This is a genomic window from Cohnella cellulosilytica (assembly GCF_042431195.1).
GTDB lineage: Bacteria > Bacillota > Bacilli > Paenibacillales > Paenibacillaceae > Cohnella > Cohnella cellulosilytica.
In genome coordinates this window covers 346,030-388,215 of record NZ_JBHMDN010000079.1, presented here as the reverse complement: position 1 = coordinate 388,215, position 42,186 = coordinate 346,030, and the positions used below count along the sequence as shown (strand labels likewise).

General features: G+C 59.2%; 37 protein-coding genes (1 of these 37 only partly in view). 26 read left to right on the top strand and 11 right to left on the bottom strand.

Features of this window, described 5'->3' with window-relative positions; translation table 11 throughout:
- The 6 genes from ACFFT4_RS34995 to ACFFT4_RS34970 all read left to right on the top strand — a co-directional run.
- Positions 1-249, top strand: a 249-nt coding sequence (locus ACFFT4_RS34995; protein WP_378054474.1) for a transposase, incomplete at its 5' end; no start/stop codon positions are given.
- Between the two features lie 685 nt (positions 250-934).
- On the top strand, positions 935-1,567 hold the full coding sequence (gene mobA / locus ACFFT4_RS34990; protein WP_378054472.1) for a molybdenum cofactor guanylyltransferase: 633 nt from the start codon (positions 935-937) through the stop codon (positions 1,565-1,567).
- 8 nt (positions 1,568-1,575) lie between these two features.
- A complete protein-coding gene (locus tag ACFFT4_RS34985; RefSeq protein WP_378054470.1) occupies positions 1,576-2,838 on the top strand; it encodes a molybdopterin molybdotransferase MoeA in 1,263 nt (420 codons plus the stop codon).
- Between the two features lie 21 nt (positions 2,839-2,859).
- Positions 2,860-3,369: a molybdopterin-guanine dinucleotide biosynthesis protein B gene (gene mobB / locus ACFFT4_RS34980; protein ID WP_378054468.1), complete on the top strand. Its 510-nt coding sequence runs from the start codon at positions 2,860-2,862 to the stop codon at positions 3,367-3,369.
- A gap of 322 nt (positions 3,370-3,691) precedes the next feature.
- Positions 3,692-5,428, top strand: a complete 1,737-nt coding sequence (locus ACFFT4_RS34975; RefSeq protein ID WP_378054466.1) for a proline--tRNA ligase — start codon at positions 3,692-3,694, stop codon at positions 5,426-5,428.
- The gene (locus ACFFT4_RS34970) at positions 5,415-7,601 is read left to right on the top strand and encodes an ATP-dependent helicase (RefSeq protein WP_378054464.1); all 2,187 of its coding nucleotides are present in this window, start codon (positions 5,415-5,417) and stop codon (positions 7,599-7,601) included. Before ACFFT4_RS34975 ends, ACFFT4_RS34970 begins: the two co-directional genes overlap by 14 nt.
- A gap of 90 nt (positions 7,602-7,691) precedes the next feature.
- Here the strand turns inward: ACFFT4_RS34970 and ACFFT4_RS34965 are convergent, their stop codons facing one another.
- The 3 genes from ACFFT4_RS34965 to ACFFT4_RS34955 are packed head-to-tail and all read right to left on the bottom strand — an operon-like array spanning position 7,692 to position 10,105.
- A complete protein-coding gene (locus ACFFT4_RS34965) occupies positions 7,692-8,474 on the bottom strand; it encodes an ABC transporter permease (RefSeq protein ID WP_378054462.1) in 783 nt (260 codons plus the stop codon).
- 6 nt (positions 8,475-8,480) lie between these two features.
- Positions 8,481-9,284: an ABC transporter permease gene (locus ACFFT4_RS34960; protein ID WP_378054460.1), complete on the bottom strand. Its 804-nt coding sequence runs from the start codon at positions 9,282-9,284 to the stop codon at positions 8,481-8,483.
- On the bottom strand, positions 9,281-10,105 hold the full coding sequence (locus tag ACFFT4_RS34955; protein WP_378054458.1) for an ABC transporter ATP-binding protein: 825 nt from the start codon (positions 10,103-10,105) through the stop codon (positions 9,281-9,283). The genes ACFFT4_RS34960 and ACFFT4_RS34955 overlap by 4 nt, the downstream gene beginning before the upstream one ends.
- A gap of 293 nt (positions 10,106-10,398) precedes the next feature.
- Here ACFFT4_RS34955 and ACFFT4_RS34950 point away from each other — a divergent pair, with 293 nt between their 5' ends.
- Entirely contained in the window at positions 10,399-12,282 is a 1,884-nt protein-coding gene (locus ACFFT4_RS34950; protein WP_378054456.1) for a cache domain-containing sensor histidine kinase, read from the top strand.
- Complete coding sequence (locus ACFFT4_RS34945) at positions 12,251-13,882, top strand: response regulator (protein ID WP_378054454.1); 1,632 nt, start codon at positions 12,251-12,253, stop codon at positions 13,880-13,882. Before ACFFT4_RS34950 ends, ACFFT4_RS34945 begins: the two co-directional genes overlap by 32 nt.
- A gap of 168 nt (positions 13,883-14,050) precedes the next feature.
- Here the strand turns inward: ACFFT4_RS34945 and ACFFT4_RS34940 are convergent, their stop codons facing one another.
- Complete coding sequence (locus ACFFT4_RS34940; protein ID WP_378054452.1) at positions 14,051-15,295, bottom strand: IS110 family RNA-guided transposase; 1,245 nt, start codon at positions 15,293-15,295, stop codon at positions 14,051-14,053.
- 409 nt (positions 15,296-15,704) lie between these two features.
- Here ACFFT4_RS34940 and nagZ point away from each other — a divergent pair, with 409 nt between their 5' ends.
- From nagZ to ACFFT4_RS34920, 4 genes are all read left to right on the top strand, one after another.
- Positions 15,705-17,300, top strand: a complete 1,596-nt coding sequence (gene nagZ, locus ACFFT4_RS34935) for a beta-N-acetylhexosaminidase (protein ID WP_378054450.1) — start codon at positions 15,705-15,707, stop codon at positions 17,298-17,300.
- A 99-nt stretch (positions 17,301-17,399) separates the two neighbouring features.
- Complete coding sequence (locus ACFFT4_RS34930; RefSeq protein ID WP_378054448.1) at positions 17,400-18,683, top strand: CapA family protein; 1,284 nt, start codon at positions 17,400-17,402, stop codon at positions 18,681-18,683.
- Positions 18,667-19,503 carry a glycerophosphodiester phosphodiesterase gene (locus ACFFT4_RS34925; protein WP_378054446.1) on the top strand — a complete coding sequence of 279 codons (837 nt, stop codon included), beginning with the start codon at positions 18,667-18,669 and terminating at the stop codon, positions 19,501-19,503. Before ACFFT4_RS34930 ends, ACFFT4_RS34925 begins: the two co-directional genes overlap by 17 nt.
- Before the next feature lies 1 nt (position 19,504).
- Entirely contained in the window at positions 19,505-20,170 is a 666-nt protein-coding gene (locus ACFFT4_RS34920) for a fumarylacetoacetate hydrolase family protein (RefSeq protein WP_378054444.1), read from the top strand.
- A 68-nt stretch (positions 20,171-20,238) separates the two neighbouring features.
- Here the strand turns inward: ACFFT4_RS34920 and ACFFT4_RS34915 are convergent, their stop codons facing one another.
- The 3 genes from ACFFT4_RS34915 to ACFFT4_RS34905 all read right to left on the bottom strand — a co-directional run bounded on the left by ACFFT4_RS34915 (position 20,239) and on the right by ACFFT4_RS34905 (position 23,285).
- Complete coding sequence (locus ACFFT4_RS34915; RefSeq protein WP_378054442.1) at positions 20,239-21,387, bottom strand: HD-GYP domain-containing protein; 1,149 nt, start codon at positions 21,385-21,387, stop codon at positions 20,239-20,241.
- Positions 21,388-22,005: 618 nt separating this feature from the next.
- Entirely contained in the window at positions 22,006-22,569 is a 564-nt protein-coding gene (locus ACFFT4_RS34910; RefSeq protein WP_378054440.1) for a TetR-like C-terminal domain-containing protein, read from the bottom strand.
- Positions 22,566-23,285 carry an MBL fold metallo-hydrolase gene (locus ACFFT4_RS34905; protein WP_378054438.1) on the bottom strand — a complete coding sequence of 240 codons (720 nt, stop codon included), beginning with the start codon at positions 23,283-23,285 and terminating at the stop codon, positions 22,566-22,568. Before ACFFT4_RS34905 ends, ACFFT4_RS34910 begins: the two co-directional genes overlap by 4 nt.
- Before the next feature lie 246 nt (positions 23,286-23,531).
- Between ACFFT4_RS34905 and ACFFT4_RS34900 the strand changes: the two genes are divergently transcribed.
- The 8 genes from ACFFT4_RS34900 to ACFFT4_RS34865 all read left to right on the top strand — a co-directional run bounded on the left by ACFFT4_RS34900 (position 23,532) and on the right by ACFFT4_RS34865 (position 33,176).
- Complete coding sequence (locus ACFFT4_RS34900; RefSeq protein ID WP_378054436.1) at positions 23,532-24,932, top strand: extracellular solute-binding protein; 1,401 nt, start codon at positions 23,532-23,534, stop codon at positions 24,930-24,932.
- Between the two features lie 77 nt (positions 24,933-25,009).
- The gene (locus ACFFT4_RS34895) at positions 25,010-25,891 is read left to right on the top strand and encodes a carbohydrate ABC transporter permease (protein ID WP_378054434.1); all 882 of its coding nucleotides are present in this window, start codon (positions 25,010-25,012) and stop codon (positions 25,889-25,891) included.
- A complete protein-coding gene (locus tag ACFFT4_RS34890) occupies positions 25,891-26,721 on the top strand; it encodes a carbohydrate ABC transporter permease (RefSeq protein ID WP_378054432.1) in 831 nt (276 codons plus the stop codon). The genes ACFFT4_RS34895 and ACFFT4_RS34890 overlap by 1 nt, the downstream gene beginning before the upstream one ends.
- 380 nt (positions 26,722-27,101) lie before the next feature.
- Complete coding sequence (locus tag ACFFT4_RS34885; protein ID WP_378054430.1) at positions 27,102-27,860, top strand: IclR family transcriptional regulator; 759 nt, start codon at positions 27,102-27,104, stop codon at positions 27,858-27,860.
- A gap of 182 nt (positions 27,861-28,042) precedes the next feature.
- Positions 28,043-28,930 (top strand): fumarylacetoacetate hydrolase family protein, encoded by an 888-nt coding sequence (locus ACFFT4_RS34880; protein WP_378054428.1) that lies wholly within the window; start codon positions 28,043-28,045, stop codon positions 28,928-28,930.
- Between the two features lie 39 nt (positions 28,931-28,969).
- Positions 28,970-30,433, top strand: coding sequence for an alpha-ketoglutaric semialdehyde dehydrogenase GucD (gene gucD / locus ACFFT4_RS34875; RefSeq protein WP_378054426.1), 1,464 nt, complete (start codon positions 28,970-28,972; stop codon positions 30,431-30,433).
- A 65-nt stretch (positions 30,434-30,498) separates the two neighbouring features.
- Positions 30,499-32,517, top strand: a complete 2,019-nt coding sequence (locus ACFFT4_RS34870) for a YjhG/YagF family D-xylonate dehydratase (protein WP_378054510.1) — start codon at positions 30,499-30,501, stop codon at positions 32,515-32,517.
- Between the two features lie 155 nt (positions 32,518-32,672).
- Entirely contained in the window at positions 32,673-33,176 is a 504-nt protein-coding gene (locus ACFFT4_RS34865) for a DNA-deoxyinosine glycosylase (RefSeq protein WP_378054424.1), read from the top strand.
- Between the two features lie 224 nt (positions 33,177-33,400).
- On the opposite strand, the gene pepF is transcribed toward ACFFT4_RS34865, so the two are convergent.
- From pepF to ACFFT4_RS34850, 3 genes are all read right to left on the bottom strand, one after another.
- Positions 33,401-35,191 (bottom strand): oligoendopeptidase F, encoded by a 1,791-nt coding sequence (pepF, locus tag ACFFT4_RS34860; protein WP_378054508.1) that lies wholly within the window; start codon positions 35,189-35,191, stop codon positions 33,401-33,403.
- A gap of 155 nt (positions 35,192-35,346) precedes the next feature.
- On the bottom strand, positions 35,347-35,526 hold the full coding sequence (locus ACFFT4_RS34855) for a hypothetical protein (protein WP_378054422.1): 180 nt from the start codon (positions 35,524-35,526) through the stop codon (positions 35,347-35,349).
- Between the two features lie 90 nt (positions 35,527-35,616).
- A complete protein-coding gene (locus ACFFT4_RS34850) occupies positions 35,617-35,850 on the bottom strand; it encodes a hypothetical protein (RefSeq protein WP_378054420.1) in 234 nt (77 codons plus the stop codon).
- Positions 35,851-36,072: 222 nt separating this feature from the next.
- On the opposite strand from ACFFT4_RS34850, the gene ACFFT4_RS34845 reads away from it, so the two are divergent.
- From ACFFT4_RS34845 to ACFFT4_RS34835, 3 genes are all read left to right on the top strand, one after another.
- Complete coding sequence (locus ACFFT4_RS34845; RefSeq protein WP_378054418.1) at positions 36,073-36,798, top strand: class I SAM-dependent methyltransferase; 726 nt, start codon at positions 36,073-36,075, stop codon at positions 36,796-36,798.
- A 91-nt stretch (positions 36,799-36,889) separates the two neighbouring features.
- Positions 36,890-37,087, top strand: coding sequence for a cold shock domain-containing protein (locus tag ACFFT4_RS34840; RefSeq protein WP_378054416.1), 198 nt, complete (start codon positions 36,890-36,892; stop codon positions 37,085-37,087).
- 917 nt (positions 37,088-38,004) lie between these two features.
- Complete coding sequence (locus tag ACFFT4_RS34835; RefSeq protein WP_378054414.1) at positions 38,005-38,748, top strand: YebC/PmpR family DNA-binding transcriptional regulator; 744 nt, start codon at positions 38,005-38,007, stop codon at positions 38,746-38,748.
- A 157-nt stretch (positions 38,749-38,905) separates the two neighbouring features.
- Here the strand turns inward: ACFFT4_RS34835 and mnmA are convergent, their stop codons facing one another.
- The gene (mnmA, locus tag ACFFT4_RS34830) at positions 38,906-40,054 is read right to left on the bottom strand and encodes a tRNA 2-thiouridine(34) synthase MnmA (protein WP_378054505.1); all 1,149 of its coding nucleotides are present in this window, start codon (positions 40,052-40,054) and stop codon (positions 38,906-38,908) included.
- Positions 40,055-40,314: 260 nt separating this feature from the next.
- Here mnmA and cymR point away from each other — a divergent pair, with 260 nt between their 5' ends.
- The 3 genes in view from cymR to ACFFT4_RS34815 are tightly spaced (at most 32 nt apart) and all read left to right on the top strand, a layout consistent with a single transcriptional unit that may run on beyond the window.
- The gene (cymR, locus tag ACFFT4_RS34825) at positions 40,315-40,734 is read left to right on the top strand and encodes a cysteine metabolism transcriptional regulator CymR (protein WP_378054503.1); all 420 of its coding nucleotides are present in this window, start codon (positions 40,315-40,317) and stop codon (positions 40,732-40,734) included.
- A gap of 30 nt (positions 40,735-40,764) precedes the next feature.
- Complete coding sequence (locus ACFFT4_RS34820) at positions 40,765-41,910, top strand: cysteine desulfurase family protein (RefSeq protein ID WP_378054412.1); 1,146 nt, start codon at positions 40,765-40,767, stop codon at positions 41,908-41,910.
- Between the two features lie 32 nt (positions 41,911-41,942).
- A protein-coding gene (locus ACFFT4_RS34815; protein WP_378054410.1) for a PRC-barrel domain-containing protein crosses the window boundary here: on the top strand, positions 41,943-42,186 show its 5' portion. It continues 308 nt past the right edge of the window; the window shows 244 of its 552 coding nt (coding positions 1-244); its start codon is at positions 41,943-41,945; its stop codon lies off the right edge, out of view.

The following is a 42,186-nucleotide window of genomic DNA, read 5'->3' as shown; positions in this document are numbered from 1 at the left end:
CCGAGTGGCCAGTCGACTGTAAAGAGGCATTACAGCAGAGCAAACGAAGGGTGGCAGTATCGCTTTCCGAAGGCGCTGTGCAATTCTTGTGTGCTCAAATCCGAATGCACGGCAAGCGGGAACGGGAGAAGCGTTTTTCGCAGCCAATACCAGTCCCACTACGAGCAAGCCAGAGTCTACAATGCAAGTACGTGGGGCGTAGCCGAGCATAAGCTTCGCGCTCGCATAGAGTCAAAGAATAAGGAATAAAGCAAGACTGTGGGCTTGGCGAAGTGAGGACCAGAAGTATGGAGACGCTGACCATAAAAACAAGGCTGGCGGCCATCGTCGTCAATCTGAAATATACGATACGGCGCTTACTAGCCCCTAGAGAGGGGTTTGTTCGACGTGCACGAATAAACTAATTTTTGCAAATCACAAGTTACAATAGCTGCAGCAAGCACGTCAAAAAACGCCTCCTGTCCCACATGAACTCGCAAAATTACCGAGTGGGAGAGAAGGCGTTGTGTTTAGCCACAGTTAATCGACGGCTTCTCCCAGACCGCTAAAAGCAGGCATCTGCTCGAATGGGCTTGCGTAACGGTCTGTCAGGCCGTTAAAAGCATGCATCTGCCCGAATGTGCCTGCCGGGCTGTAAAGAGGGTTGGATGAGTAAGGGGGGCGATTTCTGCGAGTTATGTATGCGAATGGGGCGGTCATCGTTTTTTTGCGGTTGGCGGCGAAAAGGAGAGAAAACGTCGAATGGCGGCTGATGCGTTCAGCGAGGGGGAGAAGGGAAGATGGGCCGAGGAAGGGCGGACGAGAGTTGGAAAGAGTCACGGAATCGTAGAATGCAGAGCGTCCAAGCGGCTTGCCTCGGCAATCGATAGAGGGCTACAATGAGAGAAACGGTTGTTTCGTTTCGAAGATCGGCAGGGCGGCGGTGGAACAGAAGATGAAGCAAACGGAAGTAACGACGGTTATACTGGCGGGAGGCGAAGGCAGGCGGATGGGCGGGCGCAATAAAGCGCTGCTGACGCTTGGACAGGAGACGCTCATCTCGCGGCAGCTGCGCGAAGCTTCCCGAATATCGGCGGACATCGTCGTTGTGGCCAACGACCCGCAATTCGCCGAACAGTTACGGGTGTTGATGCCTTCCGTCCGCGTCGTACCTGACGTCTATCCGGGAGAGGGGCCGCTTGCCGGCGTCCATGCTGGCTTTCAAGCCGCCGCGTCTCCGCATGTGTGGCTGCTTGGCTGCGACCAGCCTTATCCGAGCGCCGATGCGGCGACGTATTTGCTCGGCCGGCTGGATCGGGCGCAGGCGGCGATTCCGCTGATCGGCGGACGGCTGCAGCCTCTTCACGCGGTCTATCGCCAGGAGACGGGTGCGATTGCGGAGGAACTGCTGAGGGCGGGGAAGCGTCGGCTGCGCGATTGGCTGGACCGACTGGAGCTTGGCGCGATCGGACAGGACGAATTGCAGGCTGCCGGGTTTTCGCTCGCCTTGGCCGACGATATCGATACGCCCGAGCGGCTCGCCGAGGAAAACGCCCGTTGGGCGGAGCATACGCAGCAAAGGAGTTAGCGTCCATCATGCAGCAGACAGAAAGTTCCGAACGGTTCCGCCGCAAGGCGATCCAGCCGGAAGAAGCGCAGCAAGCGATCGTGAACAGTGTCCGGGCTCTCGGAGCGGAGACGGTTGGTCTGTACGAGGCGTGGGACAGGCATTTGGCGGAGGCGCTCATTGCGCCGCATCCGTTCCCGCCGTTTCGCCGATCCGGTATGGACGGTTACGCCGTGCGAACGGCGGACCTGCTTCAAGCCGCGCCCGGCAGCCCGGTGGAGCTGACCGTGCTGGAGTGCTTGCCCGGGGGCAAGGCGCCGAAGCATTCGCTGGGTCCCGGACAAGCGTCCCGGATTATGACCGGAGGGATGGTGCCGGAAGGAGCCGATGCCGTTGTGATGCTGGAGATGGTCGCGGCTGAAGAGCGGGACGATCTTCCTTGCGTGCGGATCGGAAAGGCTGTTGCGCCGGGCGTCAACATTTCCGAAATCGGCAGCGAAATTCGCGAAGGCGAGCGGCTGCTGCCTGCCGGCAGGCGGATCGGAGCGGGAGAGAGCGCGGTGCTCGCCGCTTGCGGCTGCGCCCGCGTCGCCGTAACGCGCCGCCCGCGCGTGGCGATTCTGTCCACCGGAAGCGAGCTGCTGGAGGTGGACGAGCCGCTTGCCCCCGCGAAAATCCGCAACAGCAATGCGCCGATGCTGGCGGCGCTCGTCAGGGAGCTCGGCGCCGAGCCGATCTTGCTCGGCAAGGTTCCCGACGACGCGGAAGCGGCCGGCCGGCTTGTGCGCGGAGCGCTGTCCGACTGCGATCTGCTGCTCACGTCCGGCGGCGTATCGGTCGGAGATTTCGACGTGATGGTCGATATTCTCGCCCAGCCGGACGCGAAGCTGCTGTTCAACAAAATCGCGATGAGGCCGGGCAGCCCGACGTCCGCCGCGCTCTTCGGGGAGAAGCTGGTGCTTGCGCTGTCCGGCAATCCGGGCGCGTGCTTCGTCGGCTTTCATCTGTTTGCCGTTCCGGCGCTGCACCGTATGCTCGGCATGGACGGGCCGACTCATCTTGAGTTTACGGCCTGTCTGGGCGAAGATTTTCCGAAAGTAAACGCCTATCGCCGTTATATCCGGGCCAGCACTGCGATCCGGGACGGACAAGTCTGGGTAACGCCGACCGGAGACGATAAATCCAGCCTGATGACGACGATCGTCGGAGCGGATTGCCTGATCGAAATTCCTCCGCTCAAGGAAGGGCTGAAGCGGGGCCATCCCGTGAAGGCGTGGAACATAAGGCGATAGCCGGGAAAGGAACGGACCGCGATGCGCATCATTCAAATCGTCGGCTATAAAGATTCGGGCAAAACGACGCTGGCGTGCGAGCTGATTCGGACCCTTGCCGCCGAAGGCCGCAAGGTCGGGACGCTTAAGCACGATGCCCATCGCTTCGAGCCGGAGCCGCCGGGCACGGATACGTGGAAGCATCGGCAGGCCGGTTCGTCGGCGACGGCGATTGTCTCGTCGGAGCGAACCGCCTGGGTGGAGGAGCGGACAACGCCCGTGGAGGAGCTTGTCGCGCAGATGGCGCTGCGCGAGCTCGACGACCTGATCGTCGAAGGCTTCAAGTCCGCGCCTTATCCGAAGGTTGCGCTGATCCGGGAGGAAGGGGACGCCGACCTGCTGCAGCTGTCCAACATCGTCGCGATCGCGCTCCGCAAGCCGCTTCCGGCGGTGGAGAAGCAGGCGGCCGCACGGGGAATTCCGGCGTTCCTTCATCCGGATCCCGGCTCGTTCGGCCCCCTTCTTGCTTTTCTCCGAGCCGCTTGGAATTGACAAGTCTCGAAGGAATAGTGTAAATTATCGAGAATATCAGGTTGATCTATAGGTCATCAACGGCTTAGACCAGGGACACGAGATTCGGCCCGCCGTCGCGCAGAGAGGGAGCTCCAGGCTGCAAGGCTTCCCGACGGTCCGCAATCTTCCCGCCCTGCGAGCTGCAGCGGTGAATTCGAAGTATCCGCTGCCGGGAAAATCCCGTTATCCGGTCAAGGAATGCCCGAACGCGCGAGCGGACGGCATTCGAATCAGGGTGGTACCGCGAACGCATTCGTCCCTTGACGAGTGCGTTTTTTATTTTGAAGGGGGGCGTAAAACGATGAGACAAAGCCGATTGTTTGCCCAAACGTACCGGGAAGCGCCGGCGGAAGCCGACGCGGTCAGCCATCGGCTGCTGCTGCGGGCCGGGTTCATCCGGCAACTAGCGGCGGGCGTGTACGCGTATTTGCCGCTGGGCCGCAGGGTGCTGCGCAGGCTGGAAGGCATCGTTCGGGAAGAAATGGACCGGGCAGGCGCGCAGGAGCTGCTGATGCCGGCGATGCAGCCTGCCGAGCTGTGGCAGGCATCGGGGCGTTATTCCGCTTACGGTCCGGAACTGATGCGGCTAAGCGACCGTCACGGCCGGGAATTCGCGCTCGGGCCGACGCATGAAGAGGTCGTCACGTCGCTTGCCCGCGAAGAGATTCATTCCTATCGCAAGCTGCCGGCGACGGTCTATCAGATTCAGACAAAATTCCGGGACGAGAGGCGTCCGCGCTTCGGTCTGATGAGAGGCCGGGAATTTGTCATGAAAGACGCCTATTCCTTCGACGCCGATCCCGCGGGACTGGATCAAAGCTACGCAGCCATGTATGCGGCATATGAACACATTTTTTCCCGAGGCGGTCTAAACGTACGAGCGGTGGAGGCGGATGCCGGAACGATCGGCGGAGAGGGAGGCACGCATGAGTTCGTGGCGCTCTCCGACATCGGCGAGGATACGATCGTCTCCTGTTCGCATTGCGGCTACGCGGCGAATCTGGAGAAGGCGGAGGCCGGAAGAGCAGCGGAAGCCGGGAAGACGAAGAACGGGAGTAAACCGACGCCGGAGCGAATTTACACTCCGAATGTAAGGACGATCGAAGAGTTGGCGATGTTTTTGAATGAGCTGTCTTCCGCTTTGCTCAAGACGATGATCTACGAGGCGGACGGCGCGATCGTTGCCGTCCTGGTCCGCGGAGACCGCGAGGTGAACGAGACGAAGCTTCGGGCTCGCTTGCGGGCGGCGGAGCTGACGGTCGCGGGCGCGGACGCCGTGGCGCGGGTGACCGGAGCGCCGACTGGCTTTGCCGGTCCGGTCGGGCTGAACGTGCCGATTTACGTCGATCGGGAGATCGCGGACGGAGAAGGCTGGATCGCCGGGGCGAACGAGCGCGATTATCATGTGCGCGGAGCGAAGTCGGGCAGAGACTTTTCCGTCGAAGAGACGGGCGATTTCCGCAACGCTGCGGAAGGAGAAGGTTGTCCCAGATGCGAAGAGGGGACATACCGCTTCCATAGAGGGATAGAGGTCGGCCATGTGTTCAAGCTCGGAACGAAATACAGCGAACCGCTGAATGCGACCTACTTGGACAAGGAAGGCCGAAATCGGCCGCTGACGATGGGCTGCTACGGCATCGGCGTGTCCCGCATGCTGGCGGCCGCCGTCGAACAGCATCATGACGAGGCGGGCATCGTCTGGCCGGCGGCCATCGCGCCCTTCCGCGTCCATATCGTGCCGGTCTCGATGCAGGACGATGCCCAGAGAGAGTTGGCCAAAAGCCTCTACGAACGTTTCCCGGCCGCCGGAATCGACGCGCTGCTCGACGATCGCGACGAACGGGCCGGCGTGAAGTTCAAGGATTCCGATCTCATCGGCATTCCGATTCGTATCGTTGTTGGCAAACGGGCCGCTGCCGGCGAGGTCGAACTGAAACTTCGGGACCGTCCCGACAGCATGGCGTTAACCGTCGAAGAAGCCTTTAAGTTAGTTTTCGCCAGCATACGGAACCAGGAGATAACCGATGAATTTCTTTGAACGAATGGCGAGAGAGGCCGGGGTCGCCCTGAACGAGCAGCAGCGCCGGGCGGCGTCCCACATCGACGGTCCGCTCCTGCTGCTCGCTTCTCCGGGATCGGGGAAAACGACAACGATGCTGCTGCGGATCGCTTATTTAATGGAAGTGAAGAAAGTCCCGGCAGCGCGGATCAAGGCGGTGACGTTCAGCAAAGCGTCGGCGGAGGATATGAAGGCGCGGTTCTCCAAGCTGTTACCGGCGCTGGCCGCGGGCGCTCCCGACTTTTCCACCATCCATAGTCTGGCGTTCGAGATCGTCAGGGAGCATTTTCGCAGGCGCGGCATTTCTTATCGAATCATTGAAGGACGAAGCGGCGAAGAGGACGACGGACGGCCGAACAAGTCGAAAATCCTTCGCGAGCTGTACCGCCGGGCTAACGGCGATTATCCCCCGGACGACCGGATGGAGGAGCTGACGAGGTACATCGGCTTCGTGAAAAACAAGCTGATCCCGCCGGAGCGGCTGCCGTCGGTGAAATGCGACGTTCCGAAGGCGGAGACGATCTACCGGGAGTACGAGCATTATAAGCGTACGGCCGAGGACGGCCTGCTGATCGACTTCGACGACATGCTGACGGAGGCCGACGCGGCGCTAAGCGCGGAGCCCGCCCTGCTCGCGAAGTATCAAAGCCGGTTCGATTACGCAATGACGGACGAGAGCCAGGATACGTCGCTCGTGCAGCACGAGATCGTGGAGAAGCTTGTCCGCAAGCACGGCAATCTGTGGGTCGTCGCCGACGACGATCAGAGCATCTACAACTGGCGCGCCGCCGAACCCGAGTATTTGCTGGGCTTTAAGGAGAAGCATCCGCAGGCGGTCGTTATGCTGCTGGAGCAAAACTATCGTTCGACCTCGACCATCGTCGACGTCGCGAACCGGTTTATCAAGCGCAACCGCGAACGCTACGACAAAAACATGTTTACGGGCAATCCGTCCGGGGACCCGATCGCGATTACGGTGCTGCCGGACTATCGCTATCAGGCGAAATACGCGATCGAGAAAATCGTCGACGAGGGCGAGCCGGGCGACGCCGCAATCCTGTACCGGAACAACAGCTCCTCCATTCTGCTTATGAACGCCCTGGAGCGGGCGGGCATCCCTTTTTACATGAAGGACGGGGATGCGCGCTTTTTCTCCCACTGGGTCGTGGAGGACGTGCTGAACTTTATGCGCTTGACGTATAACGACCGGCGGGCGGACATTCTGGAGAAAATTCATTTGAAGTTCGGCGGCTATATTTCCAGAAAGCAGATGGAGCAGCTGCTGGAGCTGAAGGAGGACCCGGACGATTCGGTGTTCGATCGCCTGGTCAAGCACATTCCGCTCCGAGATTACCAGGGGAAAGCGCTGGCGGCGTGCCAGCAGGCGTTTCGCGGCATGCAAGGAGCTCCGCCGCTGGCGGCGATCCGCATCATCCGCGGCAGACTCGGCTACGACAAGGCGATCGACAAGTCGTGCGAGCGGATGGGCTACCGCAAGGAGACGCTGCTCGGCATTCTGAGCGCATTGGAGGAAATTGCCGAGCCGCTGGAGACGATGGAGCAGTTCGCGGCCAGGCTGAAGTTTCTTGAAGGACGAATGAGACAATCGAGAGGCGCGAAGCAGGACGGAGCGGTTACCCTTTCTACGCTGCATAGCGCCAAAGGGCTGGAGTTCTCCCGCGTCTACATCGTCGACTTGATCGAGGGCGTGCTGCCTTCGGCCGACGACGTGCGCAAATGGGAGAAGGGGGACGCCGGAGATATGGAGGAGGCGGCGCGGCTGTTTTACGTGGGCATGACGAGGGCGAAACGGCGCCTTGAATTGCTCTCGTACGCGAGCAAGGAAGGGGAGCCGGTCCGGTTGTCCCGCTTCGTCGACGACGTTCGCCGGCTTCAGCCCGCGGCGCCTCGCTTGGCAGTCGAAGAAGGCGCGAAAGCGCCGCCGGTCGTCCGGGCGAATCCGAACGCGATTCGCGATCCCGCGCGGCTCGTCGTCGGAGCGAAGGTCCGGCATGCCGTCTTCGGCGACGGGGAGATTATTCTGACGCTCGGGGACAGCATGGATGTCCGGTTTCGCGAAGAGACGAAGCGGCTGTCCGCCAACATTTGCGTGCAGATGGGACTTCTGGAGCCGATGGCATCGCCGGAATGAGCGCGCCGGCTGCAAGGTCCTTGCAGCCGGCTGTAGGCGCGAACGGGGAGAGGCACTTTTTTGGGCCTGGCGGCGCCACCCCCACCGCCCTTACGACCCCGTGGACCGGTATCTTCGGACGCCGAAGTTCCAGAGCATCAGGCAGGGAACGATGAACAGACAGCCGGCCAGCGGAGCGAGCATGTACGGTACGCCGCTTCCTTCCGTTCGGCCGAGAATGTATTGAAGCGGCACGTAGTTGACGAGCCCGAACGGAATGACGTAAGTAAAGAAGCGGGTCACCCACTTGTTATAAATGTTAAGCGGGTACTGTGTCATCTCGCGGCCGCCGTCCGTAAGAATGTTGCCCACCTCCAGCCCCTGCACCGTCCAGAAGCACATCGTCGCGATCACGATGAAGATGCCGGTGAAGATCATAACGCCGCTGGCGATCATGAACAGCAATGTAACGCCCTTCATGAACGTCCAGTCCGTCTCCACGCGGCTGATCGCCCACGCCAGCACGACCAGGCTTTGCAGCAGCCGGCCGAAGCGGGTAAATTCGAACTTCGAGCCGAGCACCTGGAGCACGGTGCTGCGGGGGCGTACGAGCAGCCGGTCAAAGTCGCCGTTGACAATGAGGGTGGAGAACATGTCGAAGCCCCGCGCCAGGCATTCGGCAATGGCGAACGCCATATGGATGACGCCGAACACGAGCGCAACCTCGAAAAACGTCCAGCCCCGGATTTGCCCGAAGCGTTCGAACAAAATATACAGTCCCGCGAACACGGAGAACGGGATAAAAAATTGCCCGAACGACAGCAGCCAGAACGAGGTCCGGTACTGCATCTGGGATTTGAACAAAATGAGCAAATATTTGCCGAACAGTCTCATGCCGGGCTAACCTCCTTGGATGACGACTCGTCTTAGCGCCTTGCCCATCGCGAAGCGGCCGATCAGCACGAGCGCCGCCAGCCACAGCAGCTGGATCGGAAGCGTCGCCAGAGCCTCGTTCGTCGAAATATGCCCCGAGTAAACGCGGAACGGAAAATCGGCCGCCAGCCGAAACGGGAGCGCATAGACGATCGACTGCAGCCACGCAGGCATCAGCGGCACGGGGACGATCATGCCGGCGAGAAATTCTCCGGCGACTCCGAACATGAGCAGTGAGCCGGCGGAGGACATCGTAATAAACGTGGAAATATAGATCAGCATGGAGATGGCGACCAGGATAAACAGACCGAGAATAAGCGCGAGCAGAAACAGCAGAGCGGTCGCCGGAGTATGCGGAAGCACGAGCCGGTACGGCGACGGCAGCAGAAGGGCGATCACGAGGATCGGGAAGCAGCGAAGGGCGGCGCTGGACAGGCGCTGCGCGAGCAGCTTGGCGTACCATAAGCCGTACAGCCCGCTCGGCCGGCAGAGCTCGTAAGCGATGTTGCCCGTCGTGATCAATTGGAACAGCTCGTTATCGCGAAACCAAAGCGCGATAAAGGAGAGAAAAGCCTGCTGCAGCCAAATATAGGTGACGATCTGCGTCAGCGAGATCGGAGGATCGGCCAGCGGCTGGCTGTAGAAAGCCTGGTACACCATAAGGATGATGAAGCCCCAGAAAAATTGCGTCGCGATGCCGGCCAGGGCGGCGGAGCGATACTGAAAGCCCATGGCGAGCTTCAGACGGAAGACGGAGAAGTAAGCCCTCATGAAATCTCGTACTCCTTGTACATATTGACGAGCGCTTCTTCGATCGCCGAGCCTCCGCCCTTGTCCCCGCCTTCCGCCGCTCCGTACTTCTCGCGCATGGCGTCCAGATCCCCGTCATAGAGCAGCTTTCCTTTGCCAATCAACAGGATTCGCCGCGCCAGCGCTTCGATGTCGCTCATATCGTGCGTGGTCAGAATGACGGTAACGCCTTTTTCCTTGTTGATCGTGGAGATGAACCGCCTGACCGCGATTTTCGATACGGCGTCGAGGCCGATCGTCGGCTCGTCGAGGAACAGAATGCCGGGGCCGTGCAGCAGGGAAGCGGCGATCTCGCAGCGCATGCGCTGGCCGAGACTGAGCTGCCGCACCGGGGTCTTCAGCAGCTCCTCGAGATCCAGCGTCTCCGTAAGCAGGTCCAGGTTGCTGCGGTATTCCTTCTCCGTCACGTCGTAGATGTCGCGCAGCAGCTCGAACGAATCGATGACCGGAACGTCCCACCAGAGCTGCGAGCGCTGGCCGAACACGACGCCGATGTTGCGCACGTACTTGACCCGGTCGATCCAGGGCGTGTAGTCCATAATGCTGCACGTGCCGCTGTCCGGAACGAGAATGCCGCTCATCACTTTGATCGTCGTCGACTTGCCGGCCCCGTTCGGCCCGATGTAGCCGACGATTTCCCCGGGGCCGATCGAGAACGAAATGTCGTTCAGCGCGGCCACTTCCGTATACTCCCTCCGAAACAGCGCCTTAAACGCGTTTCCGAAGCCCGCCGGCCTGCGGGCCACCTTAAAGCTCTTGCTGATTCCGCTAACGGTAATCAAGGTTTTGTCCTCCTGTGTGGATTAAAAGCGAAAGGAAGAAGATACTACCACTGTCCCGGAAGCGCTGTCAAGCGTTTTTATTTTGCCCGACTGTTTATTTTTATCCCCCGATTGTGAGAATGGCGTCTTATAGGCCGCAGCGCTTTTTTTTATAATGAGGATGAGCGCGACTTTCGAGCCGTTCGGGCCCAGGGCGTGTCTATCTGCTGTCCTCGGAGTATGCAGACACGCCCTGACGGCCGCTCCTCCTGCTATAATGAGATCAACTTACCCGAGAGGACGGACATCGAAAGATGAGTTTGAGCAAACGGATTTTCGCCGCTTTTATCGCTTTTATCCTCGTTCCGTTGTTCGTGCTGGGAAGCGTCTCGTATTTGGTGTCGCAGAGGGTGACGGAGGAGAAATACGCGGAGCAGACGGAGCTTACGCTTAAGGCCATCGGCCGCAACATCAACAACATGATCAAGGAAGCCAACTACTTCTCGGACTTCTGGGTGACGATGGAGGACAGCGTGGAGGTGGTCGAGCAGTCGATCGACGACCCGGGAGGCGAGCCGGCCTCCGGCGAATCTTCCCGAAGCTCGGATTCCTATTACCAGCTGCTGGAGAAGGAAAAGCTGCGGCAGCGCGTCCTGCTGACCTATCCGGGAATCAATTCGGTTACGCTGTACCGCAACGACAACGAGCAGGTGACCGTGAATTTCTCGTCCAAGGACACTCCCGTCGCGAGAGAGGATTTGGAGAACCATCCGATCTACCAGGAAGTATTGCGGAAGAACGGCGCGCCGGTATGGGTCGGCCCGAACGAGGATACGACGCTGACCGGGGAAAACAATTTGTTTACGCAAATTCGCGTGCTGCTGGATATCGAAACGTTAAAGAGCAAAGGCGTGCTCGTCACGCGGTTCCAGATGAACGAGTTGAGCAAAATTTTTTCCTTTTACAATAGTCAGGGCAAAATCGATCGGCGTTTCCTGATCGTGGCCGGCAACGGAAACATTGTTTTCGACAGCGAGAAAAGCCCGGAGGGCCGCCGGATTTCCGATTACGCGGACACGGAAGAGAGCCTTGACATGGACAGCCTCGCGACGCAGAGCAAGACGCTGACGTTCGACGAGCGCAAGAGCCTCGTGTCGGTTCAGGATTTGCAGCTTCAACGGCTCGGCGTCGGCGACTGGAAGCTGGTGATGGTGACCTCCTGGCAGTATCTGTCCGGGGACATGGCGATCGTGCTGCGCTGGACGGTCGTCATTACGTCGATCTCGCTCGCGCTGGCGTTGGCGTTTAATCTCATTTTCGTCCGGCGGATGGTGACGTTGATCGTTCGCGTCGTCCGGGCGATGAGGCAGGTAGAGAGAGGCGATTTGTCCACGCGGGTGCCGGTCGTCGGCAACGACGAGACGACAACGCTGTCCAAGGGGTTTAACAGACTCGTTACGAGAGTGTCGGAGCTGCTCGACGACGTCAAGCAGGAGCAGTCGCGCAAGCGCAAGGCGGAAATGATGCTGCTCCAGGCGCAGATCAAGCCGCACTTCCTGTTTAACGCGCTGGAATCGATCAATATTTTGGCGGTGCAGAACGAGGGGCGCAAGGTGAGCAAAATGGTGCAGCGGCTGGCGAATATTTTCCGCATCAGCATTCAGCAGAAGGAAGAGATTACGATCGAGCAGGAGCTCGAGCATTTGATGAGTTATCTGGAAATTCAGAAGTATCGGTTCGAGGAGCTGTTCGAATATTCCATCGAGGTTCCGCAGGAACTGATGGGCAGCACGATCTTGAAGCTGACGCTGCAGCCGCTTGTCGAGAACAGCATTCAGCACGGGTTCGAGGGCATCGATTATTTGGGAAAAATCGAGATTAGAGCCGCGCTGGAGGGTCGCCATGTCGCCTTCTACATCGAGGACAACGGAATCGGCATACCGGAGGAGCAGCTTGCGCGCTTCGCCGCGAGAGGACTTACGACGCTGCAGGAAATGTACGCGGAATCCCCGGAGACCGGCGAACGCCGCGGCCTCGGGATCGGCAACGTCGCGGACCGGCTGCGCATCCATTACGGCGGCCGTTACGGCCTGATGCTGTGCAGCGCGCCGGGCTGCGGCACAACGATCAAATGTCTGATACCTCTGGAGGCGGGGAGGGACGCCAATGAAACTGAAAGCGCTGCTGATCGACGATGAGGTCAACATTCTGAAAAATCTCCAGGCCGTCATTCCGTGGGAGGAGCTGAATATCGAGCTGATCGGCGCGGCCCGCAACGGGGAGCAGGCGCTGGAGCTGGCCCGCGAGCAGCGGCCGCAGCTCATCCTGTGCGATATCCGCATGCCGGTCATGGACGGGATCGAGTTTCTGGGCGAGCTCCGTCGGTTCGATCCGGACGCGGAGGTCATTATGATGACCGGCTACCAGGATTTCAGCTACGTTCGCTCGGTCATCCGGTACGAGGTGAAGGATTACATCCTGAAGCCGATCGATTACGAGGAGCTTGCCGAGACGATCCGCAGATTGGCCGACGCCGTGCGCGAGAGGAGTCTGGAACGCAGCTCGCTGCAGCAGGAATGGAAGCAGATGCTCCATCTCGTCTACGAGAAGGCGCTGTACGACCGGATCGCCGATCTGGACGGTTCGGCGGGAGGACCGCTCTTTAAGCTCGGGGAGCTGCAGGAGGAGCATCTGGCGTTCGCCATGATGCTCGTCGACGTCGCGGACTATTCCAAACGGGAGCGGTTCTGGGACGACAAGGAACGGAAGCTGTGGAACTTCGCGATCAACAATATTTTGCAGGAAAATTTGGCGGCGTTCGGCGTCTCGTACTCGGTAATCCAGGTGCGCAGCGGAGAGTGGAGCGTGCTGATCGAGCGTTCCGCGCCGGATCTGTTCGAGCGCGAGCAAGGTTTGGCCTGGGCGGAGGCGCTGCGCCAGGCCGTATGGAGTTATCTGAAGCTGCGCATCCGCGTCGCGCTTCATCCGGCGGAGGTGACGCTGAGACAGCTGTCCAAGACGTACAAAAGTTTGCAGAGATCGCTGTATTTGTCCCCTGCGGCCTACGAAGGCGTCATCGTCTCGGAGAGGGCGCGCGGCAGCTTCGATACGTCGCAGCAGCTGTGGGACACGATCGAGGAGATGGTGACGGGACTGAAGCGCTGCGACAGACGCCGCACCGAGACCGCGCTGAAGGAGCTGAACGAGAGCTTCCGTTCGCTGCCGGAAAATTCGTTCGAACGGGTCGCTCCGATCGTCCATTATTTGTGCATTCATCTGCTGCGGGAGATGCGGGAGATGGAGGTGATGACGCGGGACGAGGAGACGGAAATTTGGCGGCAGATCGACCGGCACCAGGGCATCCGCGAGACGCTGCTGGTCGTTAATCGGCTCGTCGACCAGTCGATCGAAAGCGTGATGAAAAAAAAGACGAGCGACGTGCTGATGCTGTCCGCCAAAGACTACATCGAGCGCAATCTGTCCGCGGAGCTGAGTATCGACATTCTGGCCGAATATTTGGGCATCAGCGGCAGCTATTTCAGCTTGCTGTTCAAGCAGCATTTCGGCGAGACGTTCGTCGAATACGTCACCAAGCAAAGGATGGAGATGGCCCGGTCGCTGCTCGCGCTGAGCGACAAGAGCGTGACGCAGGTCGGGCAGATGGTCGGCTACGCGGAACGCCGGTATTTCACCCGCGTATTCAGCAAGTACACGGGGATGCTGCCGTCGGAGTACCGCGAGCGGCAGCAAAGCAAGTCCGGGACGGATAAGCCGGCATGGACGAATCAAGAGAGATGAGTCCAGCGGTATGATGTCAAGTCCCTAATTCGATTGAATTGGAAATTTTCTTGGCTGTAGAGCTGATCAGTCATGGAAAATGGGCGCATCAAATCAAACCCAGTCAAAAATCAAGTTAAAAACCAGATTTTTACTGGGAATTCATGAAGGACTTTAGCAAAGGAGGCGTTAATCCTTCGCAGCTGTCACCTTCCTTCGAGGCGTGTAGAGTTGGCCGTTGCGTAGCAGCACATCGACCAGACGCACAAGTTTTCTTGCCGTTAAGACGAGGGCGCGTTTGTGTTGGTGCTTCGGTACTTCTTTGAATTTCTTCCGGTAATACTCGCCGAATTCTTCATCGCGATTTTTCACCGAGTTGGCAGCTTCAACAAGGTAATAGCGAAGGAATCGGTTGCCGGATTTAATGCGTTTGGTGTCTTCTGCTTCAAACGGACCGGACTGGTGCTTGCGCCATGTAAGGCCAGCATACTTGGCCACAGCGGCTTGGTCGCTGAAGCGGTCGATGTCGCCGATCTCGGCCAGAATGCCGGCGGCATACACCCGGTCAATGCCAGGAACCGAACGTAAGCACTTAGCGCCGTGTATGCCATCCAAGATACGCTCAATGGCCTTGTCCAAATCCTTGAGCTGGGTTTGAATGCTTCGGATCGCTTGGATCGACGTGCCGAGCACAAGATCAATGGAATCCTCGACGACCTTGGAAAGGCGGTAGGAAGCTCTGGCCGCCTTCTGGATGCAACGCGCGACGTTCTCGGGGTCAGGGAAGCGATTGCGTCCCTTGTCCCTAAGATAGTCCGCCAAGTCGGCGATCTCCATGGTTGCGATGTCATCGAGGCTGTACTTCTCGGAGAGCATCTCCATGAGGGCATGACCGAACACGGAGCTCTCGACTTCGGTGGTAAAGGCGTTGCACTTGTAGAACAAGTTCTGCAGGAAGTACTGCTTCTCACGCGTCAGGTTGTGGATCAGGTGAAATCGCATCCGAGTTAGGCGCTGGAGCGCGACATACTGTTCCTGCATGACGATAGTAGTCGTCAGCCTGCCGAAGCGAAGGCGGTCCGCGATGACCCAAGCGTCGAGGCGGTCGGTCTTGTCAATATCGGAGTAAGCTTCTCTGAACTTGCTCACGAGCTTTGGGTTAATCGTAAAGACTTTGGCCTTGCGTTCTTTAAGTGCTGGATCCTCGTGCATATACATGGCGGGATGCCAGCTGTAGACCGAAGTCGCTTCAAGACCAATGTGAATCTCGGAAGATGAATGCTTGTCCGCTAAAGCAACGATACGGTCTCTCAGATAAGAAGCGCCTTCGAGATTGTTCTTTACGGTAAGCGTTTCAAGCTTGTCACCGTCAGGATTCATAAAACACGCTTCCAGTTCTTGCGAACTGACGTCAATACCGACAAATAGTTTCAAGTAGAATTCCTCCTCTCTCTAGGGGATTCAGGGAATGGACGCTCCGGGATGCCTCCGGCGCACGCGCAGATCAATCACCCTCGCCTATAAGAACACGTTTCGGTCCATGAGCTGCCCCGGATCTGCTAAAGCCGGGCATGGGTTGCCGAAGGGAACGGCCAGCGGGTCAGAAGCTCAAACGCGTACCGGAGAAACAGACTTAAGATGTAGACGCGCTACAGGAGAGATACGAATTGCCCCGAATGGACCCTAAGTTCCATTGTCCGGAGGCATGCCGGAAAGTCCAGTCCCTTTTTCAATTTTCAAAGAACGATTCACTGGAAATTTTGAGGGCGGCCCCCAGTCCCCTAGGGGACTGGGAATTGGCTCGTAACTGCCTTCAAGAAATACTATACGAGGAGAGACAACGATGACGACGAACGAGAGCTTTGCCGGGCTTACGCTTAAGCAAAAGATCGGACAGCTGTTCATGTGCGGCTTCGACGGGACGGAGCCGACGAAGGAGATTGAACGGCTGATTCGGGATTACGGGCTGGGAGGCATTATCTATTTCCGGCGCAACCTGCGGGAAGCCGCGCAGGTCCGGGAGCTGTCGGCCAGGCTGCAGGCGGCCTCCGAGCATCCGCTGTTCATCGCGATCGATCAGGAAGGCGGAATGGTCGTCCGTCTGGAGGAAGGCGTCACGGTCATGCCGGGAGGGATGGCCCAGGGCGCGGCGGACAACGAAGCGCTGACCCGCGAAGCGGCCAGGCTGTCCGGAGCGGAGCTGCGCGAGCTCGGAATCAACATGAATTTCGTGCCCTGCCTGGACGTGAACAACAATCCGCAAAACCCGGTGATCGGGGTGAGATCCTACGGGGAAGCTCCGCGGAGGGTGGCGGAGCTGGGCTTCGCGGCTATTCAAGGCTATAAGGAAGGCGGAGTCGCGGCCGTGGCCAAGCATTTTCCGGGACACGGCGATACGGCGGTCGATTCGCATCATGCGCTGCCGCTCGTCCCGCATGGCGCGGAACGCTTGAACGAGGTGGAGTTGTACCCGTTCCGACATGCGATCGAGCGCAAGGCGGACGCGATTATGACGGCGCATGTCGTATTTCCGGCGTTCGAGCCCGACCCAGCGATTCCGGCGACGCTCTCGAAGCGGATTTTGACGGGGCTGCTCCGCAAGCAGCTGGGCTTCGAAGGCGTTATTGTGACGGACTGCCTGGAGATGAACGCGATTTCCGAGACGATCGGCGTGGCGCGCGGGGCGGTCGAGGCGATCAAAGCCGGGGCCGATCTGATTCTCGTCAGCCACAGGGCCTCCAGGCAGACAGCCGCTCTCGAAGCGGTGCTGGAAGCGGTCATGACCGGAGAAATTTCCGAGGACCGCATCGATGAGGCCGCAAGCCGGATCTGGAGCCTGAAGCGGGCGCAGGGCTTGTTCGGCGGCGTGCTGCCGCGGGCGGATCGCGAGAGAGCCGGGGAGGTGCAGAGAGAGTTATGCGAAGCGGCGGTGACCGTCGTCAAGGGCGGGCGGCATTTGCCGCTGCCGAAGGCCGGCAGGACGGTTATCGTCTGGGCGGAGCCTCTGTCGCGCACCGAGGTGATCGAGGTCATTCCGCAGGAGCGGACGCTGGGAAAGGCGCTGAGCGCAGAGGGCTACGACGTGGAGGAGCTGCGGATCGGCACCGATCCGACGGAGGAGGAAGCGGCCGCCGTACGGAAGGCGGCAAGCGCGGGGCGGCGCGTCGTATTCGTCTCGTACGACGCGGCTTTCTCGGCTCGTCAAGCCGGGTTGATCCGCGAGCTGAGCTCGGCCGCGGACGGTTCGTTCGTCTGGGTCGCGGCCCGGACGCCATACGATCTGCTGGCCGCGCCCGAGGCTCCGGTCTACCTGTGCACGTACGAGAACAAGCCGGCGATGATGACCGCGCTGGCGCGCGTGTTGTCCGGCGAGCTTCCGGCCAGGGGGCGGCAGCCGGTGACGATCGGCGATTACGCCCCGGTGCCCGCAAAGGATTAAAGCGATCGGCGCAACGATTTTTCCCAAACCTTGGCGGGAAAAATCGTTTTTTTATTGTCCATGTTGTATAATTACGGGCAAGGAAGGAGGACGGGTTACGTGACTACCTATTCGCGAGCGAAAACGCATCACGAGAGGAAGGCGAGACGCCGCGGGAAGACGAAATTGCTGCTCGCCGTCAACGGTTTTCTGCTCGTCTGCATCGCTTTTGCCGCGTTCGCCATCTGGAAGGCGAACGAAGGAGGAACGGGCGAAGCGTCGCCGCCGTCCGGGTCCCAGGCTCCGTCCGGGGCGGCGGGAACGAACAAGCCGGGAACGGAAGAGCCGGACTCGGGACCGTCGGCCGCGGCCACGGACGACGGCGATGCGGACGGGACGGCGCTGCCCTCGCAGGAGGCGTCTTCGGAGCCGTCGGGGGAACCGGGGAACGACGGGGAGGGAGACCGGGTGTCGCTCGCGTTCGTCGGCGATATTTTGCCGGCGGCCAGAGTGCTGGAGCTGATGAAGAGCAACGGCTACGATTATCCTTTTCGCGAGGCGAAAGCGCTGCTGGAGGCGGCGGATATCGCGGCCGGCAACCTCGAAACTCCGATTACGGTGCGCGGCACTCCGGCGGAGGACAAGCAGTTCGTGTTCCGCGGAACCGTCGAAGCGCTGGACGCGGTGAAGGACGCCGGCTTCGATTTTCTGTCGCTCGCCAACAACCATACGCTGGATTACGGCTGGCAGGGCTTAAGCGACACGATGGACGCGCTGGACGACGCGGGTCTGAAGCATGCCGGCTCGGGCAACGACGACAAGGAAGCGTTCGAGCCCTCATACATAGAGGTCAACGGAACGAGCGTGGCGTTCATCAGCGTCACCCGGGTCGTTCCGGTCGTGGAGTGGAAGGCCGACAGGAACGTTCCGGGAGTCGCGGAGGCGTATTCGCCGACCCGCGCCGTCGCCGCGATCGAAGAGGCGAAAAAAAATGCCGACATCGTTGTGGTGATGGCTCACTGGGGCGAAGAGCGGAACGACAAGCAGGTTCCGCATCAGACCGACCTGGCCCATCGTTTCGTCGACGCGGGAGCGGATCTGGTCATTGGCAGCCATCCTCATGTGCTGCAGGGCTTCGAGAGTTACAAGGGCAAATGGATCGCGTACAGCCTGGGCAACTTCGTCTTTTCCACGACCAGCGTGCGCTCTTCGGAGACTGGCATTTTGAACGCCAAGTGCGGCAAAGACGGGGACTGCTCCTTGTCGTTTACGCCGATGTTCGCGACGAATTCGCAGCCGGCGCCCATGGAAGACGCGGAAGGCAAAGACCTGCTGGCGAGGCTGTCGGCCTTGTCCATCGGAGCTTCGGTCGGGGAGGACGGCGCTATTGTGGCACGGAATTAAAAGCTTTACGAAGGGGCTGCGCAACGTACCCTTCAGATTTCATTTTCTCGGAAGAAGGGGCGTTATGGATAAGCAATCGAAGGCGCGGCTGCATCCGTGCGTCGCGCATCGCGGATTCTCCGGCCAAGCTCCCGAGAACACGATGGCCGCTTTCAAGCTTGCGCTGGATTATCCGCACGTGAAGTGGATGGAGCTGGACGTGCATCTGTCCAAGGACGACGTGCCGGTCGTGATCCACGACGGCAAGCTGGAACGCACGACGAACGGCAAAGGCCGGGTGATCGATTACACCGCGGAGCAGCTGGGGAATTTGGACGCGGGCAGCTGGCTGAACGCTTCCTATTCGGCGGAGGGCGTTCCCGCGCTGGAGCAGGTGCTCGATCTGGCTGCGGGCAAATGCAGATTAAACATCGAGCTGAAGGGCGACGATGCCGATTACGACCGTCTTGCCCTGCGAACGGTGGAGGTCATTCGTTCGCGGGGAGCGGAAGCCGAGCATATCGTTACGTCGTTTCAGCCCGCGATTTTGCGCGCCGTTCGCAAATATTCTCCGACGCTCGCAATCGGTCTGATCATTGACGACAACCCTGCCGATCTGATCGAACGGCTTCTGGCGCTCGATTGCACTTACTTGTCGATCGGTTTTCGCCATATGAACGAGAAGCTGCTCGAGCAAGCCGCGCAAGCGTCCGTCGTCGTTAACGCATGGACGGTCAATTCGCCCTCCGACCTAAGAAGATTGGCGAACCGGCCGGAGGCTTTCCAATTGTGCACGAATTATCCGGACCGCTGGCTCGCGGCGGTCGAAGGGAAGCGTTGATATGAGCGATCTTGACGACTTCAAGACAACGTTGGACAGAACGAGCTTGCGCAACATTTACTGTGTCGGACGCAACTATCGGCTGCATGCCGCCGAGCTGGGCAACGAGGTTCCGACGAGCCCGATGCTCTTCACGAAGCCGACGCATGCCGCGGCGGAGATGACCGGAGGCGAATTGCGCTTTCCCGGCACGCAGGGAAGTCTCCATTACGAAGCGGAGCTCGTGTTCGCGATCGGGCGGCCTTACGAAGCGGGAATTCGCTTCGACGATCTGGCGTCCGCGTTTACCGTCGGGCTGGATCTGACTTTGCGGGAGGTGCAGGACAAGCTGAAGGCGAAGGGCCATCCGTGGCTTGCGGCCAAAGGCTTCCGCAATTCCGCCGTTCTCGGACGTTGGCTGGCGTATCCGGGGGAGGAGGCGCTGAAGTCGGGCGACTTCGGCTTGCGGATTAACGATCAGGAGGTTCAGCGCGGCAGCGTTCGCGACATGGTGTTCGACCTGCAGACGCTGGCCGACTTCGTCGCGCTTCATTACGGGCTGGGCCCGGGGGACCTGCTGTTTACCGGCACGCCCGCGGGAGTCGGCGCCCTGAGCGACGGGGATCTGCTGGACGCGAGGTGGAACGGGGAATCCGTCGGCAGCTTCGTCGCGCGAATCGCCCGGTAAATCAAAAGAGGAGCCCGCGGCCAATATGGCCGAAGGGCTCCTCTGCGGTAGCGCGCCCGACATGGACGCTAATCCCGGGGCGAAGGAAAAAGCTCGGTCTCTCCGTCGTTGTCCGACAATTGCTCGCGGATGGCCGTTAGCTGCGGCAGAATGGCGAAGAAGGCGTCCACGATCCGGGGGTCGAAATGTTTTCCCCGCTCCTCGCGGAAGAAATCGACGATTCGCTCGGTCGGCCACGCCTTCTTGTACACTCTCTCCGTGCTCAACGCGTCGAACACGTCGGCCGCTGCCGTTATCCGGCCGAAAATATGAATCTCCTCGCCTTTCCGGCCGGCGGGATACCCGCTGCCGTCCCATTTCTCGTGGTGCTGCTCGGCCACGATGGCCGCCGCCCGCAGAAGCTCCCGTCTGGACCCGTTGAGCAGCCGATAGCCGATGTCGGTATGCCGTTTGATCATCTCGTATTCCTCCGGCGTCAGCTTGCCGGGCTTGTTCAGAATGGCGTCGGGAATGGCGACCTTGCCGATGTCGTGCATCGGGGAGGCGGTCCGCAGCAGCTCGGCCTCCGCCGGGCTCAGGCCGAGCGCGATCGCGAGCGCATAGGAATATTCGGCTACCCGCTTTACGTGATTGGCGGTTTCCCGCGAACGGATTTCGCCGACCTCGCCCATTTTGGCGATGATCTCGCGCTGCGTGTCGAGAATTTCCTGATGCAGCATGACCGATTCGAGAGATTTGCCCGCGTACGAGGCGGCGAGGGAGAGCAGCTCCAGATCGCGTTCGGTAAAATAGCCGACTTCGGTAAGCTTGTTAATCGCCTGATACGCGCCGATAATTTCCCCGTCGTTGTTGCGGAACGGGACCGTGATGACCGATTTCGTGCGATAGCCGGTCGCCCGGTCGTTCTCCGCGTTATGCCTGGCGTCCCGATACGCGTCTTCGATAATGATCGGTTCGCCGGACACGATCGAGCTGCCGACGAAGCCGGTGCCGTACGGAACGCGAATTTCATCGACGCCGTGAGCCACCGTCGTGTACAGCTCTCGCTTCTCTTCGTCGATCAGCCATACCGTGCATCTGTCGGATAGAATCAGTTCGCGCCCCATGTCGGCCATATGCACGAGCACGGCCTTTAATTGCCGGTCGCTCGCGATTTTAGCCGTATAATCGAAGATGATCCGCAGCAGATCCTCCGGACTCCACTCTTTTTGATACATGCGATGTCACTCCTTAAACTGCCCCCTTCCATAATTCGTTAAATTATTGTCGAATCCTGCCGATTTCGAAAAAAACGAAAAACTGCATTCCTCCAACTTTATCCTAACATTCCTCCAAGCAGAGTGGCTTGCAACAGTCGATAGACAACGGCGCGCGGGCAATGTTCTAAGAAATCGAGCATCTCCCTCGGAATTCCGCTCAGACGGCGGGCAATGTTCTAAGAAATCGAGCATCTCCCTCGGAATTCCGCTCAGACGGCGGGCAATGTTCTAAGAAATCGAGCATCTCCCTCGCAAATCCGCTGAAACGGCGGGCAATGTTCTAAGAAATCGAGCATTTCCCTCGCAAATCCGCTGAAACGGCGGGCAATGTTCTAAGAAATCGAGCATCTCCCTCGCAAATCCGCTGAGACGGCGGGCAATGTTCTAAGAAATCGAGCATCTCCCTCAAAATTTCGCTCAGACGGCGGGTGATGTTCTAAGAAATCGTATATCGTCGCTCTAATAGGCATGAAACGTGGGGCGTTACTCCAAAGAATTGCACATCGGGGGCTCGAATAGGGCTCGAATTGACAGTGTTGCTGATGATGGTGATTGATAGCTTATTGCCCCTGGCGCTTACTTATGTCCGGCGCTTAATCCATCGATATAATAGGTAATCGATTTGGACAGGCTTTCCATTAAATCCTGCTTCATCTGAAAGCCGCCCACCGATTCCAGCGACGCGAAGCCGTGCACCATGGCGCGCAAACCGCGGATGGCGTGAACCGCCTCGTTCTCCGGAACGCCCAAGGGCTGCATCAATCGGGCGAACAAAGTCAGGATGCGGTCGGAAGCTTGCTCGAACGCGTCCGGTTTGGGGGAGACGACGCGATTGACCGCTTCGTAGAGGCCGGGATGCTCCCGCACGAATTGCACATAGCTGCGGCCGACCTCGACGAACGCCTGTCTGCCCGAGTAGCCGATGGCGGCGTCGTGAAGCCGTTCATCGAGCAGCGCGAGGGCGTGCGAGGCCAGCTTCTGGCGCAGGTCGGGCAGCCCCTCTACGTGATTGTAGAGAGAGGGCGTGCGGATGCCGAGGGCGCCGGCCACGCCGGCCAGAGAAATCCGATCCCATCCGTCGCGGTCGGCGATATCCGCGGCCGCGGCGACAACCGTCTCCGGTTTGATTCCCGCTCTCATCCGGCATGCCTCCTTAACGCGGCTCGAGCATCTTCGATGGCTTTCTCGATCGCGCTCGCAGGCTGGAGCAGCGCGGGTCCGTGACCGACGGCGAGTACGTTCGGACGCAGCTCGAGCATCTTCGACGCGCTTGCGATCGCCGTCGGAGCGTGCCAGGTCGCCATTGCCGGGAACGGAAAAGCCCATTTCAGATGGCCGGATACGGCCAGGCCGCCCTTCGTTTGGAAAGCGTCTCCCGCGATTAAAGCTTTGCTCTCGGGCTCCAGGAAACAGAAGTGCCCGGGCGTATGGCCGGGGGAGGCGATCGCGAGCAGCGAGCCGATTCGTTCTCCGTCGTCGAAAAGAAAGTCGGGCTCGAACGGCGTTTGCTTCGGAACTCCGCCCTTCACCGGGCTTTGCGCTTCATGCGGCAGCAGACTGCGGTTCCCGCGCAGGAGCGCGGCGTCTCTGCGGGAAATGCCGATGCGCGCTTCGGGATAGACCGATTTGAGGTAAGGCACGGCGCCGATATGGTCTTCGTGGGCGTGAGTCAGCAAAATGCGGGTTAACGGCTTGCCGGTCGCCCGGATTGCGGCATGGAGCTTTTTGCCCGTGAAAGGCATGCAGGCGTCGATAAGCGTCAGGCCGTCCGACTCCTCGACAAGATAGCTGTTAAGCGGGAAAAGACGGGGCATAAATATGAGCTGGGTAACGATTCCCCAAGTTGTTTTATTCATCGCGCATCTCCCTTATGAACTAATTATATTTGTATTTTAACTAATGTAATTAGTTTTGTCAAAGGGGGATGTTTTAAACGCTCCTGTCGGCAAGGACGCAATCGTCGAATGAGGGGGAAAATATCTCCAAACGAAGCAATACAATCTTATCCCCGAGTTAGCCGTTTGACTCCCTTACTTTGGCAAGAAACGAACTTACAATAAGGGTGCAAGCATAAAACCACATTCCTTTTGGGAGGGTCTAAGTTGAAGAAGAAACTGGTTACGATAACGGCCTCGGTGTTGATGTTGTCCTCGGTATTGAGCGCGTGCGGCGGCGGCGACAAGGACGGCAGCGCATCTCCATCGGCGTCCCCGGCCGCAAGTCCGAGCGCCAGCTCGAATCCAAGCCCAAGCGAGTCGCCTTCTCCGGCGCCTGTCGAAAGATTCGACATTTCCTTGCGTCACATTCAGATCGGCGAATTGCAAAAATTCCGTAAAGCGATTCTCGACGAAGTCGTGCAGAAAGCCGAGGCCGAAGTACCGGGAGCCAACTTCGAAATGGACGCCGTCGAGGACAGCTTTAACCGCTGGACGAAGCTTCCGGCCGAGATGGCCGCGGGCAACCCTCCGAAAATTTTCGACCTGTTCGGCGGCCCCGGCGACGGTCAGAAATACGCCCGCGCCAACAAGCTGCTCGACCTGACCCCGATCCTCGACGAGCTCGGAATCAAGGATCAATTCACGGATTACTCGACGTTTGTCGTGGACGGCAAAATATACGGGCTGCCGATCGGCGCCGGCTCCGAAGGCTGGTTCTACAACACGGACATTCTTTCCGCCAACGGAATCGCGGTTCCGAAGACGCTCGAGGAGCTGGAAGCGGCGTTCGAGACGCTTAAAGGCAAAGGCATTACGCCGATCGCAATGGGATCGCAGGCCGCGTGGGTGCCGTTTATGCTGCTCAACACGCTGATTCCGCGTTACGCGGGCGAAGATATCCAGGCTGGCGTCGCCGACGGTTCGCGCAAAATGACGGAGCCGGAAGTCGTGGCCGCTCTGGCGAAGTACAAAGAATGGGTAGACAAAGGCTACTTCACGAAGGGCGAGCTCGGCATCGATTACACGGGCCAGACGAACGAGTTCGTCGCCGGCAAGGCGGGCTTCCTGTTCGACGGCACGTGGAGAATCTCGACGTTTAACGCGGACGGCGTCGGCGGCGCGCTGAACGACAAGGTCGGCTACTTCGCAATGCCCGCCGTGCCCGGCGGCAAAGGCGACCAAACCGCGGTCAACTACAATCAAAACAACGGCTACGGCTTCTCCGCGGACGTGAACGACAACGAAAAAGCGGCGATCAAATCGTTCATCAAAAACCTGTATACGGAAGAGTACCAAATTCGCGGCTTCCAGGAGGACGGCGTGCTGCCTTCGATGAAGGTGGACGCTTCCAAGCTGGCCTCCGACAATCCGATTATGCAGCAGGTGCTGGCGACGAACGCCGCCGCGGGCACAGTGTTCCCGCACTTCGATTCCCTTGTGCCCGGCACGGTAAACGGCGAATTCGAGAAACAAATCCAGAACCTGATCGCCGGCAAAGCCACTCCGGAAAAGGTGGCCGAGGAAATCCAGAAGGCGATGGACGCGGAATTGGCCACATTGCAATAGTCAAGAATAGCGCCGACGACGAGGTGCCGTCCGCTCCGGTGGGCGGCGCCTCGCTCGCGTCATAGGGTGGGGGAACCATGAACAAAACGCTGAGAAATCCATACGTATACCTGCTCTTCGTCCTGCCGACGCTCGGGTTGTACGGCTTGTTCTTTGTCTACCCGGTTCTGCAGTCGGTTTTCTACGGGCTGACGAACTGGGACGGCTTAACGCCGGCCAAGTACACCGGTCTCGATAACTTCGTTAAAGCTTTTAACGACGAGGATTTCTGGATTTCCGTCAAAAACAACATGTATTTCATTCTCTTCTCGATTTTCGTGCAAGTGCCTTTAATCGTGATGTTCTCGCTGCTCATCAGCGGAGTGAAACGCCTGCAAGGCTTCTACAAGACGACGGTATTCCTGCCGTCCATTCTGTCGACCTCGATTATCGGGATTTTGTGGGGCTTTATGTACCATCCGAGCATCGGGATGTTCAACACCCTGTTAAGCTGGTTCGGCATCGAGCCGATCTACTGGTTGTCCGATACGAAGTGGGCGATGCTGTCCATTCTCGTTACGAATGCCTGGCAATGGATGGGCTTCTACATCGTGCTTGTGCTTGCGGCCATCCTGGCTATTCCGAAGGAAATCAACGAAGCGGCGTCGATCGACGGGGCTACGGGCCTGCAGAGAGCTTACCGGATTACGACGCCGCTCATTATGCCCGTTATATCCGTGGTGATCATGCTTTCCATCGCCGGCGCGATGCGCGTCGTCGACATCGTGCTTGTCATGACGAACGGCGGCCCCGCGGGCGCGACGGAGGTTATGGCGTCCTATATGGTCAACAAGGCGATCAAATTCGGTCAATACGGCTACGGTACGGCCCTTTCGATTATGATCTTCGCGATCGCGCTGCTGCTCACGGCGATCTACCAAATCGTATTTGCCAGACGGCAGGAAAGGATCGAGTACTGATGCCGAGGATCATAAAAAAACTTTCGCCCCATCTGGTGCTGCTCGTATACGTCGTCGTTATTTTGTTCCCGTTCGTATTCGTCCTTTTTTCCTCCTTGAAGGATACGAACGACCAGATCGTCACGTCGCCGTTCGGCTTTCCGGTTCAGATGGCGTTCGATAATTACGCCGATGCGTGGAACCAGGCCAAAATCAGCAAATACTTTTTCAACAGCGCCTATCTGTCCGTAACGGCCGCCGTGTCGGCCATCTTGATCGCGGCGGCGACGGCGTATGCGATCGCGCGCATGAGGATGCACCGGACCAGCAAAGCGATCTACCAATTTATCCTGCTTGGCATGCTCATTCCCGGCAACGTGCTGTTCATCTCCCAGTACATTCTGATTCAGAAGCTGGGCCTGCTGGACACGCACTGGGCGCTGTATTTGCCCTACACGGCCGGCGCTCTGCCGTTCAGCGTGCTGTTGATCGTGGCGTTCATGAAGGCGATCCCGTCGGAGATGGAGGAGGCGGCGATCGTGGACGGACTCGGCGTCATTCGTTCGTTCTTCCTGATCATCCTGCCGCTGACGATGCCGGCGCTCGTGACCGTCTTCATCATCAATCTGCTCGGCAACTGGAACGAATACCTGCTGGCCAATTTCTTTATCAGCAAAGACGCGCTGAAGACGCTGCCCACGGGGATGGTCGGCTTCCGCGACGCTTTCCAGACCAGCTACCCGCTCGTTTTTACGGGCGTCGTCATCAGCGTCGCTCCCATTATCGTCATCTACGCGTTTCTGCAGCGGACGATTATCGAGGGGCTGACGGCCGGCAGCGTTAAAGGTTGATTCGGGGCAGGGGCTGCCCCCAAAGTACAAACAGTCGTACAGAACGAGGATCGATGGAATGATGTCAGTCGCTATACGATCCTGAAATTTTGAAGGGGTAAACCCGTCACAGGGTCATTTCAGGAACGTGTGAGGCAGTCTCCAGGAGATAGATGCTTCTTCTTTTTCCCCGATCCTCTTGTACGACCTGACTTAGGGGCAGTCCCTTACTTTTTCTATCGATTACTCAAGCAACTTTGCTTATGGGGCAAGCCCTTTTTACAATTGGAGGAACGGAAGAAAGCGGTTGTCTTTTGAAAAACGCTGGGTTATGATTAAAACAACGCAAAACGGAAACTGTGTTTTATAATGTAAAACAGTTTCTTTTGAGAGGAAAGCCGATGCCGATTATTCAAGCTGTAGACCGCGCTTTGCGCATTATCGATCTGTTCGACGAGTATACGACGGAATTGAAAATTACGGAAATCAGCTCGCGGATTTCCCTTCACAAGAGCACGGTTCATTCGCTGCTGAAAACGCTGATGCACCACGGCTACATCGCGCAGGATGCGGACAGCGGCAAGTACAGGCTTGGTCTGAAGCTCGTCGAGAAAGGGCAGCTGCTGCTGCAGGGGATCGACATCCGGACGGTGGCCAGACCGCATCTTTCGGCTTTGTCGGCCTCCACCGGACAGACGACGCACCTGGTCGTGCTGAGCGGCCGCGAGGGCGTGTACATCGACAAAATCGAGGGCGAACGGGCGGCGATTCGGTATTCCTATCTGGGACGCACCGTTCCGCTGCACTGCAGCGCCGTGGGCAAAGTGCTGGCGGCTTACCAGCCGAAGGCGAAGCAGGACGAATTGCTTGCCGACTATTCCTACGATCCGCATACGCCGAACACGATTGTCGGCAGGGAAGCGTTCCTGGAGGAGCTGAGCCGCGTCCTGACGAACGGTTACGCGATTGACGATCAGGAGAACGAGGCGGGCGTACGCTGTGTTGCGGCTCCGGTGTTCGATCACGCGGGACAGCTTGCGGCTGCGGTCAGCTTGTCGACGCTTGTATCCGGCGTGGACGACGAAGCGCTGCGCGCTTATCGCGAGCAGCTGCTGGCCATGACGCAGTCCGTCTCGCGCAGCCTGGGCTACTCGGGATAAAAAGGTGAAGGCGGGCCGGAGGCAAAGGTTCAAGCGGCAAAGCTTGCGGCTTCCGGCGCGAAAGGTATTATTGAGGAACGATGGCGGTCCACCGCGGAAATGATCATACGTGCGTTTTTGTGGTCATTTTTCAGAACTTGGTTTTATAATATAAAACGAATTGACGGAAAGGGAGAGCACACATGCGGATTATCGCGTTTCGCGAGACGGGAGCCGAACGGCTGGCGGCGGTTACGGACGAAGGGGAGGTGTTTGCGCTCCCGCAGCCCGATTTTATGGCGCTTGTCCATGAGGCGAGAGAAGAGGGAGCGAGCACGCTGGAGTGGGTCGAGCGGCGGATTTCAGAGAGCGCTCCGCTGGGCCGAAGCCTGGAGGAGCTGGAGTTGGGGCTTCCGATCAAGGCGCAGGAAATATGGGCGGCCGGCGTCACCTACGAGCGCAGCCGTCAGGCGCGCAATTACGAGGTGGCCCGCGAGTCGGGGAGCGCCGCGGACGGACCGGCTGCCGGAACCTTTTACGACAAAGTGTACGACGCCGACCGGCCCGAGCTGTTCCTGAAGTCGGGGCCGCTGCGGACGGTGGCGCCCGGAGAGGAGCTGTGTCTGCGCAGCGATTCCGGCTGGCAGGTGCCGGAGCCGGAGCTGGGGCTGGTGCTTGATAAACAGGGTACGATTGTCGGTTATACGATCGGCAACGATATGAGCTCGCGTGACATCGAAGGCGAGAATCCGCTGTATTTGCCGCAGGCCAAAGTATGGCGCCGCTCGTGCTCGATCGGTCCGGCGATCCGTCTGGCGGAAGCGGTGTCGGACCCGTACGCGCTCGACATTGCCTGCGCGATTGTCCGGGATGGCAAACCCGTCGTGGAAGGCGCGGTCAGCACCCGCCAATTGAAGAGACGGTTCGAGGAGCTGACCGCCTGGCTGCTGCGCGACAACGATCTTTATGACGGCACCGTGCTGTTGACCGGAACCGGGATCGTTCCTCCGGACGATTTTACGCTGCGCAGCGGCGATCGCGTCGACATCTCCATCAGCGGGATCGGGACGCTCAGCAATCCGATTCGCTAGAATTCGGGACGCAACCAACGACAAAGGAGAGGAAATCGAATGGGAATCGAACTCGGAAAAATTTATCACAACTACATCGACGGACAATGGAAGCCGGCGCTGAGCGGCGAGCAATCGCCGGGGGTTAATCCCGCCAATCGCCGGGAGGTTGTCGCGTATTTGCCGCAGTCGGGCAAGCCGGACGTGGATGCGGCCGTGGCGGCCGCGCGGAAGGCGCTGCCGGCGTGGAGGGGCATGTCGGGAACGGCGCGCGGGGATTTGCTCTACCGGACGGCGGCGATCGTCGAGCGGCGGCTGGACGAGATCGCGGAGACGATGACGCGGGAGATGGGCAAGACGCTGCCCGAAGCCAAAGGGGAGACGGCGCGCGGCGCGGCGATTCTGCGCTATTACGCGGGCGAAGGCATGCGCAAGGTCGGGGATGTGATTCCGTCGTCGGACGGCGAGGCGCTGATGTTCACGACGAGAGCGCCGCTCGGCGTCGTCGGGGTGATCGCGCCGTGGAATTTCCCGGTCGCGATCCCGATCTGGAAAGCCGCTCCGGCGCTCGTATACGGCAACACCGTCGTGCTCAAGCCGGCCAGGGAGACCGGAGCGACCGCGCTTAAGCTGGCGGAATGCTTCGCCGAAGCGGGCTTGCCCGCGGGCGTCCTGAACGTCATTTGCGGCAGCGGCGCGGTGATCGGCGAGGCGCTGGCCGAGCATCCCGGCGTGAACGGGATTACGTTCACGGGCTCCAACGCCGTCGGCAAGAAGGTCGGCATGGCGGCGTTCGCCAGAGGAGCGAAGTATCAGCTGGAGATGGGGGGCAAAAACCCGATCCTCGTAGCCGAGGACGCCGATCTGGATTTGGCGGTCGACGCGACGATCAGCGGCGGGCTCAAGTCGACGGGTCAGAAGTGCACCGCGACCAGCCGCGTCATTGTCGTCGACGACGTATACGACGCCTTCCGCGACAAGCTGCTGGCCAAAGTGCGCGAGCTCAAGGTCGGAGACGGCATGGAGCCGGACACGTGGCTGGGGCCGTGCGCCAGCGACCGTCAGCGGGAGACCGTGCTGTCCTATATCCGCAAGGGCGTGCAGGAGGGCGCGAGCCTGCTGCTCGGCGGCGAGCAGCCTCCGGAGGGGACGCTGGCCGACGGGTACTACGTGCAGCCGACCGTGTTCGAGCATGTCGCCCGCGACATGACGATCTTCCGCGAGGAAATATTCGGACCGGTGCTGGCGCTCGTGCGCGCGCCGTCCTTCGAAGCGGCGGTCGAGGCGGCGAACGACAGCGACTTCGGCTTGAGCGCTTCGGTGTATACGCGCGATATCGGGCGCATGCTGGCCTTCGTCCGCGATATGGAAGCGGGGATGGTGCGCGTGAACGCGGAGACGGCGGGCGTGGAGCTGCAGGCTCCGTTCGGCGGCATGAAGCAGTCCAGCTCGCATTCCAGGGAGCAGGGACAGGCGGCGATCGAGTTTTTCACCTCGATCAAAACGGTGTTCGTGAAAGGATAGGCGAAGCGATGGAGACGGGGAATCGGGAAAATCGAGGCGAATCGAAGCGGGATGTCCATGATCCGATGTCGGAGCTGGCGCAGCTGATGGGAGCGGACGGCGAGCGATTGTATGAAGTCGCCACGCATGCCGCCGGCCCGGCAGGCTCGCTTCCGCTGACCGACGAGCTGCTGCGCGAGGCGCCGAGCGGGGATTTGTTCGGACTCAGCCAGAACGTCGGAATGGGGTGGAATCCCGGCAGATTGGGCGGCAAGCAGTTTCTGCTGCTCAGCACGCAAGGAGGGCTGCGCCGCGACGACGGAACGCCGCTGGCGCTCGGCTATCATACCGGTCACTGGGAGATCGGCTTGCTGGCGAAGGAGGCCGCAATGGAGCTGACGGCCGAGGGAGCGGTTCCGTTTGCCGGCTATGTCAGCGATCCGTGCGACGGCCGCTCGCAGGGCACCGCCGGCATGTTCGATTCGCTCCCGTACCGCAACGACGCGGCGATCGTGCTGCGACGGCTGGCCCGCTCGCTGCCGACCGCCAGCGGCGTGCTCGGCGTCGCGACCTGCGACAAGGGGCTGCCGGCGATGATGACGGCAATTGCCGGGCTGCCCGGCCTGCCCGGCATAATCGTGCCGGGCGGCGTCACTCTTCCGCCTACGACGGGCGAGGACGCCGGCAAGGTGCAGACGATCGGCGCGCGTTACGCGCAAGGCGAGATCAGCCTGCAGGAGGCGGCCGATCTGGGCTGCCGGGCCTGCGCCACGCCGGGCGGAGGCTGCCAATTTCTCGGCACGGCGGCCACGTCGCAGGTGGTGGCGGAGGCGCTCGGCATGACGGTGCCGCATGCCGCCCTCGCGCCGTCCGGCCAGCCGATCTGGCTGGAAATCGGCCGCCAGTCGGCGCGAGCCGCCATGCGGATGGCGGCCCGCGGATGGAAGACCGCGGACATTGTCACCGACAGCGCGATCCGCAACGCGATGGTCGTGCACGCCGCGTTCGGCGGCTCGACCAATCTGCTGCTTCATATTCCGGCCATTGCCCATGCGGCGGGGCTGCGCGTGCCGACGGCTGCCGACTGGGCCGAGGTGAATCGGCTGACGCCGAGGCTCGTCAGCGTGCTTCCCAACGGTCCGGAGCATCACCCGACGGTGCGCGTTTTCATGGCCGGCGGCGTGCCTGAAGTCATGCTTCATCTGCGCCGGCTCGGGTTGCTGGATACCGCGGCGCGGACGGTGTCCGGAGTATCGCTCGGCGAGACGCTCGACTGGTGGGAGGCGTCCGAACGGCGGGAGGCTCTGAGAAGCCGCCTTCGTGAGGCGGACGGCGTCGATCCCGATCGGGTCATTATGAGCCCGGACCGGGCCAGGGCGGCGGGGTTAACCTCGACGGTTACTTTTCCCGTCGGCAACATCGCGCCGGAGGGATCGGTAATTAAATCGACGTCGATCGATCCGGCCGTAGTCGACGAGGACGGGGTTTACCGGCACGTCGGAGCGGCCAAAGTGTACACCAGCGAGCAAGAGGCAATTCGGGCGATCAAAGCCGGCGGCGTTCAGGCCGGCGACGTAATGGTCTTGGCCGGGCGCGGCGCGTCCGGGTCCGGGCTGGAGGAGACGTATCAACTGACCTCGGCGCTCAAGCATCTTCCGTTCGGCAAGTATGTCACGCTGATCACGGACGCGCGCTTCTCCGGCGTTTCCACCGGGGCCTGCATCGGCCATGTCGGTCCCGAAGGGCTGGCAGGCGGCCCGATCGGCAAGCTGCGAAACGGCGATCTGATCGAGGTTGAGATCGATACGATCGGCCTGTCCGGCAGCGTTAATTTCATCGGCACGGCCGACGCCCGCTGCACGAAGGAGGAGGGCGCGCGCCTGTTGGCCGAACGAGACGTTCATCCCGAGCTGCGGCCCGATCCGCGCCTCCCCGACGATACGCGGCTGTGGGCGGCGCTGCAGGCTGCCAGCGGCGGCTTATGGCGCGGCAGCGTCTACGACGCGGACCGCATTATCGCCGTGCTGCAGGCCGGGATGCGGGCGCTCGAAGCGGAGCGCGGGAAAGAAGGCGGCGCCGAGGACGGGAAGGGGCGGCCCGATTAAGCGGCCGGGAGACGCGCGAAATGTCAATTGCGGCGCTGCAACGGAAACCGGGACCAAATAACGGCAAGCCGGGCCAAGCGATGGACGAACGTGCTATTGTCGGGGGATTCGGCTTATAATGGGGGAGACTATCGGAACAGGAAGGAGGGCGGACCGTGATCGTTCATTCATTCCCGCCGATTATCGACCCCGGCTGCCGGATGCTGGTTCTGGGCAGCATGCCGGGCGCGGCGTCCTTGAGGGCGCATCGCTATTATTGGAACCCCCGCAATTACATGTGGCGGATTTTGTACGCCTTGTTCGGGGATGGCAGGGAGCCTGACGAAGCATACGAGGACCGGATTGCCTTCGCGCTTCGCAGCGGCGTCGCCCTATGGGATACGATCGCAAGCTGCGAAAGGAACGGCAGCCTGGACAGCGAAATTCGCCAGGCGATCCCCAACGACATTCCGGGGCTGCTCGACGAATATCCGAACGTGCGGACGATCATCTGCAACGGGACGAAATCGTTGGCGGAATTGACCAAGCATTTCGGCGAGCATCCGGAGGTGCGCAAGCGGGAGCTGCTGCGAATGCCTTCTACCAGCCCGATTCCAACGCGGGATTACCGGGGGCTGGACGATCGGCTCGAGGCCTGGAAGCGGCTGCTGGAAATATGAGCAAAGGGCCGACCTGTAGCGGAGTTGCTTAAGATAATCGACATGTAAAGAGAGGGGTATGTACCTCCTGGAGATGCCTCATACGCTCCTGAAATCACCCTATCACGGGTTAATCATTCCCATTTCAGGAGCGTATAGCATCGGAAGGAGGTACATACCCCTTGCACATTTAGCGTCGATTATCTTTACATAGCAGCTTGAAGCGCTTATAGATCAGCCCTTTATTATTTCGTCAGCTGTTCCATCTGCTCGATCAGGCCTTCGAATACGCTCATCGCCTGGCGGATCGGCTCGGGAGAGGACATATCCACGCCGGCCTTTTTCAGAATGTTGATCGAGTAGTCTTTGCCCCCGCTTCTCAGGAAGCCGAGATAACGGTCGACCGCGGGCTGGCCTTCGTCGAGAATTTGCTTCGAGAAGCTCGTCGCGGCGGAGAAGCCGGTCGCGTACTTGAAGACGTAGAAGCTCGTGTAGAAATGGGGAATGCGCGCCCATTCCATCTCGATATCCTTGTCGACGACCATATCCTTGCCATAGTACTTCACGTTCAAGTCGTAGTAGATCGAGCTGAGCTCCTGCGGCGTCAGCGCCTCGCCCTGCTCCGCCTTCGCATGAATGATTTTCTCGAACTCCGCGAACATCGTCTGGCGGAACACCGTCGTGCGGAACTGATCGGCGTAATAGGTGAGCAGGTACATTTTCTCCTTCGGATCGGTTGACTTGCCCAGCAAATAATTTATCAGCAGCGCTTCGTTCAGCGTGGAGGCGACCTCCGCCAGGAAAATCGTGTACTGCGCGTCTCGGTACTCGTTGCTCTCGTCCGAGAAGTACGAGTGAAGGGCATGGCCCATCTCGTGCGTGAGCGTGAACATGCTGTTCAGGTTGTCGTTATGGTTGAGCAGCACGTACGGGTGCGTGCCGTAGGCGCCCCAGCTGTACGCGCCGCTGCGCTTGCCCTGGTTTTCGTAGATATCGATCCAGCCGCCGTCGAAGCCCTCCTGCAGCACTTTGCGATAATTGTCGCCGAGCGGCGCCAGGCTGTCGTACACCGTTTTCTTCGCATCCTCGTAAGTGATGTTCAGATCGAACTCCTCGACGAGCGGAGCGAACAAGTCGTACATATGCAACTCGTCCAGCTTAAGCAGCTTCTTGCGCAGGTCCATGTAGCGGTGCATAAGCGGCAAAAACTCGTGGATGGTCGAGATCAGGTTGTCGTAGACCGATTGCGGCACGTTGTCCCCGAACAGCGACATTTCCAGGGCGGAAGGATAATTCCGGGCTTTGGCGTAAAACAGGTTTTTCGTGACGTTGGCGTTCAAGGTGGCGGCCAGCGTGTTGCGCCATTTGCCGTACGTCTCGTACATCGCTTTGAAGGCGTCCCGTCTGACGTCCCGGTTTTTGCTCTCCAGAAACTGTATGTAACGGCCATGGGTCAGCTCGACTTCTTCGCCTTGCTCGTTTTTCACCTTCGGGAATTTCAGATCGGCATTGTTCAGCATCCCGAAAATCGTGCTCGGCGCCTGCGAAACGTTGCCGACTTGGGCGAGCAGCGCCTCTTCGCTCTTGGAGAGCGTGTGCGGCTTCTGCCGGAGCATCTCTTCCAGCGAGCGCTTATATTTGGCCAAGGACGGATCGGCGATCAAGTCGGTCAACTGCTGTTCGGACAGGCTGAGAATTTCCGGCGTGATGAACGACGTCGCTTCGCCGACTTCCACGCCGAGCTTTTTGGTTTTATCGGACAGGGCCTGGTACTTCCCCTCCGCCATGTCTTCGTGATGGCGCATGTTCGCGTACACGTAGAGCCGTTCGGTGAGCAAAGAAATCTCGTCGTCGAGCGCGAAGCAGCGGGCGATGGCGTCCGCGTCCCGCAGTTTGCCCTGATAGCCGGCAATCTCTCCGGTCAGCTTCTTGACCTGGCTGTATTCGGCATCCCAGGCTTGCTCGTTCGGATACAGATCCTCGAGCTTCCAACGGTGCTCCTGCGGCACTTCGGATCTTGCGGCGACTTGTTTCATGGGCATATTCAACCTCCTGGAAGATGGGTCGTATTGGGCAGAGACGGCGGTGCACAGCAAAGACAGGGCCGCGACCGATGCGGTCAGCGGCAGGAAAAGCTTCTTCATGGCGAGCCTCCGGTCAAGGAATAAGTTACCGGAGTAGTATGCCCTTGCTAGGCGCCCATAATGAAGAAGTTATAGACGATCAGGAAAAAGGCGAACAGGACGAGCGCGATCGTAATGAGGGCCATCGGACGCCGCAGGCGTTCGGGAATCCGCTCCCGGGTCAGGATAAGCACGACCGCCAAGCAAAAGGATGAAATAATAAAAATAAGATTGGCTTCGTTATTCATGAACGGCGGACTCCTTTGCAAAACGTTGCTGTTGATCCATCGTGCAGGTACTGCTTTCATTTAAACAGGGACTGCCGCCGCTTGCCGGAGTCAGATGCTTTTCAGCTTCTCCAGCGCGTTGCGCAGTCCGTCTTCGCCATCGGGAAAATCCTCGGGGAGGAACCGTTTTTCGGCCCAATCCATCATTTCCGGACGGCTGATAAACCGGTGGCACGTCTCGCCCCATTGATCCGAGATTTCGCGGACGACCAGCGTCTTTCCTTGAACCTCTACAGTCAGCATATTGTAGTTGTCGTGTTTATAGACGGTATGCTTAGCGAACATGGGACACTCCTGGACTAGGGCAGCTTGTGCCGTTTTTCTCCATCATAGAAGAGATCAGGGGAGAAATCAACGTAACGTTGGAAAAACAAGGGTTGACAGCCCGGCGATTCTGTGGGAGTCTACTGTGAAATCCGCCGGGGCGGATGAAGGTTGAAGAGGGAAGTTAGCCGAGACCAGACGAGACCAGACGAGATTGACGAGCCGAGAGGAGAACGGAATCAGATGACAAATGAAAAGGCTTTGCCGGCGTATCCGCAGACGGGAGTCGCTTCGACTTGCCGTTCGTTCGACGAGTATTGCGCCATGTTCGGACTGAAGACCGCGGATTTGCAAGGGCCGGTGCTTGACGTGGCGGGAGGAGCTTCCTCCTTCACCGCCCAGCTGCATGCGAGAGGGATTAAGGCGCTGGCCGCCGATCCTTTCTATGAGGGCAATGTGGAGGAAATCGTGACGACGGGGTACAGGGAGATCGAAATCGCGTCGGCCAAAATCGCTTCGCTGGCCGCCAGCTACGATTGGAGCTACTACGGCTCTCCGGAGCGCCAGCGCGAGATCAGGGAGCGCTCCATGGCGCTGTTCGCAGAGGACTTCCGCAAGGAAGATTCGCGAACCCGCTATTTTGCGGCGGCTCTGCCCGATCTGCCATTTGCGGATAATACGTTCGAATTGGTTTTGTGCAGCCATTTTCTGTTCCTGTATGCCGATGCTTTCGGCGAGGAATTTCATACGGCCGCGGTGCGGGAGCTCCTTCGCGTGCTTCGTCCCGGCGGCGAGCTCAGAATCTATCCGCTCGTCTCGTTAAAGTGGGAGCCCTATCCGTTTCTGGATGGGTTGATCGGGGCGCTCGAGAGCGCGGCCGAGCATGAGTTTTTGCCGACGGGCCTGCCTTTTACGCCGGTTCGCAGTCCGCTGCTGCGACTGGTCAAAAAGGCGGACGGAACGGGCTAAAGAGCGGTTTGAATATATTGCAGAAAAGGGTAATTTCGGGTATAATCATCGTATTCGCCGACTTACGGCGAGATTTTAGGAGGTTTTTCATTTGAGAGGAACAGTAAAATGGTTTAACGCAGAAAAAGGATACGGTTTTATTTCCGTAGAAGACGGCAACGACGTATTCGTTCACTTCTCTGCAATCCAAGGCGAAGGCTTCAAAACTTTGGATGAAGGTCAAGAAGTCGAGTTCGAAATTACCGAAGGAAATCGCGGTCCTCAAGCGTCCAACGTGGTTAAACTGTAAGTCGCGCTTGCGAGCGGACTTGCTTCTCATATCACGACCCAGCAGCAAAGCCCCTGGTGATCCGCCGGGGGTTTTGCTTTTTTCTGTCTCTGGGGCGCCGCCGGTGTACATAGGTAAACGTTGGACCTGCCGCCGGACCTTGATGTTCTACAAAATCGGTTATCCGTGTTAGGAAATACCTTGCGTGGCAGGCGATGTTCTAAGGAATCGAGTATTGGCCCCTTAATTCCGCTCAAACGGCGGACGATGTTCTAAGGAATCGAGTATTGGCCCCTTAATTCCGCTCAAACGGCGGACGATGTTCTAAGGAATCGAGTATCGGTCTCTTAATTCCGCTTAAACGGCGGACGATGTTCTACAAAATCGATTATCTCTCTCGGAAAGTCTGCTGTCTGACCTGAGATGGGCGACAAAGTCTGCTATCCTCCTCTCAAGAAACTCCCGACTTGCTAAAATGCATGCACATCCAACAACTTACATTGATTTTCTCAAACGAGATTCGAATAGCGAAGCCTCGGAAAAATCGCAGAATGGCGCTTCAACGGGCACAATAGACGGTGGAGAAAATTTTATAGAAGTTGCTTACATCAAGCCTTCAAGAGATCCGGCGAACGGGTGCATGACGAAAGAATATTAGTAAAGGCAAGCGGATCAAGTCCAGCGGAACAGGCGGATGGTAAGGGGCGAGGGATGTACGTCTAGGCGGCGAGAGGGTGAAGAGAGGGATATAGTCTAGGCAAACGGAGAGAAGGCGAGAGGACATTAGTCAAGATGAGCGGATGCAAACGCACGAGTTTTCGGTGTTGGCGGCGCTTTGAATGTTCGGCCGTCGCACCCCTTTGACCGCATGGCGGATAAAGTGGTAAAATTATTGGGTGATTTTTATCGATACTTATGTTCCCCGGGGGTACAAAGTTATGCCAAAATTCAAGCTGTTCGCCGATCGCAAAGGCAAGGCGGACCAGGCGAAAAACAATCGTTTCGTGAAGCTGGCGCGTGAAATTTACGTGCAGGCGCGCAGAGGCGGCCCGAATCCCGAAGCCAATTACGGGCTCAGGACCGCCATCGCCAGCGCGCGCGCAATCCAGATGCCGGCCGACAATATTGAAAGAGCGCTCAAGAAAGCGGCGGGAGCCGCGGACGGGGACGACTACGAGGAAATTATGTACGAAGGGTACGGCCCCGGCGGCGTAGCCATCATGGTGAAGTGTTTGACGGACAATCGCAATCGGACCGCTTCGGACGTTCGGGCGATTTTCGGCAAACGCGGCGGAAATCTGGGCGAATCGGGCTGCGTATCCTACATGTTCGATCACAAGGGGCTGCTCGTGATCGCCCGCGAGGACGACTCTCCGGACGAGGACAGCTTTATGATGGAAGCGTTGGAGGCGGGAGCGGAAGACGTGGTCGTCAGCGAAGAGAGCTACGAGGTGCTGACCGCAACCGAGGACTACGAAGCGGTGAAGACCAAGCTGGAAGAAGCCGGCTACAAGTTCGAGACGGCGAGCGTTCGCTGGCTGCCGCAAAATACGGTGGCCGCAGAGGGCGAGAACGCCGAGAAGCTGATGAAGATGATGGACGCGTTCGAGGATAACGACGACGTGCAGGACGTGTACCACAACTTCGAGATCAGCGACGAGGAAATGAGCCGCCTCGGCTAACGTCCTGCGGCGACAGCAGTCCCGCCGGACAATAACGTCTTCGGCGTCCTCCGGACGCAGAACCGCGTTTTTGTCGGAGATGATTCAGAACAGTTTTCCGAATCACTAAAAAAAGAGGCCTCCCGGCCTCTTTTTTTGCGCAGCTGAACGTCGCGAATCACTTGGCGCCGGCGGGCTCCAGCATATGGACCCGATCGATCGTACCGCCGCCCAGGCAGACTTCGCCGTCATAGAAGACGACCGCTTGTCCCGGCGTGACAGCTTTCTGCGGCGCGTCGAATTCCACCTTGTACGTTCCGCCGTCCATCGGCGTCAGCGTGACGCCTTGATCCGGCTGGCGGTAGCGGAATTTGGCCGTGCAGCGGACAGGGCCGGACGGCTCGTCCGGACTGATCCAGTTGACGCCGGCGGCGGTCAAGCCTACCGAATAGAGGCTGTGATGGGCGTCTCCCTGAACGACGTACAGCGTGTTCGTCTCCAAATCTTTGCTGGCCACGAACCAGGGCTCGCCGGTGCCGGAGCCGCCGATGCCGAGGCCTTGCCGCTGGCCGAGCGTATAGTACATCAGCCCGTCGTGGCGCCCCTTGACCTCTCCGCTGACGATATCGACCATATTGCCCGGTTTGGCGGGCAGGTACTGGCTCAGAAACTCCTTGAAATTGCGCTCGCCGATAAAGCAGACGCCGGTGCTGTCCTTCTTCTTGGCGGTGGCGAGTCCGGCCTCTTCGGCGATCTTGCGAACGTCGGGCTTCTGCAGATGTCCGATCGGGAACATGGCGCGCGACAACTGCTGCTGATTGAGCGCATGCAGGAAGTAGGTTTGATCCTTGTTCGCGTCGACGCCCCGGAGCAGCTCGTATTCGCCGTCCCGCAGCTCGAGTCTCGCGTAGTGCCCGGTCGCGATCGCGTCGGCGCCAAGCTCGAGCGCCTTTTGCAGAAACTCGCCGAACTTGATCTCGCGGTTGCACATGACGTCCGGGTTGGGCGTCCGGCCCGCCCGATATTCGGCCAGAAAATACTCGAACACTTTATCGTAATATTCTTTCTCGAAATTAACGGTATAATAGGGGATTCCGATCTGGTTGCACACCCGCCGCACGTCTTCCGCGTCTTCCTCCGCCGTGCAGACGCCGAACTCGTCGGTATCGTCCCAATTTTTCATGAATACTCCGACCACCTCGAAGCCTTGCTTTTTCAGCAACAGCGCGGTCACCGAGGAGTCTACGCCCCCGGACATGCCGACGACGACGCGCACCTTGGACGGGTCCGGGAACCGCGCCTTCAGCGATGCCGTATAGGCTTCCATATTGCTCATCCGCTTCATCACTCCTTGCCGCTGCGATACGGTTTCGATCTATTTTAGCACAAACCGTGCCATTTCTCACAATCGTCCGGTCGTTTCCTGAATAGGTTGCGTTTTTTTTGCCCAAAAAGAGAATAGTTATGATAACATATATGTATTATGGGGATACCCTCTATTCCAACAATCGCAATAAAGCCGGGTCTATAAGAACCGGACTCAAGCGAATTTAATCTATGCTGACGGCAAGAAAGCAGGTGTTCGATTTGAAAATTTCGACCAAAGGCCGCTACGGCTTAACGATCATGATGGAGCTTGCGGCCAAATTTGGCGAAGGCCCGATCTCTTTGAAAAGCATCGCGGAGAAAAACGGACTTTCCGAGCATTATCTGGAGCAGCTGATCGCTCCGCTTCGCAACGCGGGATTGGTTAAAAGCGTACGAGGCGCTTACGGCGGCTACATCCTTTCGAAAGACCCCGAGACGATCTCCTCCGGAGACGTGATCCGCATCCTCGAAGGACCGATCAGTCCGGTGGATTTCACCGAAGAGGACGATCCGGCCAAGCGCGACTTGTGGCTTAGAATTCGCGACAGCATCGCCGAGGTTCTCGACTCGACGACGCTTCACGATCTGATCACGTTTAAGGGCGCGGACAAGCTCGACAACTACATGTTCTACATTTAATACCGCGAGGTTTTGAAGAAGGTGCAGCATTTGAATACCATCTATTTCGACCATGCGGCGACGACTCCGATGCATCCGGCGGCGATCGAAGCTTATGTCGCGTGCGCTTCCGCGGGACCGAGCAATCCTTCCAGTCTGCACGGGTCGGGCCGCGCGGCGCGCGAGCGCGTCTCCGTCGCAAGGGATTCGCTCGCTGAGATGCTCGGATGCTCTCCGGCGGAGCTTGTTTTCACGGGCGGCGGGACCGAGAGCGACAATGCCGCGCTGTTCGGGGCGGCGTTCGCCCAGCGCAAGAAGGGGCGCAATCGAATCGTCGCGACGGCGGTCGAGCACCATGCGGTGCTGAACGTCTGCCGCCGGCTCGAGGCCGAAGGGTTCGAGCTGACGATTCTGCCCGTGGACGAATTCGGCCGGGTCAGGCTCGAGGACGCGCAGGCGGCGATCGACGAGCGTACCGCCGTCGTCAGCGTCATGGCCGGCAACAACGAGACGGGGACGCTGCAGCCGATCGCCGAGATCGGCGAGTTTGCGCGCCGCAGCCGGGCTTTGATGCACGTCGACGCGGTGCAGGCTTTCGGCTATTTGCCGATCGACCTTCGCGAGCTGCCGATCGATCTGCTGAGCGTCTCCGCCCACAAGATCAACGGTCCTCAGGGCGTCGGCCTGTTATACGTGCGCAGAGGAACGCCCTGGCTTCCTTCGCTGTACGGGGGCTCCCAGGAACGAAGCCGCCGAGCCGGCACGGAGAATGTCGCCGGCATTGCCGCCTTCGCCGCCGCGGCCGGCATCGCCCGCGCGCAGCGCCAAAGCCGCTGGCAGCACGCGGAGAGCGTAAGGGCGGAAGCTTTGCGGCAGCTGGCGGCGCATCTCGGCTCCGAGCGTTTCGTCGTGAACGGCCATCCGGAATTCCGGCTTCCCCACGTGCTGAACGTAAGCTTTCCCGGCATCTCCTCCGAAAGCATGCTGATGAATCTGGATCTCGCGGGCGTCGCCGCATCCGGCGGTTCCGCGTGCAATTCCGGTTCTCTGAAACCTTCCCATGTGCTTGAGGCCATGAATCTTCCTTCCGACAGAATCGCATCCGCGGTACGTTTCAGCTTCGGTTTGGGCAATACTACAGATGAGGCCGAAAAAATGGCGAAAATTATTGCAACTATTTCAGCGCGTTATGCGTAATACATTACAAGACGCTGAAGTCAGGAGCCCGCATGGTCCAAGTGGAGCGCATTCTCGGCTTGCCAGTGCTGCTCGAGAGCGGCAAGTGCGTCGGGAAAATCAAAGACATATGGTTCGACGAATTTTGGCGGCTGGTCGGCGTCGTGTTGGACAGGTATACGCGATCCGGGCTGTTCCGCAAGTTGTCCAAAATTGTTTACTGGAAAGATATCGTTCATCTCGGCGAAGACGCTTTGTTGATTCGCAACGGTGCGGCTGTCGCGTCCATTAACGGAA

Coding starts and splice junctions, on each gene's coding strand:
- ACFFT4_RS34905 (WP_378054438.1), bottom strand. CDS start 23,285: ATGAATAAAACAACTTGGGGAATCGTTACCCAGCTCATATTTATGCCC.
- ACFFT4_RS34975 (WP_378054466.1), top strand. CDS start 3,692: ATGAGACAAAGCCGATTGTTTGCCCAAACGTACCGGGAAGCGCCGGCG.
- ACFFT4_RS34915 (WP_378054442.1), bottom strand. CDS start 21,387: ATGTATCAAAAAGAGTGGAGTCCGGAGGATCTGCTGCGGATCATCTTC.
- ACFFT4_RS34870 (WP_378054510.1), top strand. CDS start 30,499: ATGTCGGAGCTGGCGCAGCTGATGGGAGCGGACGGCGAGCGATTGTAT.
- ACFFT4_RS34910 (WP_378054440.1), bottom strand. CDS start 22,569: ATGAGAGCGGGAATCAAACCGGAGACGGTTGTCGCCGCGGCCGCGGAT.
- ACFFT4_RS34880 (WP_378054428.1), top strand. CDS start 28,043: ATGCGGATTATCGCGTTTCGCGAGACGGGAGCCGAACGGCTGGCGGCG.
- mobA (WP_378054472.1), top strand. CDS start 935: ATGAAGCAAACGGAAGTAACGACGGTTATACTGGCGGGAGGCGAAGGC.
- ACFFT4_RS34970 (WP_378054464.1), top strand. CDS start 5,415: ATGAATTTCTTTGAACGAATGGCGAGAGAGGCCGGGGTCGCCCTGAAC.
- ACFFT4_RS34850 (WP_378054420.1), bottom strand. CDS start 35,850: ATGTTCGCTAAGCATACCGTCTATAAACACGACAACTACAATATGCTG.
- ACFFT4_RS34960 (WP_378054460.1), bottom strand. CDS start 9,284: ATGAGGGCTTACTTCTCCGTCTTCCGTCTGAAGCTCGCCATGGGCTTT.
- ACFFT4_RS34920 (WP_378054444.1), top strand. CDS start 19,505: ATGAGCGATCTTGACGACTTCAAGACAACGTTGGACAGAACGAGCTTG.
- ACFFT4_RS34985 (WP_378054470.1), top strand. CDS start 1,576: ATGCAGCAGACAGAAAGTTCCGAACGGTTCCGCCGCAAGGCGATCCAG.
- ACFFT4_RS34835 (WP_378054414.1), top strand. CDS start 38,005: ATGCCAAAATTCAAGCTGTTCGCCGATCGCAAAGGCAAGGCGGACCAG.
- ACFFT4_RS34965 (WP_378054462.1), bottom strand. CDS start 8,474: ATGAGACTGTTCGGCAAATATTTGCTCATTTTGTTCAAATCCCAGATG.
- mnmA (WP_378054505.1), bottom strand. CDS start 40,054: ATGGAAGCCTATACGGCATCGCTGAAGGCGCGGTTCCCGGACCCGTCC.
- ACFFT4_RS34885 (WP_378054430.1), top strand. CDS start 27,102: ATGCCGATTATTCAAGCTGTAGACCGCGCTTTGCGCATTATCGATCTG.
- nagZ (WP_378054450.1), top strand. CDS start 15,705: ATGACGACGAACGAGAGCTTTGCCGGGCTTACGCTTAAGCAAAAGATC.
- ACFFT4_RS34895 (WP_378054434.1), top strand. CDS start 25,010: ATGAACAAAACGCTGAGAAATCCATACGTATACCTGCTCTTCGTCCTG.
- gucD (WP_378054426.1), top strand. CDS start 28,970: ATGGGAATCGAACTCGGAAAAATTTATCACAACTACATCGACGGACAA.
- mobB (WP_378054468.1), top strand. CDS start 2,860: ATGCGCATCATTCAAATCGTCGGCTATAAAGATTCGGGCAAAACGACG.
- ACFFT4_RS34890 (WP_378054432.1), top strand. CDS start 25,891: ATGCCGAGGATCATAAAAAAACTTTCGCCCCATCTGGTGCTGCTCGTA.
- ACFFT4_RS34945 (WP_378054454.1), top strand. CDS start 12,251: ATGAAACTGAAAGCGCTGCTGATCGACGATGAGGTCAACATTCTGAAA.
- ACFFT4_RS34845 (WP_378054418.1), top strand. CDS start 36,073: ATGACAAATGAAAAGGCTTTGCCGGCGTATCCGCAGACGGGAGTCGCT.
- ACFFT4_RS34855 (WP_378054422.1), bottom strand. CDS start 35,526: ATGAATAACGAAGCCAATCTTATTTTTATTATTTCATCCTTTTGCTTG.
- pepF (WP_378054508.1), bottom strand. CDS start 35,191: ATGAAACAAGTCGCCGCAAGATCCGAAGTGCCGCAGGAGCACCGTTGG.
- ACFFT4_RS34950 (WP_378054456.1), top strand. CDS start 10,399: ATGAGTTTGAGCAAACGGATTTTCGCCGCTTTTATCGCTTTTATCCTC.